The sequence below is a fragment of the Caloramator quimbayensis genome (assembly GCF_900167605.1).
Taxonomy (GTDB): domain Bacteria; phylum Bacillota; class Clostridia; order Clostridiales; family Caloramatoraceae; genus Caloramator_B; species Caloramator_B quimbayensis.
Genome location: NZ_FUYH01000007.1, coordinates 1 through 57671 on the forward strand (window position 1 = coordinate 1; position 57671 = coordinate 57671).

Annotated in this window: 57 protein-coding genes and 1 other RNA gene (1 of these 58 running past the window's edge); 57 read left to right on the plus strand and 1 reads right to left on the minus strand. The window is 31.6% G+C overall.

Annotation, left to right across the window (positions count from 1 at the left end):
• Positions 1-233 precede the first annotated feature (233 nt).
• The 25 genes from lepA (at position 234) to ppdK (ending at position 25718) form a co-directional block, all read left to right on the plus strand.
• Positions 234-2042 (plus strand): translation elongation factor 4, encoded by a 1809-nt coding sequence (gene lepA / locus B5D15_RS05655; protein ID WP_078696155.1) that lies wholly within the window; start codon positions 234-236, stop codon positions 2040-2042.
• On the plus strand, positions 2039-3142 hold the full coding sequence (gene hemW, locus B5D15_RS05660) for a radical SAM family heme chaperone HemW (protein WP_078696156.1): 1104 nt from the start codon (positions 2039-2041) through the stop codon (positions 3140-3142). The genes lepA and hemW overlap by 4 nt, the downstream gene beginning before the upstream one ends.
• A 115-nt stretch (positions 3143-3257) precedes the next feature.
• A complete protein-coding gene (hrcA, locus tag B5D15_RS05665; RefSeq protein WP_078696157.1) occupies positions 3258-4289 on the plus strand; it encodes a heat-inducible transcriptional repressor HrcA in 1032 nt (343 codons plus the stop codon).
• Positions 4290-4331: 42 nt separating this feature from the next.
• Positions 4332-4934 carry a nucleotide exchange factor GrpE gene (grpE, locus tag B5D15_RS05670; protein ID WP_242948697.1) on the plus strand — a complete coding sequence of 201 codons (603 nt, stop codon included), beginning with the start codon at positions 4332-4334 and terminating at the stop codon, positions 4932-4934.
• 35 nt (positions 4935-4969) lie between these two features.
• Positions 4970-6787 carry a molecular chaperone DnaK gene (gene dnaK / locus B5D15_RS05675; protein WP_078696158.1) on the plus strand — a complete coding sequence of 606 codons (1818 nt, stop codon included), beginning with the start codon at positions 4970-4972 and terminating at the stop codon, positions 6785-6787.
• Positions 6788-6820: 33 nt separating this feature from the next.
• Complete coding sequence (gene dnaJ, locus B5D15_RS05680) at positions 6821-7981, plus strand: molecular chaperone DnaJ (RefSeq protein WP_078696159.1); 1161 nt, start codon at positions 6821-6823, stop codon at positions 7979-7981.
• A 109-nt stretch (positions 7982-8090) separates the two neighbouring features.
• On the plus strand, positions 8091-9032 hold the full coding sequence (gene prmA, locus B5D15_RS05685; RefSeq protein WP_078696160.1) for a 50S ribosomal protein L11 methyltransferase: 942 nt from the start codon (positions 8091-8093) through the stop codon (positions 9030-9032).
• Between the two features lie 9 nt (positions 9033-9041).
• On the plus strand, positions 9042-9797 hold the full coding sequence (locus B5D15_RS05690; RefSeq protein ID WP_078696161.1) for a 16S rRNA (uracil(1498)-N(3))-methyltransferase: 756 nt from the start codon (positions 9042-9044) through the stop codon (positions 9795-9797).
• The gene (gene mtaB, locus B5D15_RS05695; protein WP_078696162.1) at positions 9794-11089 is read left to right on the plus strand and encodes a tRNA (N(6)-L-threonylcarbamoyladenosine(37)-C(2))-methylthiotransferase MtaB; all 1296 of its coding nucleotides are present in this window, start codon (positions 9794-9796) and stop codon (positions 11087-11089) included. Before B5D15_RS05690 ends, mtaB begins: the two co-directional genes overlap by 4 nt.
• A 67-nt stretch (positions 11090-11156) precedes the next feature.
• Complete coding sequence (locus tag B5D15_RS05700; protein ID WP_078696163.1) at positions 11157-11498, plus strand: histidine triad nucleotide-binding protein; 342 nt, start codon at positions 11157-11159, stop codon at positions 11496-11498.
• A gap of 137 nt (positions 11499-11635) precedes the next feature.
• A complete protein-coding gene (gene rpsU / locus B5D15_RS05705; protein ID WP_078696164.1) occupies positions 11636-11812 on the plus strand; it encodes a 30S ribosomal protein S21 in 177 nt (58 codons plus the stop codon).
• Positions 11813-11828: 16 nt separating this feature from the next.
• Complete coding sequence (locus tag B5D15_RS05710; protein WP_078696165.1) at positions 11829-12272, plus strand: GatB/YqeY domain-containing protein; 444 nt, start codon at positions 11829-11831, stop codon at positions 12270-12272.
• A 107-nt stretch (positions 12273-12379) separates the two neighbouring features.
• Entirely contained in the window at positions 12380-13480 is a 1101-nt protein-coding gene (locus B5D15_RS05715; RefSeq protein WP_078696166.1) for an NfeD family protein, read from the plus strand.
• A gap of 106 nt (positions 13481-13586) precedes the next feature.
• Positions 13587-13868, plus strand: coding sequence for a sporulation protein YqfC (gene yqfC / locus B5D15_RS05720; protein ID WP_078696167.1), 282 nt, complete (start codon positions 13587-13589; stop codon positions 13866-13868).
• A 10-nt stretch (positions 13869-13878) separates the two neighbouring features.
• Positions 13879-15060 carry a sporulation protein YqfD gene (yqfD, locus tag B5D15_RS05725; RefSeq protein WP_078696168.1) on the plus strand — a complete coding sequence of 394 codons (1182 nt, stop codon included), beginning with the start codon at positions 13879-13881 and terminating at the stop codon, positions 15058-15060.
• A gap of 14 nt (positions 15061-15074) precedes the next feature.
• A complete protein-coding gene (locus B5D15_RS05730) occupies positions 15075-16037 on the plus strand; it encodes a PhoH family protein (protein ID WP_078696169.1) in 963 nt (320 codons plus the stop codon).
• Positions 16015-18135, plus strand: coding sequence for an HD family phosphohydrolase (locus B5D15_RS05735; RefSeq protein ID WP_179122206.1), 2121 nt, complete (start codon positions 16015-16017; stop codon positions 18133-18135). The genes B5D15_RS05730 and B5D15_RS05735 overlap by 23 nt, the downstream gene beginning before the upstream one ends.
• A complete protein-coding gene (gene ybeY / locus B5D15_RS05740; RefSeq protein ID WP_078696171.1) occupies positions 18122-18625 on the plus strand; it encodes an rRNA maturation RNase YbeY in 504 nt (167 codons plus the stop codon). The genes B5D15_RS05735 and ybeY overlap by 14 nt, the downstream gene beginning before the upstream one ends.
• 3 nt (positions 18626-18628) lie before the next feature.
• Complete coding sequence (locus B5D15_RS05745) at positions 18629-19324, plus strand: diacylglycerol kinase (RefSeq protein WP_078696172.1); 696 nt, start codon at positions 18629-18631, stop codon at positions 19322-19324.
• Between the two features lie 115 nt (positions 19325-19439).
• Positions 19440-19838, plus strand: a complete 399-nt coding sequence (locus B5D15_RS05750) for a cytidine deaminase (RefSeq protein WP_078696173.1) — start codon at positions 19440-19442, stop codon at positions 19836-19838.
• 3 nt (positions 19839-19841) lie between these two features.
• Positions 19842-20729: a GTPase Era gene (gene era, locus B5D15_RS05755; RefSeq protein ID WP_078696174.1), complete on the plus strand. Its 888-nt coding sequence runs from the start codon at positions 19842-19844 to the stop codon at positions 20727-20729.
• A 19-nt stretch (positions 20730-20748) separates the two neighbouring features.
• Positions 20749-21489, plus strand: coding sequence for a DNA repair protein RecO (gene recO / locus B5D15_RS05760; RefSeq protein ID WP_179122207.1), 741 nt, complete (start codon positions 20749-20751; stop codon positions 21487-21489).
• Positions 21490-21501: 12 nt separating this feature from the next.
• Complete coding sequence (locus B5D15_RS05765) at positions 21502-22074, plus strand: DUF4342 domain-containing protein (RefSeq protein ID WP_078696176.1); 573 nt, start codon at positions 21502-21504, stop codon at positions 22072-22074.
• A 274-nt stretch (positions 22075-22348) separates the two neighbouring features.
• Positions 22349-22984 (plus strand): transcriptional regulator CcpN, encoded by a 636-nt coding sequence (gene ccpN, locus B5D15_RS05770; protein ID WP_078696309.1) that lies wholly within the window; start codon positions 22349-22351, stop codon positions 22982-22984.
• A gap of 97 nt (positions 22985-23081) precedes the next feature.
• Entirely contained in the window at positions 23082-25718 is a 2637-nt protein-coding gene (gene ppdK / locus B5D15_RS05775) for a pyruvate, phosphate dikinase (RefSeq protein WP_078696177.1), read from the plus strand.
• A 21-nt stretch (positions 25719-25739) separates the two neighbouring features.
• Here the strand turns inward: ppdK and B5D15_RS05780 are convergent, their stop codons facing one another.
• Positions 25740-26813: a CotS family spore coat protein gene (locus B5D15_RS05780; RefSeq protein WP_078696178.1), complete on the minus strand. Its 1074-nt coding sequence runs from the start codon at positions 26811-26813 to the stop codon at positions 25740-25742.
• Between the two features lie 292 nt (positions 26814-27105).
• Here B5D15_RS05780 and B5D15_RS05785 point away from each other — a divergent pair, with 292 nt between their 5' ends.
• The 32 genes from B5D15_RS05785 to B5D15_RS05940 form a co-directional block, all read left to right on the plus strand.
• Entirely contained in the window at positions 27106-28110 is a 1005-nt protein-coding gene (locus tag B5D15_RS05785) for a deoxyguanosinetriphosphate triphosphohydrolase (protein WP_078696179.1), read from the plus strand.
• A 171-nt stretch (positions 28111-28281) separates the two neighbouring features.
• On the plus strand, positions 28282-30066 hold the full coding sequence (gene dnaG, locus B5D15_RS05790; RefSeq protein ID WP_078696180.1) for a DNA primase: 1785 nt from the start codon (positions 28282-28284) through the stop codon (positions 30064-30066).
• A gap of 23 nt (positions 30067-30089) precedes the next feature.
• Positions 30090-31169 carry an RNA polymerase sigma factor RpoD gene (rpoD, locus tag B5D15_RS05795; protein WP_143287212.1) on the plus strand — a complete coding sequence of 360 codons (1080 nt, stop codon included), beginning with the start codon at positions 30090-30092 and terminating at the stop codon, positions 31167-31169.
• Positions 31170-31232: 63 nt separating this feature from the next.
• A complete protein-coding gene (locus B5D15_RS05800; protein WP_078696182.1) occupies positions 31233-31970 on the plus strand; it encodes an HAD family hydrolase in 738 nt (245 codons plus the stop codon).
• Between the two features lie 18 nt (positions 31971-31988).
• Positions 31989-32672, plus strand: coding sequence for a tRNA (adenine(22)-N(1))-methyltransferase (locus B5D15_RS05805; protein WP_078696183.1), 684 nt, complete (start codon positions 31989-31991; stop codon positions 32670-32672).
• Complete coding sequence (locus B5D15_RS05810; RefSeq protein WP_078696184.1) at positions 32663-33763, plus strand: Nif3-like dinuclear metal center hexameric protein; 1101 nt, start codon at positions 32663-32665, stop codon at positions 33761-33763. Before B5D15_RS05805 ends, B5D15_RS05810 begins: the two co-directional genes overlap by 10 nt.
• A gap of 57 nt (positions 33764-33820) precedes the next feature.
• Positions 33821-34522: a zinc ribbon domain-containing protein gene (locus tag B5D15_RS05815; RefSeq protein ID WP_179122208.1), complete on the plus strand. Its 702-nt coding sequence runs from the start codon at positions 33821-33823 to the stop codon at positions 34520-34522.
• A 149-nt stretch (positions 34523-34671) separates the two neighbouring features.
• Positions 34672-35040: RNase P RNA component class A (gene rnpB / locus B5D15_RS05820), an RNA gene on the plus strand.
• Between the two features lie 114 nt (positions 35041-35154).
• On the plus strand, positions 35155-36459 hold the full coding sequence (locus B5D15_RS05825; RefSeq protein ID WP_078696186.1) for a phosphatase PAP2 family protein: 1305 nt from the start codon (positions 35155-35157) through the stop codon (positions 36457-36459).
• Positions 36460-36625: 166 nt separating this feature from the next.
• Positions 36626-38500 (plus strand): flagellar assembly protein A, encoded by a 1875-nt coding sequence (locus B5D15_RS05830; RefSeq protein WP_078696187.1) that lies wholly within the window; start codon positions 36626-36628, stop codon positions 38498-38500.
• A gap of 10 nt (positions 38501-38510) precedes the next feature.
• Positions 38511-38966, plus strand: coding sequence for a chemotaxis protein CheW (locus B5D15_RS05835; protein WP_078696188.1), 456 nt, complete (start codon positions 38511-38513; stop codon positions 38964-38966).
• An 18-nt stretch (positions 38967-38984) separates the two neighbouring features.
• Complete coding sequence (locus tag B5D15_RS05840; RefSeq protein WP_078696189.1) at positions 38985-39473, plus strand: chemotaxis protein CheD; 489 nt, start codon at positions 38985-38987, stop codon at positions 39471-39473.
• Between the two features lie 5 nt (positions 39474-39478).
• A complete protein-coding gene (locus B5D15_RS05845; protein ID WP_078696190.1) occupies positions 39479-40555 on the plus strand; it encodes a protein-glutamate methylesterase/protein-glutamine glutaminase in 1077 nt (358 codons plus the stop codon).
• Positions 40556-40560: 5 nt separating this feature from the next.
• The gene (locus tag B5D15_RS05850; protein ID WP_078696191.1) at positions 40561-41337 is read left to right on the plus strand and encodes a CheR family methyltransferase; all 777 of its coding nucleotides are present in this window, start codon (positions 40561-40563) and stop codon (positions 41335-41337) included.
• 1 nt (position 41338) lies between these two features.
• Complete coding sequence (locus B5D15_RS05855; RefSeq protein ID WP_078696192.1) at positions 41339-43306, plus strand: chemotaxis protein CheA; 1968 nt, start codon at positions 41339-41341, stop codon at positions 43304-43306.
• A gap of 14 nt (positions 43307-43320) precedes the next feature.
• Positions 43321-43917 carry a chemotaxis protein CheC gene (locus B5D15_RS05860; protein WP_078696193.1) on the plus strand — a complete coding sequence of 199 codons (597 nt, stop codon included), beginning with the start codon at positions 43321-43323 and terminating at the stop codon, positions 43915-43917.
• Between the two features lie 16 nt (positions 43918-43933).
• Positions 43934-44293, plus strand: coding sequence for a response regulator (locus tag B5D15_RS05865; protein ID WP_078696194.1), 360 nt, complete (start codon positions 43934-43936; stop codon positions 44291-44293).
• Positions 44294-44303: 10 nt separating this feature from the next.
• On the plus strand, positions 44304-44696 hold the full coding sequence (locus B5D15_RS05870; protein ID WP_078696195.1) for a chemotaxis protein CheW: 393 nt from the start codon (positions 44304-44306) through the stop codon (positions 44694-44696).
• Positions 44697-44707: 11 nt separating this feature from the next.
• A complete protein-coding gene (gene fliM / locus B5D15_RS05875) occupies positions 44708-45697 on the plus strand; it encodes a flagellar motor switch protein FliM (RefSeq protein WP_078696196.1) in 990 nt (329 codons plus the stop codon).
• Positions 45690-46784 carry a flagellar motor switch phosphatase FliY gene (fliY, locus tag B5D15_RS05880; RefSeq protein ID WP_078696197.1) on the plus strand — a complete coding sequence of 365 codons (1095 nt, stop codon included), beginning with the start codon at positions 45690-45692 and terminating at the stop codon, positions 46782-46784. The genes fliM and fliY overlap by 8 nt, the downstream gene beginning before the upstream one ends.
• Before the next feature lie 82 nt (positions 46785-46866).
• Entirely contained in the window at positions 46867-47145 is a 279-nt protein-coding gene (locus tag B5D15_RS05885) for a flagellar biosynthesis anti-sigma factor FlgM (RefSeq protein ID WP_078696198.1), read from the plus strand.
• Positions 47145-47576, plus strand: a complete 432-nt coding sequence (gene flgN / locus B5D15_RS05890; RefSeq protein ID WP_078696199.1) for a flagellar export chaperone FlgN — start codon at positions 47145-47147, stop codon at positions 47574-47576. The genes B5D15_RS05885 and flgN overlap by 1 nt, the downstream gene beginning before the upstream one ends.
• Positions 47577-47586: 10 nt before the next feature.
• Entirely contained in the window at positions 47587-49218 is a 1632-nt protein-coding gene (gene flgK / locus B5D15_RS05895; protein ID WP_078696200.1) for a flagellar hook-associated protein FlgK, read from the plus strand.
• An 8-nt stretch (positions 49219-49226) separates the two neighbouring features.
• Positions 49227-50099: a flagellar hook-associated protein FlgL gene (flgL, locus tag B5D15_RS05900; RefSeq protein WP_078696201.1), complete on the plus strand. Its 873-nt coding sequence runs from the start codon at positions 49227-49229 to the stop codon at positions 50097-50099.
• A 10-nt stretch (positions 50100-50109) separates the two neighbouring features.
• Positions 50110-50529, plus strand: coding sequence for a flagellar assembly protein FliW (gene fliW, locus B5D15_RS05905; protein WP_078696202.1), 420 nt, complete (start codon positions 50110-50112; stop codon positions 50527-50529).
• The gene (locus B5D15_RS05910; protein ID WP_078696203.1) at positions 50520-50732 is read left to right on the plus strand and encodes a carbon storage regulator; all 213 of its coding nucleotides are present in this window, start codon (positions 50520-50522) and stop codon (positions 50730-50732) included. Before fliW ends, B5D15_RS05910 begins: the two co-directional genes overlap by 10 nt.
• An 11-nt stretch (positions 50733-50743) precedes the next feature.
• On the plus strand, positions 50744-52333 hold the full coding sequence (gene fliD, locus B5D15_RS05915; RefSeq protein ID WP_078696204.1) for a flagellar filament capping protein FliD: 1590 nt from the start codon (positions 50744-50746) through the stop codon (positions 52331-52333).
• On the plus strand, positions 52333-52665 hold the full coding sequence (locus B5D15_RS05920) for a hypothetical protein (protein ID WP_078696205.1): 333 nt from the start codon (positions 52333-52335) through the stop codon (positions 52663-52665). Before fliD ends, B5D15_RS05920 begins: the two co-directional genes overlap by 1 nt.
• A gap of 134 nt (positions 52666-52799) precedes the next feature.
• Positions 52800-53612: a flagellin N-terminal helical domain-containing protein gene (locus tag B5D15_RS05925; protein ID WP_078696206.1), complete on the plus strand. Its 813-nt coding sequence runs from the start codon at positions 52800-52802 to the stop codon at positions 53610-53612.
• Positions 53613-53674: 62 nt separating this feature from the next.
• Complete coding sequence (locus B5D15_RS05930) at positions 53675-53941, plus strand: hypothetical protein (protein ID WP_078696207.1); 267 nt, start codon at positions 53675-53677, stop codon at positions 53939-53941.
• A gap of 25 nt (positions 53942-53966) precedes the next feature.
• Positions 53967-55850 carry a glycosyltransferase family 2 protein gene (locus B5D15_RS05935; RefSeq protein WP_078696208.1) on the plus strand — a complete coding sequence of 628 codons (1884 nt, stop codon included), beginning with the start codon at positions 53967-53969 and terminating at the stop codon, positions 55848-55850.
• 20 nt (positions 55851-55870) lie between these two features.
• Positions 55871-57671: the start of a methyltransferase domain-containing protein gene (locus B5D15_RS05940; RefSeq protein ID WP_078696209.1), read on the plus strand. 1964 nt of this gene lie beyond the right edge of the window; only the first 1801 of its 3765 coding nucleotides appear in the window; it begins with the start codon at positions 55871-55873; its stop codon lies beyond the right edge, outside the window.

The following is a 57671-nucleotide window of genomic DNA, read 5'->3' on the forward strand; positions in this document are numbered from 1 at the left end:
CATTGTGCACTATGAAAATTTAAAATTTGACAAAAAAATAAGCCTGTATCAAGGCTTTAAGGCACTTTTTTTGTATTGCAACTGTCAAAGACCCGATTATGAATAAAAATGTTTTTTTATTGACATAGAAGATAAAATATATGTTATAATTTACTTTGATTTATTATAAGTTTAAAATGTTTATAATATAGGAGATATAAAATTTCTACACATGAATAGGTAGGAGGAATTGTATGACAAGCAAAAGACAAGAAAAGATTAGAAACTTTTGTATAATAGCTCATATAGACCATGGGAAATCGACTTTGGCAGACAGGCTTATTGAAGCAACAGGTACCCTGACGAAACGTGAAATGGAAGATCAGGTTCTTGATACAATGGAACTTGAAAAAGAAAGAGGAATAACAATAAAATCACAGGCAGTAAGGCTTGTTTATTCTGATTCTAAAGGTGATGAGTATATTTTAAATCTTATTGATACCCCAGGCCATGTAGACTTTAATTATGAGGTTTCAAGAAGCCTTGCAGCCTGCGAAGGCGCTATACTTGTTGTTGATGCAACTCAGGGTATACAGGCACAGACATTAGCAAACTGTTATCTTGCCCTTGATCATAATCTTGAAATAGTTCCTGTTATAAATAAAATAGATTTGCAAAGTGCAAGACCTGATGAAGTTAAAAAAGAGATAGAAGATATAATTGGTCTTGACTGCTCAGATGCTCCATTGATTTCAGCAAAGGTTGGAATAGGAATTGAAGAAGTTTTAAAGGCTGTAATTGAAAAAATACCTGCTCCAGACGGCTATATAGAAGGACCATTAAAAGCATTGATTTTTGACAGTATATATGATCCATATAAGGGAGTTGTCTGCTACGTTAGAATAAAGGACGGAACAGTTAAAAAAGGTACAAGAATAAAACTTATGATGACAGGAAAAGAATATGAAGTGACGGAGGTAGGTATATTTAGGCCAAGCTTTATGGAGGTTAATGAACTTAAAGCTGGAGATGTAGGCTATATTACAGCAAGTATTAAAAATGTAAGAGATGCAAGAGTTGGAGATACTATAACTGAAGCGGAAAGGATGGCAAAAGAGCCTCTTCCTGGATATAGACCTGCGGTTCCTATGGTGTACAGCGGCTTTTATCCTGCTGACAGCTCTAAATATGAAGAATTAAAAGAAGCTCTTGAAAAGCTTCAGCTGAATGACGCTGCTTTGACCTTTGAACCTGAAACATCAGTAGCTTTAGGTTTTGGATTCAGATGCGGTTTTCTTGGGCTTTTGCATATGGAGATAGTTCAGGAAAGGCTTGAAAGAGAATATAACCTCGATCTTGTAACTACAGCGCCGAGCGTTATATATAAAATAATACTGACAAATGGAAATGTTATTGAGCTTACAAACCCGACGAATATGCCATCGCCTACAGAGATTGATTATATGCAGGAGCCTATTGTAAATGCGTCTATAATATGTCCTAACGATTTTGTAGGAGCTGTAATGGAGCTGTGTCAAGGAAGAAGAGGTACTTTCAAAAATATGGAGTATCTTGAAACTACAAGAGTCATGCTTCATTATGAAATGCCTTTAAATGAAATAATATATGACTTTTTTGATGCATTAAAATCGAGAACAAAGGGATATGCATCCCTCGATTATGAATTTTCAGGATATAAAAAATCTGAACTTGTAAAGCTTGATATTCTATTAAACGGAGATATAGTAGATGCTCTATCGCAAATAGTACCAGAGGAAAGAGCTTATTACAGGGGAAGAGCTATAGCTGAAAAACTTAAAGAAGTTATACCAAGACAGCAGTTTGAAATTCCAATTCAGGCTGCAATAGGTTCAAAGATAATCGCAAGAGAAACCATTAAAGCGTTAAGAAAAGACGTTCTTGCAAAATGTTATGGAGGAGATATTTCGAGAAAGAAAAAGCTTCTTGAAAAGCAAAAAGAAGGAAAGAAGAGAATGAAGCAGATTGGAACTGTTGAGGTTCCACAGGAAGCATTCATGTCTGTATTGAAGGTGGAACAATGATAAATTCATTATATGTTCATATACCCTTTTGCAAAAAAAAATGTCTTTACTGTGATTTTAACTCCTATGTAAGATTAGATATACAGGATGATTATATTAAAGCTCTTTTAACAGAAATTAAAAGAATAAATCAGTCAAAATTTAAAACAATATTTATTGGTGGGGGAACTCCCACCATTTTATCTATATCAAACCTTAAAAAACTTCTTAGTGAACTTAAAAAGTTTAATGCCGATGAGTTTACGGTTGAAACAAATCCAGGTACATTAGATGACCAGAAGGCAAGGATATTGAAAGAATACGGAGTAAACAGAATCTCTATTGGACTTCAGGCATGGCAGAATAATCTTTTAGAAAGACTTGGAAGAATCCATAGAGTCGAGGATTTTTTAATTAGCTATGAAATGCTTAAAAAAATTGGATTTAGCAATATAAACATAGACTTAATGTTTGGAATTCCAAATCAAACTATGAGTAACTGGGTTCAAACTATTGAAAATGTATTGAAACTGAACCCAAGTCATGTATCATGCTACAGCCTTATAATAGAAGAAGGCACGCTTTATTATGAAATGTATGAAAAAAATCAGCTTACATTAATAGATGAGGATACTGAAAGGCAAATGTATTATTATGCTGTTGAATCTCTAAATAAAAAAGGTATTAAAAGATATGAAATATCTAACTTTTCAAAGGAAGGATATGAATGCAGCCATAACATAACTTACTGGATGGATGAAGAATATATAGGAGTTGGGGCAGGGGCTCATTCTTATGTTCAAAATAAAAGATTTTCAAATTATAAAAACATAGATAGATATATTGAAGGGATTTATTTAAGGAATGCTATAGAGGAAAGTGAAGTAATTGAAACCTATGATGAGATGTCTGAATTTATGTTTATGGGGCTTAGAATGACAAAAGGAATAGAAAAAGAAAGATTTTTAAAAAGATTTAATAAAGATGTGTATGATGTTTATGGAGATAAAATTAATATTCTTAAACAAAAAAATCTCATAATTGATGATGGGAAAAATATTATGCTTACAGACAAAGGAATAGATATTTCTAATCAAGTTTTTATAAATTTTTTGAAGTAGAAAATTTAAATAAAAAATAGTGGGGATATTGACAAAATTATTCAATAGTGATATTTTATTATCGTAATAATTAGCACTCAATACATTAGAGTGCTAACAAAAAGGAAGTGGGAGTATGAGTTTAGGTGATAGAAAAAGAACTATCCTAAGGGCAGTTATAATAGACTATATAGATACAGCAGAACCAGTTGGCTCAAGAACGATTGCTAAAAAATATGAGATGGGAATCAGCTCTGCAACTATTAGAAATGAAATGGCTGACCTTGAGGAACTTGGATATCTTGAACAGCCTCATACTTCTGCAGGGAGAATCCCTTCTGATAAAGGATACAGGTTTTTTGTAAATGAGCTTATGGAACTGCAAAGACCTTCAAGTTATGAGATAGAAGCAGTCAGAAACTTTTTTGATAGAACTACAATAGATGAAATCGATAATATTATTAAGCAGATTTCAAAAGTTTTATCAAGTATAACCCAATATACCTCTGCCGTACTATCTCCATCGGTAAAGAAAAGTTCTGTAAAATCTATTCAGCTGATACAGATGAGCCTTACAGATATTATAGCTGTAATAGTAACCGATACAGGAATAGTGAGACATTGCAAAATTAAAATTCCTAAACCTATATCAAGCAATACTTTAACAGCAATAAACAATATGCTGAATGAAAAGCTTACAGGATTAACTATTGAAGATATTGATTTATCCGTTATATCTTCAATACAGCTTGAAATGAAGGGATATAATGAAATATTAAATTCTATAATACCTGTACTCAATGAAAGCCTTAAGTCCTTTGACTGCGATATATTCCTTGATGGTACTACTAACATATTCCATTATCCCGAATATAACGATATAGAAAAAGCTAAAAATTTTCTTTCCCTTCTTGAACATAAAGAAAAACTTCTTGATATTTTTTCAGAGGATGACAGCAATATAACTGTTTCCATTGGCAAAGAAAATATATATGATGAAGTTAAAGATTGCAGCATTGTAAAGGCTTCATATAAAATAGGGGATAAAACCTTAGGGAAGATTGGAGTTATAGGTCCAACGAGGATGAACTATGCAAAGGTAATCGGTATATTAAAGTATCTAACAGATACATTAAATTATATACTTAAAAATCAATTAGATGAATAAAATAATTTGTTAGAAGGTGATAAAGTGGCGGATGAGAATTTTGTGAATAAGGTCGAGACTGCTGATAATAATTCTAATATGAATGAAGAAATAAATGATAAGAATTTTAATGAAGATTTAAATGAATTAGAAAAAGAGCAGCAGTCTCAGGAAAATGATAAAAATGATGAAGCGCCTGATTATGAAAATCTATATAATGAGCTTCAAAAAAAATATGAAGAAAAAGAAAAACAGGTAAATGAATATATCGATATTCTTAAAAGAACAATGGCTGATTTTGACAACTATAGAAAGAGAACTAATAAAGAAAAAGAAAGCATATACGATGACGGCATTATGGATGCAGTAAAGAATATTTTACCTGTGTTTGATAATCTTGAGAGGGCATTAGAGTATAATAATGAAAATCAAAGCCTTATTGAAGGCATTAAAATGGTTGTAAAATTATTTAAGGATATAATGGCAAAAATGAATATAGAAGAAATAAATGCTTTGGGGGAAAAATTCAACCCGGAACTTCATAATGCAGTAATGCATGTTGAAGATGAAAGCTTTGGAGAAAACGAAGTAATTGAAGTCCTGCAAAAAGGATATAAATATAAAGACAAAATTCTACGTTACAGCATGGTTAAAGTAGCTAATTAACAAATAGTTTAATAATATGAAGGAGGAAGAGAATTATGGGAAGAGTAATAGGTATCGACCTTGGTACTACTTATTCATGTATGGCATTTATGGAAGGAGGAGAACCTGTAGTTATACCAAACTCTGAAGGTGCTAGAACTACAGCTTCTGTTGTTGCTTTTAAACCTAATGGTGAGAGAATAGTAGGACAGGTAGCAAAAAGACAGGCTATAACTAATCCTGACAGGACAATAATGTCAATTAAAAGGCATATGGGAACTGATTATAAAGTAAATATTGATGGTAAAGCTTATACTCCGCAGGAAATATCTGCAATGATACTTGCAAAGCTTAAGGCAGATGCAGAAAGCTACTTCGGGGAACCAGTTACTGAAGCTGTTATTACAGTTCCTGCATATTTTAATGACAGCCAGAGGCAGGCAACAAAGGATGCAGGAAAAATAGCAGGTCTTGAAGTTTTGAGAATAATAAATGAACCTACAGCAGCCTCACTTGCCTATGGACTTGACAAAATGGATAAAAATCAGAAAATCCTTGTATACGACCTTGGAGGAGGAACTTTCGACGTTTCTATACTTGAAATTGGAGATGGAGTATTTGAAGTAAAATCAACAAATGGTAATACACATCTTGGAGGAGACGATTTTGACCAGAAGATAATGGATTATCTTTGCGATACTTTTAAGGCTGAAAACGGAATTGACTTAAGAAGCGATAAAATGGCAATGCAAAGGTTAAAGGAAGCTGCAGAAAAGGCTAAAATTGAGTTATCAACTTCTTTATCTACAGAAATAAATCTTCCATTTATAACTGCAGATGCAACAGGACCTAAGCACCTTAATGTTACATTAACAAGGGCTAAATTTAATGAATTAACCTCTGATCTTGTTCAAGCAACATTAGAGCCTATGAAAAATGCTTTAAGGGATGCAGGACTTGAAATAAATCAGATAGACAGAGTTGTTTTAGTTGGAGGTTCCACAAGAATACCAGCAGTTCAGGAACTCGTTAAGAATTTTACAGGAAAAGAGCCTACAAAGGGTATAAACCCAGATGAATGCGTTGCAGTAGGAGCTGCAATACAGGCAGGAGTATTAAAAGGAGAGGTAAAGGATGTACTTCTTCTTGATGTAACACCTCTATCCCTTGGAATTGAAACACTCGGAGGTGTGTTTACAACTTTAATACCAAGAAATACAACTATACCAACAAGAAAGAGCCAAATCTTCTCAACTGCAGCTGATGGTCAGACATCCGTTGAAATACATGTTCTTCAGGGTGAAAGACCTATGGCAAGGGATAATAAGACTCTTGGAAGATTTACTTTATCTGGAATTCCACCAGCTCCAAGAGGAATACCACAGATTGAGGTTACCTTTAATATAGATGCTAATGGAATAGTTCACGTTTCAGCAAAGGATTTAGGAACAGGCAAGGAAGCTAATATAACTATTACTGCTTCAACAAATCTTTCAGATGATGAAATAGATAAATTAGTTAAGGAAGCTGAAAAATACGCTGAGGAAGATAGAAAGAGAAAAGAAGAAATAGAAGTTAGAAACAATGCTGATTCAATAGTTTATCAGACTGAAAAGACATTAAAGGATCTTGAAGGAAAAATTTCACCTCAGGATAAGACAGAAATAGAAGAAAAATTAAAGAAGGTAAAGGATGCACTAAATGGTACAGATACTGAAGCTATAAAGAGTGCAACAGATGAACTTACTCAAAAATTCTATGATATTTCCTCAAGAATATATCAGCAGGCAGGAGGAAATGCACAGGGTAATCCACAAGACAGCGCAAATCCCAACGATATTCATGCAGACTACGATGTAAAGGACGATAAATAGTATTAAGGAGGGATTACAGTCCCTCCTATCTGTATGCGGAAGGTGGTGAAGCTATTGGCGAAGGATTATTATGCAATACTTGGAGTTGAAAAGAATGCATCAGATGAGGATATAAAGAAAGCCTTTAGAAAGCTTGCACTTAAATATCATCCTGATAAAAACCCTGGAGATAAAAATGCTGAAGAAAAGTTTAAGGAAATAAATGAGGCTTATCAAGTCCTTTCTGACCCGCAGAAAAGAGCACAGTATGATCAATTCGGAACTGTTGACTTTAATGGGCAGGGAGGTTTTGGAGGCTTTGACGCATCAGGCTTTGGCGGTTTTGGAGGTTTTGAAGGATTTTCAGATATATTTGGAGATATATTTGGAGATGTTTTTGGAGGAAGAAGGCAAAAGCATGGCCCTCAAAGAGGTGCTGATTTAGAGTATAATCTCGATTTAACCTTTGAAGAGGCAGCCTTTGGAGTTAAAAAGGATATTGAAATATTCAGGTATGAAACCTGTGAAAAATGCCATGGTACGGGAGCAAAACCTGGCACAACTCCAAAGACATGTCCAAAATGTAATGGAACAGGTCAGATTAAAATGCAAAGAAACACTCCCTTTGGCAGTTTTGTAAACGTAACTACCTGTGACAGATGTTATGGAGAAGGAAGAATTATAGAAACTCCATGTCCTGACTGTGGTGGAAAAGGGAAAATAAGAAAAAAGAAAATAATATCTATAAACATCCCTGCAGGAGTAGATACTGGAAATACTATTCCTCTAAGAGGTGAAGGTGAAAAGGGACTTAAAGGAGGACCGCCAGGGGATTTATATATAAATATAAGAGTTAAACCTCATAAGTTATTTCAAAGAAAAGGCTTTGATATAATTTGTGAGACACCTGTTTCCTTTATAAAGGCAATACTTGGAGGAGAAATTACTATTCCAACCCTTGAGGGAGAAGAAAAGTATACTATTTCTCCAGGAACTCAGCCAGGGACCATCGTAAAATTAAAAGGTAAGGGAATAACAAGGATTAGAGGAACAGGAAGAGGAGATCTTTTTGCAGAATTAAAGGTTGAAATTCCTAAAAAATTAACTGATAAACAAAAGGAACTTCTTCAAAAACTTGCTGCTGAATTTGGAGAGGATACTAAAGAAAGTAAAAAATCCTTTGTGGATAAATTCAAAGATGCCTTTGGAGGATAATAAAAAGGTCAGATGTAAAGAAATGCTGCATCTGACCTTTTTAGTTGTATATTTTTACACAATATAAATATTGTAGTATAATTAATAAAAAAAAGAGAGGATGAAGAGTGTGAAGGGAAAATGGATAGAAGTAAAACTTATAACAAGCAGCGCAGCTGTTGAACCTATATCAGGAATATTCTATGGTCTTGATGTAAAAGGTGTTGCAATAGAGGATCCTAATGATATAATAAACAGAAATCAGGGAGAGATGAGCTGGGATTTTGCAGATGTTTCTATTTTAGAATATAAAGACAGTGCAGCAGTTGTAAAGGGGTATTTCAGTCAGGATGATGATATAGATAAGATTGTTGAGTACATAAATAATAAAATAAAAGAATTAATTGATATGGGAATAGATGTTGGAGAGGGAAAAATAGTAACAAATGTTGTTTTTGAGGAAGACTGGGCTAACTCTTGGAAAAAATATTATAGAACTACGAAAATAGGCAAAAACATAGTTATAAAACCTAAATGGGAGGAATACAGCCCTAAAGATGATGAAATAATCATAGAACTTGACCCTGGAATGGCCTTTGGAACTGGAACTCATGAGACGACTATAATGTGTATTGAGCTTCTTGAAAAATACATAAAAGAAGGAGATACAGTATTCGATATAGGTACTGGCTCAGGCATACTATCAATAGCATCATCAAAACTTAAAGCAGGAAAAGTTATTGGAGTTGATATAGATGAAGTTGCTGTTGATGCCGCAAGAGAAAACATACAGTATAATAATGTCAGCAACGTTAAAATAAGATTAGGGAATTTAACGGATGTTGTTGAGGGAAAAGCTGATGTTATTGTAGCTAATATTATAGCTGATATTATATTAAAATTAGCCGATACTATAAAGCCGTTTTTAAAAGAAGGCGGTATTTTTATAGTATCAGGTATTATTCAGGATAGAAAGCAGGATATTATTGAGAAGTTTAATAAATCTAACTTTAATATCTGCGACATAAAACAGATGGGAGAATGGGTTGCAATATCTGCAAAGGTTAACTAAGGAGGATTTATGCATAAGTTTTTCATAAGTAGTGAAAATATAGATTATAAAAATAATAGGATTATAATTACAGGTGAGGATGTAAACCATATTACAAAGGTTCTTAGGTTAAGATGCGGCGAGAGTATAAAAATATCAGATGGAAATGGAAATGAATATATCAGTATTATTGAAACCTTTGATAAAAAAAGCGTTACATGCAGTATAGCTGAAAAATTTAAAAATGAGACAGAACCAAAAGTAAAAATTACTTTATTTCAAGCCCTTCCTAAGGCTCAAAAGATGGATTTGATTGTGCAAAAATGTGTTGAGATAGGAGTTTGCACCATACAGACAGTAATAACTAAAAGGGTTGTCGTAGATATTAAAAGCAAAGATATATCAGCAAAAATTGAAAGATGGAACAGAATAGCCATGGAGGCGGCAAAACAGAGCGACAGGGGAATTATTCCTGATGTTTTAGAACCAATAGAATTTAAAGATGCTGTTGAAAAGTTAAAAGGAATGGATGTATCAGTAATACCCTATGAAAATGAAAAAGTTAAGGATTTTAAAGATTTGTTAAAAGAAAAACAAAGCTTTAATAATGCAGGAATATTTATAGGCCCTGAAGGAGGATTTGAGGATGAGGAGATAAAAATCTGCATAGAAAATGGCATTGTGCCTGTAACTTTAGGACCGAGAATATTAAGAACAGAAACTGCAGGATTTGTATCTTCTACAATAGTTTTATATGAAGCTTGTGATATGGGAGGAAGCAGATGAAAAAAGTTGCCTTTTATACACTCGGATGCAGAGTAAATCAATATGAAACCGAGGCAATAGCTGAGGCTTTTTTAAAGGAAGGATATGAAATAGTAAACTTTGATGATTATGCTGATGTATATGTTATAAATACATGTACTGTAACAAACGTAGGTGACAAAAAATCAAGGAACATGCTTAGAAAGGCAAAAAAACAAAATCCTAAGGGAGTCGTTGTTGCAGCGGGATGCTATTCGCAGGTATCTCCCGACGAGGTTGCATCTATTGAGGGGGTAGACGTTGTTGTAGGGACATCTGACAAAGTTAAAATACCTAAATTAGTTGAGGAATTTTTAAAAGAAGAAAAGCAAATAAAACATGTTGATAATATAATGAATATAAGAGACTTTGAAGAAATGGAAATCGATGAGTATCAGGAAAGGACGAGGGCATTTTTAAAAATACAGGATGGCTGTGACAGGTATTGCTCATATTGTTTAATTCCTTATGCAAGGGGGCCGGTTCGAAGTAAAAATCCAAATTCGGTAATAAAAGAGGTCAACAATTTAGCCCTAAATGGATTTAAGGAAATCATATTGTCTGGAATTCATGTTGCTTCCTATGGAAAGGATTTAGGAAATATAAATCTTGTTGATTTGATTGAACAAATTAACAGCATCGATGGTATTGAACGTATAAGAATAGGTTCAGTTGATCCGACCTTTTTTACAGATGATAGGATTAAGCGTTTAAGTATGGTAGAAAAACTTTGCAACCACTTTCATCTATCCCTTCAAAGCGGATGTGATGAAACTTTAAAGCGAATGAACAGAAAATATACAACGTATCAGTATAAAGATATAGTCAATAGGCTTCGTGAGTTTATCGACGGGGTATCAATAACAACTGATGTTATTGTAGGATTTCCAGGGGAAACTGAAAAAGAGTTTAATACTACCTATGAATTTTTAAAAGATATAAAATTATCAAAGATGCATGTTTTTAAATACAGTACAAGACATGGCACAAAGGCTGAAAAACTTCCCAATCAAGTACCTGCATCTATAAAAGAAGAAAGAAGCGAAAAACTAATAAAACTCGATGAAGAATTAGAAAGAAGTTTTATTGAAAGATTTATAAATAAGGAAATGAAGGTTTTGTTTGAAGAAGGAAATGATAATAAATTTTATGGATATACTACCAACTATATAAGGGTTATGGTCAATTCTGATGAAGAAATTAGGGATAAAATATTAAATGTAAGATTGATAGAGAATTTAAAGAATATGGCTGTAGGAGAAATAATAAAATAGATTGAAATTAAAAGAAGGAAAATAATATTTTATGTTGAATAAAATATTATGAATGGAGGTGAAAACAATGGATTGTATATTTTGTAAAATTGTAGAAGGAACAATTCCTTCAGCTAAAGTTTACGAAGATGAAAAAGTTGTGGCTTTTAAGGATATTAATCCCGAAGCTCCTGTACATATTATAATTATTCCAAAGGAGCACATTGAATCAGTAAGAGAGATTGATGAAAATAATGCTCTCATAGTATCACATATAATCTTAACAGCTAAAAAAATAGCAAAGGATTTAGGAATTAGCGAAAGTGGATTTAGAATTGTTAATAACTGCGGGAAAGACGGAGGACAGACAGTACCTCATTTGCATTTTCATCTTTTAGGTGGAAGAGATATGCAGTGGCCTCCAGGTTGATGAAGAATTTAGTATTATTTATTGACAGTATTTACACATATAATATATAATATAATAGGTACTAATAAAGTACGAACTTCACAGCACTTGATCTTAAAATTATGCATAATTGAAAATAGCGGAGGGAGGGAGAACAGGTGTCAGAAATCAGAGTTGGAGAAAATGAATCAATTGATAGTGCACTCCGTAGATTCAAGAAAAAGTGTGCAAGAGCTGGAGTCCTTGCAGAGGTTAGAAAGAGAGAACACTATGAAAAACCAAGCGTAAAGAGAAAGAAAAAATCTGAAGCTGCAAGGAAGAGAAAGTTTAAATAACGAAAGAAGGGTAGTCATGTCTCTCAAGGATAGGTTACAGGAAGACTGGAAAACTGCTATGAAAAATAAAGACAGTTTCAGGTCTAATGTAATTAGTATGGCAAGAGCTGCTGTACTTCAGGCTGAAAAAGCTGACGGCTCAAAACTTGATGATGAAGGTGTAATTGCTGTCCTATCTAAGGAAGTTAAACAACGAAGGGATTCAATCCTTGAGTTTGAAAAAGGGAACAGGCAGGATCTTGTTCAGCAGACTGAAAGAGAAATAGAGATTTTGCTTGAATACCTTCCTCAGCAGTTATCTAAAGAAGAACTGATTGAAATTGTTAAAAGTGCTGTGAAAGAGGTAAATGCTACAAGTGTAAAAGAGATAGGAAAAGTAATGGCAGCAATAATGCCAAAAGTCAAAGGAAGAGCTGATGGAAAGCTTATAAATGAAATAGTAAGACAGATTTTACAATAATAAGACCCGATTACGGGTCTTTTTAATTTTCTTCTCTTATCAAAGTAAATATAAGTATATGTACACAAAATACAAAATATGTTAAAATATGTTAAGAGGTGATGCTTTTGAAAAAAAGAACACTGCTCAATCTTTTTAACATATTTTTATTTTTGATTTTTTTTATTATAAATCACAAAGCAGTGGCTTCAGATAAAGGAGTATACATAATTCCAATCAAAGGAGAAATAGGCCCAGCAGTTTCAGCTTTTGTTTCTAATCAATTTAAAACGGCAAAGGATTTAAACTGTGAAATTGTTATTCTCGACTTGGATACTTCAAAAGGACGATTAAAGGATGCAATTAAAATTCAGGAAATAATAATAAACAACAGAAAATCTTTCAAAATTTATTCTTATATAAAAAGCAAAACTGAATCAGCTGGAGTTATTATTGCATTATCAAGTCATAAAATATATATGGCTAAAGATGCAACTATAGGTAATGCCTTTTTACTTTCAACTAACAATTATAATATTTCCCTGTGGAATTCTATTTTGAAAAATCAGGCAGAATCTACAGGAAGAAAAGGAGATATAGCCCTATCGATGGCTGATTATAGCACTTCTATTCCTAATTTAAAGATAAAAGGAGAACTTTTAAATCTTTCAGCAAAAAAAGCCAAAGAATTCGGCTATTGTGACGGAGTAGTAAATAACATGGATGAGCTTATAAACAGCGTATACAGAGGAAAAAGAATTTTTTATGCACAAAAGGATATTAAAGTAAAATTATCAGAAATTATTTCAAATCCATATTATGCAATGCTTCTGCTTCTTTTTGGTATTACCTTTGTTTTGCTTGAAAGTTCTATTAAATCCTATAAGATATTAGGCACCTTAGGAGTATTAGGTATTTCTATTTATTTTACTGGCAGCATACTCTCAGGAAATACTGTTTGGTGGACCTTTGTACTTTTTATTGCAGGGTTTATATTGCTTTCAGTAAAAAATTATTATAAAAAATATAAATTTATAGGTACTTTTGGGTTTGTTTGTTTATGTACTTCAATACTCTTTTCAAGGGATTTAAGGCAGGGAATAATTTTTCTTTCTGCATCGATTTTAGTTTACATAATCGATTCATATATAATTATAAAATATATAAATGAATCAGAATTATTAACGAATATAATTTTTAAATTGAGACGTAAAAAGCTGATTAATTAATTTAAATATTAGTATTTTATAAAAGGGTGCTGTTTGCAGCCCTTTTGTTATTTTAAAAAGAAAAACAGCATAATTATATTGTAAAGAAATTATTTGAGGATATTATATGCAAAAAAATAATATTAATAATTTTAAAAGCAGATTATCAGAATCTTTGGATATACCCAAAGATGTATCCTTTGGAGTGCCAAATATAAAAATGACAGGCAATATTGAAATAACGATTGAAAATCATAAAGGAATAATAGAATACTCTCAGAACATATTAAGAATTAATTCAGGATGCGGAATAATAAAAATTTCTGGTAAAGACTTAGAAATTAAAGAAATAAATCAGGAATATATAACTATTAAGGGAATATTCGACGGTATCGAATTCATTTATTGAGGTGCAGAGTATGAGTAAAAAAAATTCTATGGAATTTATTAATGGATATATCATCGTAAAAGCAGAGGGGCTTAATACTGAAAAATTTATAAACATGGCTGTTAATAATGGAATTAATCTTTGGGATGTTGAAAGAATCGATTTTACAACCACCCTTTTTAAAATGAGATATTATCAATATGGAATGTTGAGAGAGGTAGTTAAAAAAACAGGAGTAAAAGTAAAAATAATAAAAAAAACAGGTATACATTTTATATATAAAAAGGCATTAAGAAGAAAAATTTTTATATTAGGCATAGGTGTATTTTTAGCAATAATTATTTATATGCTTAATATAATTTGGCAAATCGAAATAAGCGGCAATAAAACTGTTGATTCAAAGCTTATATATGAATCTGCAAAAAATGCGGGGCTTAAGGAAGGAAATTTAAAGTATAAACTTAATATTAGAGACATAGAAGATTCAATATTAAAGGATATTAAGGAGCTTTCCGTTGTAACTATAAGACTTGAGGGAACTAAAGTCAGAATTGAAGTCGTTGAGAGAAAAATGCCTCCTTCAATATTGAACTTAAATGAACCTATGAATATAATAGCTGCAAAGGATGGAATTATATTAAAAGTATCAACTTATATGGGAAAGTCTCTAATAAAGGAGGGTGATTATGTTAAAAAAGGCCAGATTCTAATTTCTGGCATATTGACTGATAATCAAAATTTACCAGTAAGATTAGTTCATGCTATTGGCGATGTAACTGCAAAAACATGGTATGAATCAGTTAAAGAAATAGACTTAAATTATAAATATGAAGAGAGAACAGGAAGAGTATGTAAAAAAGTTTACTATAATATAAATGATAAAAAAATATATTTAAAAAATGATAACATTGACTTTCAAAAATATGATAAAATAATAGATAAAAAGCTGCTAAAAATAGGTACTTTAAAGATGCCTGTAGAAATGACTACTGAATATTACTATGAGTTAGCCTATAAATATAAGACTATTGACTATGATGAAGCTTATAAAATTGCTCTAAATGAAGCTGAAAATGAAATTAAGCAGTATCTTCCAAAAGATGTGAAGATAATAGATAAAAAGATAGAAAAAACTATGGGAAATAATAAAGTAAAGGTAAGATTATTGTATGTTGCTGAAGAAAATATATGTCTAATGCAGGCAATTAAATAGAAGGAGGATAAAAATTGGACAAAGAAAGCAGAATTGAGATAGACAAAGTAGAGGATGTCATAAACTTATTTGGAAAATATGATGAAAATATAAAGGCTATAGAGCAGACTTTTAATGTTAATATTATTAGCAGAGGAAATGAGATAAAGGTTACTGGAGATGGAAATGTTGAACTTGCAACAGATACTATACTTAAATTATTGGAAATTATAAAAAGAGGAGAAACTATTAATCTGCATACTGTGAACTATATAATAAGTCTTGTTATGGAGTATAAATCAGAGGAATTTCAAAAGATTATAGATGATGTTGTTATTGTAACTGCAAGGGGCAAATATGTTAAATGCAAAACTCTTGGTCAAAAAAAATATATTGATTCTATTAAGAAAAATGAAATAGTATTCGGAATTGGTCCTGCTGGTACTGGAAAGACATATCTTGCAATTGCAATGGCGGTTAAATTTTTAAAAGATAAAAAAGTTGGCAGGATAATACTAACAAGACCTGCTGTTGAGGCAGGGGAAAGATTAGGATTTCTTCCAGGGGATCTTCAAGAAAAAATAAATCCCTATCTTAAGCCGCTATATGATGCACTTTATGACATACTTGGAGTTGATACATTTCAAAAGTATATGGAATCAGGTATAATAGAAGTAGCTCCCCTTGCATATATGAGAGGAAGAACCTTAGATGACTGTTTTATAATACTTGATGAGGCTCAAAACACAACTCCTGAGCAGATGAAGATGTTTTTAACGAGGTTTGGATACGGCTCAAGAATTGTTGTTACGGGAGATATAACTCAAATAGACCTTGGTGAAGGGAAAGTTTCAGGGTTAAAACAAGTAACAAAAATTTTAAAGGATATAGATGGGATTGAATTTATTTATTTTTCTCATAAGGATGTAGTAAGGCATAAACTTGTTATGGAAATAATAAAGGCATATGATAAATATGATGTTAATAAAGACAGGTGATAAAATGGAAAACTACAAAAGATTTTTAGGAAAATCTATATTTAAAAATACAAAATTCATAAAGGCGGTAATTTTTATAACAACCTTTGCAATTCTTTTTCTTATATCTTCTATAGGAGTAATACCTAAAAAATACAGCTTAAAAGAGGGAGATATTGCTCCATCAGATATTAAAGCTCCGAGAGACTTTACTGATGATATTTCAACACAGGAAAAGATAGAAAAAGCAATTTCATCAGTGCCTGATAAATATAGCAAAAATATAGAAATTAAAAACGATGCAGTAAAAAAAGTAAGGGATTTTTTTGAAAAAGTTAATGAAATTAAATCATCAGAGGATAAAGATGAAGAAAAGATAAATAAATTAAAATCAGCATCTATTTTTAATTTAGAAGATGAGGATTATAAAGTAATAATTCAGCTAAAGAATGAAGAAATTGAAAATATTACGTCCTTTTTACAAAATTGTTTATCAAAGATTTTATCTCAGGATATTATGGTAAATAATGAAGAAGATATAAAAAGAGCAAAGGATGATTTTAATTTTTATGTTGAAAATTCTTCTATGCAAAGTTCTCTGAAAAAAATATGCAAAGAAATAGGAATTCCTTTGATAAAACCTAATCTATATTTTGATTCTCAGCAGACAAGCGAATTAAAAGAAGAGGCTAAAAAGCAGGTGCAGCCAGTTATTTATAAGAAGAATCAGAATATAGTACTTAAAGGTGAAGTTATAACATCAAGACATATTTACTTAATGAGAAAAGCAGGTTTGCTTTTGGAAAATAAGCTGACAGACATTTGGCTTTATTTAGGAGTAGCTTTGACTATTATACTCATGGAACTTATTATTTCATTTTATTTATACAAATACAGAAGAAATATTTACTATGAGAACAATAAATTAGCAATCATTTCAATAACCTTATGTATAAACGCTCTTTTTACAATAGGAATTAATACAATATCCGGTTATTTAATACCTGTGGCTTTGAATGCTATTCTCATGAGCCTTATATTTGATTCTTTTACTGCCTTTTTTATTAGTATTCCATCAGTTATTGTTATAGCCTTTATTACAAATTTCAGCACCGAACCTCTGCTTTTATATATCGTTGGTTCGATATCAGGAATACTATTTATAAGCAATGTTCATGAAAGAAACAATATTTTGATAAGCGGCGTATATACAGGATTAATTAATGGTATTATAACTTTATCAGGCAATTTTATAAATAACAATCTGGAAATTACGCAGATTATAATACAATGCTTTGCTTCTATTGGAGGAGGAATTTTATCAGCGATGCTGTCATTAGGAATACTTCCTGTATTTGAACAATTGTTTGATATTATTACTCCAATTAAACTTTTAGAGCTTTCTAATCCTAATCAGCCGCTGCTAAAAAGATTATTGTTTGAAGCTCCGGGAACATATCATCACAGCATACTTGTTGGAAATCTTGCTGAGGCTGCTGCAGATGAAATTGGAGCTAATTCTCTATTAGCAAGGGCAGGAGCTTATTATCATGATATAGGTAAAATAAAAAGGCCTTATTTCTTTAAAGAAAATCAGATAACAAATGATAATCCTCATGATAAGATAACTCCCAAACTAAGTGCACTTATTATTACATCCCATGTTAAAGACGGAATAGAACTTGCACAAAAATATAAACTTCCCGGTGCAATAAAAAGCTTAATTCAGCAGCATCATGGTACAACCCTTGTTAAATATTTTTATGTAATAGCATCAAACAATTCAAATGAAGATATAACAGAAGAGACGTTTAGATATGAGGGACCAAGACCAAAAAGTAAAGAGGCATCTATAATTATGCTTGCAGATAGTGTAGAGGCAGCGGTTCGCTCCCTTAATAACCCGACAATTTTAGAAGTAGAAAGTATGGTAACAAAGGTTATAGAGGATAAGATAAATGATGGTCAGCTTAATGAAGCAGATCTTACATTAAAAGATATTGAAACTATAAAAAAATCTTTTATTAAAGTGCTTATAGGAATATTTCATAATCGTATAGAATATCCTGATTTAAACGATAAAGCAAAGGAAGGAGAAGGTACAATTGATAGAGTTTGATAATAGACAAAATATAATTGATTTTAATGATGAAATAAAAAATCTTATAGAAAAAAGCATTAATACAGCATTAGAATTTGAAAAATTTACAAAACCCTTTGAAATCAATGTGATATTAACTGATAATGATGGTATTAAAAAAATTAATAGAGAATATAGATTTATAGATAAAGAGACAGATGTGTTGTCATTTCCTATGCTTGATTTTAAGTTTTTTGAAAAAAAAGATATTGATATAAATGATATTAATGATTTTAATATTGAAACGGGTGAAGCTGTTCTTGGAGATATAGTTTTATCACTTCAAAAAGCGCAGAGCCAAGCGATTGAATACGGCCATTCTATTGAAAGAGAGATTGCTTTTTTAACAGTTCACAGTGTACTTCATCTTTTAGGTTATGATCATGAAGAGGATAGCGATAGAATTATTATGAGAGAAAGGGAAGAAAAAATATTAGATAAATTAGGACTTATAAGGGGTAGTAATTAAAACATGAAAATAAAAAAAATAACAGATAGTTTTAACAATGCAATAGAAGGTATTATCTATACTGTCAGAACTCAGCGCAACATGAAGATACATTTTGTTATTGCTATTTTAGTTCTTCTTCTGAGTTTATTTTTTGATTTTTCAAAATCAGAGATACTTATTCTTTTCCTAACAATAACTCTTGTAATAGTACTTGAAATGATAAATACAGCTATAGAAGCTACAATTGATGTGATAGCTAATTATTATCATCCCCTTGCTAAAATTGCAAAAAACGTTGCTGCTGGTGCTGTCCTTATCGCTGCGATAAACTCTGTAGTTGTAGGTTATCTGCTCTTTTTTGAACGTTTAAAGCCTATTACTTTAACTGTATTTATGAAAATAAAACAGTCGGATACAACCGTAGTTTTTATATGTCTTATACTTACTACATTGATAACTATAATAATTAAAGCTATTTATGGAGAAGGTACTCCCTTAAGGGGGGGCATGCCAAGCGGTCATAGTGCTCTTGCCTTTGGAATTGCAACTTCAATATCATTAGTTACAAACCAGTTCCTTATAATTACTCTCTGCTATTTTTTAGCTTTTCTTGTTGCTCAAAGCAGAGTAGATGCAAAAATTCACAGCGTTTTTGAAGTTGTAGTAGGTGCTATGATAGGTATACTTGTCTCAATATTAATATTTAAACTTTTCTAAGAGGTATTTACCTCTTTTTATTTTTAAAAAAGGAAAATAATGCTATAATATAAGGGCGGATTAAATTACATAGAATAATAATAAAATATTATGATACAATAAAAGGAGGAATACGATGGATAATATAGAATTAATAAAACTTGCAAATGCGGCAAAGGAAAATGCATATACTCCCTATTCTAATTTTAAAGTAGGAGCTGCAATTGTAACAGAGGATGGAAAAGTATTTACCGGATGCAATATTGAAAATGCTTCCTATGGAGGTACAAATTGTGCTGAAAGGACAGCTTTATTTAAGGCGTTATCAGAGGGGCATAGGAAATTTACAAAAATAGCTGTTATATCTGACAGCAGCGATTATACTTATCCGTGCGGTATATGCAGACAGGTTCTTTCTGAGTTTTCGTTGAATTTAGAAGTTATAGTAGCAAATCAAAAATTAGAATATAAAGTTCATAAGCTCTCAGAGCTTCTTCCTTATGCATTCACTAATAAAGATTTGGAAAGGAGATAATTTATGACTGAATTCAAATCAGGTTTTGTAGCAATTATTGGGAGACCAAATGTTGGAAAATCTACGCTATTAAATAGAATAATAGGTGAAAAATTATCGATTATTTCAAATAAACCCCAAACTACAAGAAATAATATAAAGGCAATATATAATGGCGATAATTGTCAGATAGTTTTTCTTGATACACCGGGAATACATAAACCTAAGCATAAACTTGGAGAACAGATGGTAAATTCAGCTCATAGCGTGCTCAGCGAAGTCGATATTGTTTTATTTATTACAACTCCTCAGGAGGATATACATCCTTCTGATAGACATATAATTGAAAAATTAAGGAATGCTAAAGTTCCAGTATTTCTTATTATAAATAAGGTTGATTCGGTTAAAAAAGAAGAGATTGCAAAAACGATAGAATGTTATATGAAGGAGTTTAACTTTAGGGAAGTAATCCCAATATCCGCATTGAAGGGAAATAATATGAATACTATGCTTGAGGTTTTAAAATCAAATCTTCCATATGGTCCTCAATATTTTCCTCCAGATATTATAACTGACCAGCCGGAAAGATTTGTTATATCTGAAATAATAAGAGAAAAACTTCTTCACCATCTAAAAGATGAGGTTCCTCATGGAACTGCAGTTGAAATTGTAAGGATGTTTGATGATAAAGAAACTGGAGTTACGAATATAGATGCTACTATCTACTGCGAAAAGGATACTCATAAAGCGATTATAATTGGAAAAGGCGGAGGAATGCTTAAAAGGATTGGGCAGGATTCAAGAATTGATATAGAGAAGTTTCTTGGAAGCAGGGTGTTTCTGCAGCTTTGGGTAAGAGTTAAAAAAGATTGGAGAGACAATCCTTCTTTGATAAAATCTTTGGGCTATTGAGAAATTGGAGGTGATGATTTTGTCACTAATAAACGTACAAGGAGTAGTACTTAAATATATTAAGCTTGGAGAAAGTGATAAAATCATTACTATATTGACAGATAAGCTTGGAAAGGTTGATGTTGTTTCTCATGGAGCACGAAAGACAAAGAGCAAATTTATGGCTTCAACTCAGCCCTTTTGCTATGGAGAGTATCAGCTGTATAAAGGTAAAAGTCTTTATACTTTAAGCCAAAGCAGCATTATAGATTCCTTCCAGTCTATTATTATGGACTTAGATAAGCTATCCTATGGTGTATATTTTTTAGAGCTTATTGACAGCCTTACTGAAAATGAGGCAAAATCGGTAAGCATGTTAGCATTACTTTTAAAAACATTATATATATTAACTCATGATGATGTAAATTTAAAGCTTTTAAGGCTGACTTTTGATTTTAAGGCTATATCTATTGGAGGATATATGCCTCAGATTTCAAAGTGTTTAAAATGCGGCGATAAAATTTCAGAAGGATATTTCAGCATAATAGATGGAGGAACTGTATGCAGGAATTGTAAAGACAATAAGTATAACTATGGTATAAATAAAGAAACTATGAATTATTTACATATAATAAAAAACATAAAATTAGAGGATTTGAGAAATATTAAATATGATGAGAAAACTATTGACTACCTCCAAAATATAATGACAAGATATATTTTCTATCAAACTGATAAGGAACTAAAAAGTATAAGCCTTATGAATAAAATAAACAAATAAGGAGATGATTTTATGGAAGAAATAAGCCTTGAAAAAATTGATATAATAAGGCAGAGAACCGGAGTCGGGTACGCACAGGCAAAGGAGCTTCTCGAAAAGAATAACGGCAATGTTGTTGATGCGTTAATAGATTTTGAACAGAATCAAAAATCCTTTACTCAGAACTTTGCTAATGCAAGCAATGACTTGATTGAAACGATTAAAGACATAATAAAAAAAGGTAATGTAAGCAGAATAAAGGTAAAAAAGGATAACAAAGTGCTGGTAGATATTCCTGTTACAGCTGGAATTGCGGCTGGAGCCCTCGGAATATTCTATCCTGCTTTAATTGCAGTAGGAGCTGTTGCGGCAGTAGCATCTAAGATAGTAATAGAGATTGAAAGACCTGATGGGAAAATAGACGTTGTAAATGAAGTTGTAAAAGAAACCTATGATGATGTAAAAGAAAAGTTTGAGGAAATGAAGGATAAAACTGAGGATGCAGTAAATAACATAAAAGACGATATAACACAAAGGTTTGAAAATGTTACTAAAAATAAAAATAATGCTTTTGATGGTGAAAAAGATAATAATGATAATGAATAAGTCAGTTTTACTGACTTATTCATTTTTTTTGGCGCAATAATTGTGTTGAAAAATAAAACAATTTAAAATAAAATAGATAATAAGAAAAGTTTTGATTATTTAAATAAAAAAATAATAAAATAATTTTAAAGATATAGTAAAGCTAAAATCATTATATGTTATATATAAAATATTTTTTTTAAAAGTATTGTGTTTAAATTCTTCAATTTATATAATAATATATAAATAGTAAAATTTATTATTTATTGCATTTTATGCAAAGAAGGTGATTTATATAAAACTTACAAAGCGTCAGGAAGAAATAATCGAACTTGTTAAGAAAAATCAGCCTATAACAAGTGAACAAATAGCACAAATCTTAAAGGTTACAAGAGCTGCATTAAGGCCTGATCTTGCTATCCTTACTATGACAGGAATTCTTGAAGCGAGGCCTAAGGTTGGATATTTGTATTCAAAGAAAGGCAGCAATAATATAATATACGATTACATTAAGGAAATAACTGTTGCTGATATTAAAACGAAGCCTGTTATAGTAACGGAAGATACTATGGTTTATGATGCTATTCTGCAGCTGTTTTTAAATGATGTAGGAACAATATTTGTTGTTAATAATGGATATCTTACTGGAGCAGTTTCAAGAAAAGACTTTCTTAAAATCGCAATAGGCAATACAGATGTACATAAGGTTCCAATAGGCGTAATTATGACGAGGATGCCTAATATTATTACAGTTACTGATGAAGATACAGCCTATGAAGCAGCAAAGAAGATTATCGAACACGAAGTCGACAGCCTTCCTGTAATAGAAAAAATTGTTACTGATGAGGGTAAAGAGGTTTTCAGAATTACAGGAAAAGTATCAAAGACAAACATTACTAAGCTTTTTGTTAAATTAGGCTCTAATAGTTAAAGAGATTATATTTTTTATTCAAATGTGGGACTTTATATGTCCCTGTGGGTTGTCTATATTAAATTAATATATAAAATAATAAACAGGGGGTCATACAATGACAGGTCAGACAAAAAAATATGTTTACCTATTTAGTGAAGGAAATGCAGGTATGAGAAATCTTCTTGGAGGAAAAGGTGCAAACCTTGCTGAAATGACTAATATTGGATTGCCTGTTCCTCAAGGATTTACAGTAACTACTGAAGCCTGCACAAGGTATTATGAAGATGGACAAAAAATAGGGGATGACATTAAAGCTCAAATATTCGAATACCTTGAAAAACTTGAACAGATTACAGGAAAGAAATTTGGAGATCCATCAAATCCTCTTCTTGTTTCAGTACGTTCAGGAGCAAGAGCTTCAATGCCTGGTATGATGGATACAATACTTAACCTTGGACTTAATGATGAAACAGTAGTAGGCCTTGCTAAGCTTACAAACAATGAAAGATTTGCCTTCGACAGCTATAGAAGATTTATTCAGATGTTCAGCGATGTTGTTATGGAAATCGATAAGAACAAATTTGAAAAAATACTTGATGCAGTTAAAGAAGAGAATGGTGCAAAATATGATACTGACTTAACTGCTGAAAATCTTAAAGAAGTTGTAAAAAGATATAAGGTGCTTTACAAAGAGGAAAAAGGTACAGATTTTCCAGTTGATCCAAGAGAGCAGCTTTTTGAAGCTGTAAAAGCCGTTTTCCGTTCATGGAACAACCCAAGAGCTATCGTATATAGAAGATTAAACGATATACCTGGAGATTGGGGAACAGCAGTTAACGTTCAGCAGATGGTATTTGGAAATATGGGTGAAACATCAGGAACTGGTGTTGCATTTACAAGAAACCCTGCAACTGGTGAAAACAAGGTATTCGGTGAATATTTAATAAATGCACAGGGTGAAGATGTTGTTGCAGGTATCAGAACTCCACAGAGCATAGAAACATTAAAAGATGTTATGCCTGAATGCTATAATGAGTTTATGAGAATTGCTAATATTCTTGAAAAACATTATAAAGATATGCAGGATATGGAATTTACAATAGAGCAGGGAAAACTTTATTTCCTTCAGACAAGAAATGGTAAGAGAACTGCTCCTGCAGCTTTAAAAATTGCTGTTGACATGGTTAGCGAAGGACTTAATACTAAGGAAGAAGCTGTATTAAAGGTTGATCCAAAGCAGCTTGACCAGTTATTGCATCCAGCTTTCGACCAAGAAGAATTAAAGAGTGCAAAGGAAATAGCAAAAGGTCTTCCAGCATCACCAGGAGCTGGCTGCGGAAAAGTTTACTTTACAGCTGAAGAAGCAAAAGAGCATAGAGCAGTTGGAGAAAAAGTAGTTCTTGTCAGAGTTGAAACATCACCTGAAGATATAGAAGGTATGGTTGCTGCTGAGGGTATACTTACTGCAAGAGGCGGAATGACATCCCATGCTGCAGTTGTTGCAAGAGGAATGGGTAAATGCTGTGTTGCTGGCTGCGGAGATATACAGATTAACGAAGATGAAAAATATTTCGTAGCTAATGGCGTTAGAATTAACGAAGGCGATTACATATCCCTTGATGGAAGCACAGGTAAAGTATATGGCCAGAAGATAAAGACTGTAGAGCCAGAAATTACAGGATACTTTGGAACATTCATGGCATGGGCAGATGAAATAAGAAAGCTTAAGGTAAGAACAAATGCTGATACACCAAGAGATTCCCATCAGGCTGTTAAATTTGGTGCAGAAGGTATAGGACTTTGCAGAACAGAGCATATGTTCTTTGAAGAGGATAGAATTCCTGCAGTTAGAGAAATGATTGTTGCTAAAAATGAAGAGCAGAGAAGAAAGGCTCTAGCAAAGCTTCTTCCAATGCAGAAGAAAGACTTTATAGGAATATATGAGGCTATGGAAGAAAGACCAGTAACTATAAGACTTCTCGACCCACCACTTCATGAATTCTTGCCTCAAGAGGATGATGATATAAGAGAACTTGCAAATACAATGGGTCTAACCTTTGAAGAGCTTAAAGCAACAGTTGAAAGCTTACACGAATTCAACCCAATGATGGGTCATAGAGGATGCCGTCTTGCAGTTTCATATCCTGAAATCGCTGAAATGCAGACAACTGCAATTATTGAAGCTGCAATAGAAGTAAATAGAAAACACGGCTGGAATATAGTTCCTGAAATAATGATTCCTCTTGTTGGAGAAATAAAGGAACTTAAGTTTGTAAAAGAAATAATCGTTAAGACAGCAGATGAGATAATTGCAAAAGAAGGGGTAAACCTTAAATATATGGTTGGTACAATGATAGAAATACCAAGAGCAGCACTAACAGCAGATGAAATAGCAAAAGAAGCTGAATTCTTCTCCTTTGGAACTAACGATTTAACTCAGATGACCTTTGGTTTCTCAAGAGATGATGCAGGCAAGTTCCTTAATGATTATTATGATAAGAAGATATTTGAATCAGATCCATTTGCAAAACTTGATCAAAACGGAGTTGGCAAGCTAGTAAAAATGGCAGCAGAGCTTGGAAGACAGACAAGACCAGAAATAAAACTTGGAATCTGCGGAGAGCACGGAGGAGATCCTTCATCAGTTGAATTCTGCCATAACGTTGGACTTAACTATGTATCATGCTCACCATTCAGAGTTCCAATCGCAAGGCTTGCAGCGGCCCAGGCTCAGGTAAAAAATCCAAGATAAAAAATTTAAGGAGTAGCACAGCTACTCCTTAAATTTTTTGAAAATATATTTTTTTAATTCTATACAGAAATTTTCGTGATCCTTTTGCTGATTAGTTACTTTTCTTAATATAGTGATAAAAGATTCTTTATTGCATTCTTTTATATTTTTATAATAATCCCTCGATATCTTCCAAAATTTTTGAGGAAACATAAGTATAGCGTATAAAAGCATATATTCATCATAACTTAACTTTCTTATTTTTTCATAGCTTTCCATAGCATTTATAAAAGTTTCAAAATCCCAAGAAGTTTTTTCTCTTTTTAATATTCTCCTTAAAAATACGCTTATGTCATGTACAGGCATATCAAGCATAGTTCTATCAAAGTCGATTACATGAAGTTTTCCATCCTTTGAAAAAATTATATTCTTATTTACATAATCCAAATGGCATATCGCACAATTGCTTACATCATCTCCTATTTTTTTGGAGAAATCTATCTGAGATAATATATATATACTTTCCTTTGCTTTTTCTATATTGTAGTCGAAATTATCAAGATATATCTTAGAAAATTTATCCTTAATCCTAAAGGCGCTGTTTGATATATCAAGAAGCTGAAGAAAATGTTTATTATAACTATAAAGATAGTCTTTATCTGACTGCCTTATTTTACTGCCATCAATTGGGTAAAAATTTTTAGAAGACTTATGTATCTTTCCGAGGTTTTCAGCAATAGCTTTAACATCATCGATATTGTCATAATCGCATTTTCTTCCATCAATCCAATCTGTTAAAATAAAGAGATTATCGTGATAATTTACAAATTTAAAGCCTTTTTTTGTTGAAATAAATTTAGGACAGTGTATACCTCTTAAATTTAACCATTCAATAACAGAGTATAAAAATAACAAATCATCTTCCTTATAATATACTTTCTTTAAGCATTTTATACCTTTGTTAGTTGTAACTTTATATACTGCTCTTTGCTTTTCTGTATCTTTAAATTTGATATTTTCAATATCTAATATTTCAAAGTTATAGTGCGATAGAACCTGCGATTTTAGCTCATCGATGGGAAATAGAATATTATCTGCAGTTCCTAATAATTCCATTAAATCACCCCAAATATATGCTATAAAATTATATGAAAAAAAATAAAATAGTATACATTAAAACCTGTTTTCCATAAAATTATTTTATAGGATAAGGAATTATATAAAATTATAAAAATATTGTATAAAATATTATAAATTATGAAAAAATGATAAATGCTATGAATTTTAAAGGTAATAATGCTTTATTAAAAAAAATCAGAAAAATTTTTTATTTTATAAAAAGAAGGGATATTGACTTTTTTGTTGTATATAATAAATATGTATGTACTGATAAAGAGTGGTGATTACCTTGAATATAAGAGAAGAGTATGAAAAGATTGAAGAAAAAATATTATCTCCCTTAGGCTTTTTAAGCAAGAATTCTTCAGGAAGACAAAGAAATGAAGAAAAGTGCAATATCAGAACGGATTTTCAAAGGGATAGAGATAGAATAATTCATTCAAAGGCTTTTAGAAGGCTGAAACATAAAACACAAGTATTTATTGCTCCTGAAGGAGATCATTATAGGACACGTCTTACCCATACTCTTGAAGTATCACAAATTGCAAGAACCATGTCGAGAGCTATTAGATTAAACGAGGATTTAACAGAGGCAATTGCCCTAGGACATGATCTTGGTCATACTCCCTTTGGACATACAGGAGAAAAAGTATTAAACGATATAACATCCTGCGGATTTAAACATAATGAACAAAGCCTTAGAGTTGTTGACTATCTCGAAGGCGGCAGCGGACTAAATCTTACATATGAAGTTAGAGACGGGATACTATGCCACTCAGGAAATCTTGAAGCAAAAACAAATGAAGGGAAAATAGTTAAACTTGCAGATAAAATTGCATATATAAATCATGATATTGATGATGCTATAAGAGGCAGAGTTATAACTTTAAATGATTTGCCTAAAGAATGCATTAAAGTTTTAGGATATACCCATTCTCAAAGAATTAACTCAATGATTACCTGTGTTATAGATTATGCTTTTAAATATGGCGAAATTAAATTAACTGGTGAAATAGGAGAAGCAACTTGGGAGCTTAAAGATTATATGTTTAAAAACGTTTATATAGGTTCAAGTGCTAAAAAAGAAGAAGAAAAGGCTATGCATTGTGTTGAGGAACTATTTAATTATTATAGACATAAAACAGATAAAATGCCTGTTGAGTTTTATGAAAGAATAAAACAATGGGGAGAAGAAAGAGTAGTATGTGATTATATTGCAGGTATGACAGATAGATATGCCCTTTCAGAATATATAAATCTATTTGTACCTATTCCTTATGGAAAAATATTTTAAAAAAAGGAATTTGAATGTTTATGTCGAATATTAATATTTTTGTGAGAATAAAATAATAATTTTTAAACTTTTATTAATACAAAGTTCAAAAATATAAACTGCAAAATGATTATAATTAAGAAGGATTTTTAAATATTATGTAGAAAATAATAATAAGTTTAGGGTGATGCTATGGGACGAATTCCACAGAATATAATCGAAAAAATAGTAGAAAGAAGCGATATAGTCGATGTAGTGTCGGAATTTGTTCCTTTAAGGAAAAGCGGACGAAATTACATGGGGGTTTGCCCTTTTCATAATGATAAAGGACCTTCTCTTAGCGTTTCTCAGGATAAGCAGCTTTTTCATTGCTTTGGCTGTGGAGCTTCAGGAAATGTAATTGGATTTATAATGAGAATTAAAAACATAGAATATATAGATGCAATTGCGTATCTTGCGGATAGGGCAAATGTTACAATTGAGTTTTCAGATAATGATAGAAAAACTGATGAAGAAAATAAAGTTAAGGATGAGATATTTAAGGCTAATATTGAAGCAGCGAGACTTTATTTTAGCAATTTAAAAAAAAGCAAAAGAGCTTATGAATATTTAAAGAAAAGGAATGTTGATGATACTATAATTTTAAAATTTGGTCTTGGATATAGCATTGAAAGTTATAATTTCATATATAATAATCTAAGAAATAAAGGATTTAGTGAAGAAATACTATTAAAAGCAGGCTTAATAATAAAAGGACAGAAAGGATATTATGACAGATTTAGAAATAGAATAATGTTCCCTGTAATTGATATAAAAGGGAGAATCATAGGTTTTGGAGGAAGAGTTCTTGATGATTCAAAACCTAAGTATCTCAACTCACCGGAGACTCCGGTATTTAAAAAGGGAACGAATTTATACGGTTTAAATCTTGCAGCTAAGCAGCCTTCAATAGAAAATATTATTATTGTAGAAGGTTATATGGACTGCATTTCCCTTCATCAGTATGGGGTAAATAATGCTGTAGCTTCACTGGGGACTTCATTAACATTAGAGCAGGCAAAATTATTAAAGAGATATTCTAAAGATATTTTCATTTGTTATGATGCAGATACTGCAGGACAGGCTGCAACTTTAAGGGGACTTTCGATTTTAGAATCTGCTGGATGTGAGGTCAAAATTATTGAAATTCCAAAGGGAAAGGATCCTGATGAATTTATTAAAAATTATGGCGTTGAAGAATTCAAAAATCTTATGAAAAATGCTCTTCCAGTGCTCGAATATAGAATACAAAAGGCTAAAAATGGAAAAGATTTAAAGGATATTAAACAAAAGAGCCTATTTATAAATGAAGTAGCCAACATTTTAAGTGAAGTCGATAATCCAATAGATGTTCAGCTTTTTGCAGCAAAGGTTTTTGATGAAACAGGCATTGCAGTACAAAGCATACTTGAGCAGATTAAAAAATTAAAGAATAAAAAATCTAATAATGAGAATAACAAGAATAATAGGAGAGATAATATTGTAAATGGTAATATTTATAATGTTGAGCCGGCATATAAAAAAGCAGAAAGGCTTATTTTAAATTTATGCCTTAAGGATTCAGAGCTATTTAGATTTATCAGTAAAAGAATAAAACCTGAAGAATTTATAACTGATGAATATAAGATATCTGCTGAATATATATTTGAAAAATGCAGCAATGAAGAAAAAATCGATGCTAATGAACTGCTTTTAAAATTTGAAAACAATGATGATATCAGTAACATATCTTCTATTTTTATAGAGTATGAATTTAATGAAGACTTATTTAAGCTATCAGAAGATTTAATAAAAACTATACGTAGGCATAAGCTTGAAAGCATGATAAATGATTTGAATGCTGATATAAAAAAATATGAGGAAGCTAATGATATAGAAAAATCTGCTGCTTTATTTCAAGAATTAATTAAACTTAGAAAACAGCTAAATCTATTGTAATCCTTTTGAGGGAGGTTGTACGATTGAAAAAAGAAGCCAACAATGCGAAGATGAATATCGTAAAACAGTTAATTGACAAGGGAAGAAAGGCAGGAATATTGACATATAAGGAAATCATGGATGCTTTAGAGGATGTAGATATATCTCCTGAGCAGATTGAAAAAGTATATGAAATTCTCGAGTCTATGAATATTGAAGTAATTAATGATGAAGAGGATTTTAACCCTGAACAGATTCTCGAAGAAGATCTCGATTTAACTCTGCCTGAGGGTATAAGCATAGATGATCCTGTAAGGATGTATCTAAAGGAGATAGGTAAAGTTCCTCTGCTTTCAGCAGAAGAAGAAATTGAGCTTGCAAAAAGAATAGAGCAGGGAGATCAGGAAGCAAAGAAAAAACTTGCAGAGGCAAATTTAAGGCTCGTTGTAAGCATAGCAAAGCGCTATGTAGGAAGAGGGATGCTGTTTTTAGATTTAATTCAAGAAGGAAACCTCGGGCTTTTAAAGGCAGTTGAAAAGTTTGATTTCAGCAAGGGATTCAAGTTTTCAACCTATGCAACTTGGTGGATAAGACAGGCAATAACAAGGGCTATTGCAGATCAGGCAAGAACTATAAGAATACCGGTTCATATGGTTGAAACAATAAATAAGCTTATAAGAGTTTCAAGAAATCTCCTTCAGGAATTAGGAAGAGAGCCTTCTGCTGAAGAGATTGCAAAGGAAATGAATATGGAAGTTGAAAAGGTCAGGGAGATAATGAAAATTGCTCAGGAACCTGTATCCCTTGAAACTCCGATTGGTGAGGAAGAAGACAGCCATCTTGGAGATTTTATTCCGGATGAAGATGCACCGGCCCCGGCTGAAGCGGCGGCTTATACTATGCTCAAAGAACAGCTTATGGATGTTCTTGATACGTTAACTCCGAGGGAAGAGAAGGTTTTAAGACTTCGCTTTGGACTTGACGACGGCCGTGCAAGAACCCTTGAAGAGGTAGGAAAGGAATTTAAAGTAACAAGGGAAAGAATAAGGCAGATAGAGGCTAAAGCTTTAAGAAAGCTGAGACATCCAAGCAGAAGCAAAAAACTTAAGGATTATCTCGATTAAATTTAATTTAAGGCTTACATTATGTAAGCCTTAAATATTGCTGTTTTAAAGGGAGGCATTAATATGATAAACACTATATTGTTTGATCTTGATGGAACGCTTCTTCCATATAAATGGGAAGATTTTGAAAAAGAATATTTTAAAAAAGTAGTATATAAGCTAAAGGATATATTAAAACCCGAAGAGACAATAAAATATCTATGGGAATCCACTATGGAAATGATAATTAATACTGATTGTCAAAAGACAAATAAAGAAGTGTTCATGGATAAGTTTACAAAACTATCCCAAAAAGATAAAGATAATTTACAAAATATATTTGATGATTTTTATGAAAACGAGTATAAAACACTTTCAGCTATCTTTACTCCCTCTGAGTATGTAACTGATTCAATAAAAATATTAAAAGAAAAGGGATATACATTAGTTGTTGCAACTAATCCTGTGTTTCCAGAAAGTGCACTGCTGCAGAGAGTAAACTGGGCTGGTCTTGATGATAAGGATTTTATATTAATAACAAGTTTTGAAAGAATGCATTTTTGCAAACCCAATATAAAATACTATGAGGAGATACTGAAAATAATAGATAAAAATCCCCATGAATGTATGATGATAGGCAATGATGTTGAAGAAGATATAGTCGCAGGCAAATTAGGAATTAAAACCTTTTTAGTTACTGATTATATGATAAATAAAAACAACATCAAAACAGATGCTGATTATATTGGTGATTATAAAGATTTGAATAGTTTTATTAGAAATCTTCCAATAATTAATAATGATAATGCAGCTGCAAAGTAATGTTTTCAGGAGGAATATATGAAACTGTCAAGTAGACTGAGTAGTATTGTAAATATGATTCCAAAATGCAATTGTCTATCAGATATCGGAACAGATCATGGTTTTATACCGATTTATACAGTTTTAAATGACATATGTGAAAGGGCCATAGCTTCAGATATAAAAGAAGGCCCTTTAAAAACAGCAAAAAAGAACATAGAATATTATGGACTTCAAGAAAAAATCGAATTAAGGAAAGGCTCAGGACTTAAGGTTTTAAAAAAAGGTGAGGCCGATGTAATAGTAATTGCAGGCATGGGAGGATATACTATAAGTTCATTGATTGACGAGGGAATTGAAATTGCTAAAAGTGCTGAGCATATTATATTTCAGCCGGCAAAATATCCTGAAGTTTTAAGAAAATATCTTTTATCATCAGGATTTAAAATCTATGACGAAGAACTTGTTAAGGAGGACAATAAGTATTATCATATAATTAGAGCATCAGAAGGCATAATGAATACCTATGAAAGAGAAGCAGATTATTATATAGGATTAAAACTTATAGAAAAGAGGCACCCCCTCTTAAAGGATTATATAGATTTTAAAATTGAAGAGTTTAATAAAATACTTAAAGAGTTATCTATAGAAAATCAAAACAGCAGATATATTGAAGTTAAAAATCTTATAAAGGAATTTGAGGATGTGATAAAATGCCTGTAATTTGTAAAGATTTAATAAATAAAATAGAAGAAAAGTATCCATTAGAGTTTGCGGAGGACTATGACAATTGTGGGCTGCTTATTGGAAAATTTGAAAAAGTTATAAATAAAATATTGGTATGTCTTGAGGTTAACCTTGAAGTTGCTAAAGAAGCGAAAGAAAACGGGGCAGATATGATAATATCCCATCATCCTCTTATATTTAAGCCTATAAAAAGAATTACTGATGACAATTATATTTCAAGAATAATTGAAATTTTAATTAAGAACGATATTAATTTGTACGCTTTGCATACGAATTTTGATAATTCTATAGATGGAATGAATTTCGCAATAGGCAGTATGCTTTCTCTTAAGAATGTAGAATTTCTTTCAGCAAATAAAGCCCAAGAACTTTATAAAATAGCAGTATATGTTCCTAAATCTCATGAAAAAGAAGTAAGAGAAGCTTTATTTAGCGCAGACTGCGGGCATATAGGAAATTACAGCAGCTGTTCTTTTAATACAAATGGTATTGGAACTTTTATGCCTCTTGAGGGGACTTCACCATATATAGGACAGATAAATAAAATGGAATATGTTGATGAGGTTAAAATCGAAACTATAGTTAGAAAAAATGATATTAAAAAGGCTGTAGAAAATATGATTAAGGCACATCCCTATGAGGAAGTTGCCTATGATATTTATAAGCTTGAAAACAAATTATATCAGGGGTCAGGCATAGCTGGAGAGATTGATGTAGAAATGGGATTTATTGATTTTTGCAGTTATGTAAAAGAAAGACTGAACATACCCTATTTAAATGTTTCTGGAGATAAGAATAAGAAGATTAAAAAAATAGCTGTTGTTGGAGGAGCAGGATTTCAGTTTTATAAAGATGCAATCAAAAAAAAGTGCGATGTTCTTTTGACTGGCGATGTAAAACATCATGAAGCGATGGAAGCATATTGTGAAGGTCTTAATATAATTGATGGAGGACATTATTTTACAGAAGCTGCTGCTTTCCCATATATTTTAAATTATATTAAATCTTCCTTTGAAGTTGATTGTATAATGTCAAAAATCAATACTAATCCGTTTTATAGGGCGTAAAAATCGTTATAGATTTTTATGCCTTTTTTTATAAAAATATTATGGAGGGTGATAAGCATGGATATTGATTTACTATTTGAGATTTCAAAAATTGATGATGAAATTAAATCCCTTGAAAAAAATAAAAATATCAAAGATATGGCAATAAAAATTAGAAAATATAGGGAGGATTATGAGAAATATAAAAAGGAATATGATGAAATAAGCAGGGATATAAAGGAAATAGAAGATTCAATTAATGATATAACAAAGGATATTGAAAGTATAAACTCTGATATTAAAATAATTGAAAACAAACTTTATTCTACGAGCAATCTTAAAACGATAGATGTATGGCAGAAATCATTGGAACAAAAGAAATATGAAGTATGCAAAAAGGAAGAAGAAGTTTATAACATTTTGGAAAGATTAGATAAAATTAAAAAGGATAAAGAAAATATTCTAAATAAGGCAAAGGAACTAAAAGACAGCTACAATTTTCTCAGAGAAGAATATATTAAGGCTACAAATGAAATAAATATAAGAGTGAAGGAATTAAATGAAAAAAGAGAATTGCTTATGAAAGAGATTGACGATTTGATAGTTGAAGAATATGAAAAGATAAAAAATGTTAAAGGATATGGAATGCGTGCTTTAAAAGATGAAATATGTTCTGGTTGCGGAATAGACGTTCCTACTGTTATAATAAGTGAAGCAAGGAATAAAAGAAAGATTACAAAATGTCCTCATTGCGGAGTAATATTATATGTTATAGATTAGTTTAAGGTATTATATGCTAAAAAATATAGTAATTATATATTTACTTTTTATTAAAAATGTTATATCATTTAACTGTTCAGCGACAGAAGCCGACAACTTCTTTAAGTTAGGATAATTCGCAAACTATGAATAAAATAAAAACTTAATATTGAGTAAGCCAGATGGTCGCTGCCGCGTATGCGGGAGAGGAAAGTCCGAGCTCCATAGGGCAGGGTGCCGGGTAACCCCCGGTGGAGGCGACTCTAAGGAAAGTGCAACAGAGATATACCGCCAGAATCAGCTTTGTCTGATGAGCGCAGCTTTGCTGCCTGGTAAGGGTGGAAAGGTGAGGTAAGAGCTCACCAGCACACTGGCGACAGTGTGGCTCTGTAAACCCCACCTGGAGCAAGACCAAATAGGAAAGCATTTTACGCTGGCCCGGCGTGCTTTCGGGTAAGGTTGCTTGAGCTGTCTGGTAACAGGCAGCCTAGATAGATGACCGTCAAATACAGAACTCGGCTTATAGACTTACTCAATTATTTTGCATTATACACTACGTTTATTCGTAGTGTTTTTTGCTTTTTTGTAAACATATTTCCAATGCAAATGCAATTTTTAAATTAATTTGATATAATTATTAGGAGGTGATTTTATTGAACGGATTTTTAAACCGCTTTGTTGAATTAGTTCAATCCTATGGAATTATAGGGCTTATATCTTTATCCTTTGCTGAATCATCCTTTTTCCCTATACCTCCTGATGTTCTTTTGCTTCCAATGGCTTTTATGAATAGAAGCCTTGCTATATTGTATGCCCTGTTAACTACTTTATCATCAACTCTTGGGGGGATTTTTGGACATTTTCTTGGAAGGAAATTCGGTAAACCTTTACTTAAAAAGCTCTTTAAAGAAGATAAAATAGAAAAGGTTGAAAATTATTTTAATAAATATGGGGGATGGGCAGTTGGAATAGCAGGTTTTACTCCTATACCTTATAAAATATTTACAATATCAGCAGGTGCCTTTGGAGTAAGACTTTCAATATTTACAGTATCTTCTCTTATTGGAAGAGGTGCCAGATTTTTTCTTGAAGGTTTAATAATTTTCTTTTTCGGCGATACTGCTAAATTTTATTTAACTAATTATTTTGAAATAATAACCATATCCTTAACCCTTTTTATAGCTTTGATTTACTATATCGTGAGAAAAGTTAGCAAGGGCAAAAACCCTTTATATATGGTTATTGTAAAAAGAATTAAAAGAATAATGGATGCTGTAAGCAGGCTTCATAAAAGATATAAAAAATATGACGAGGCAGCTTTTATATTATACACCTCAATATCAATTTCATTTATTATGCTTTTTTCTTTTTTAGAGCTATCAGATGATTACTTTGAAAGAGGAAGCTGGGCATTTGATATTAAAATAATGGACATGGTTTTAAGAAACAGAAACCAGATATTAAATAAATTCTTTATAGCAATAACATCAATAGGAAATTTTAATTGCATGTTTATATTAACTATAGCAGTAATGATAATACTTGCTTATAAAAATAGAAAAAAATTATCCTTATATTTTGCAATAAACACAACAGGTGTTTGGATTTTTAATGAATTGCTAAAGATTATATTTAAAAGAACAAGGCCAACAGGATTAAATATTATAAAGGTTAGAGGATACAGCTTCCCAAGTGGACATGCAATGATATTTTTATGCTGGAGCATTATCCTTATATATATACTTTATATAATTAAATTAAAAAAAGAAAAATTCTATCTTTATTCAATTGTTTTAATAATAATATCTTTTGCTGTTGGAATCAGCAGAATATATTTAGGAGTACATTATCCGAGTGATGTTGTTGCCGGGTGGATTTCAGGAATGCTTTGGGCATCAAGCAGCATAGCGATTCATAGAATGCTTATGTATAAAGGTGAGTTTAAATATAAAAAATAATTAAATTTAAATATTTTTAATACCTGACAAGATAAATCTTGCAGGTTTTTATTTTTATCCTTAAAAATGTTATGCTAAAGCTAAATTTTTTTTGATTTCGACCGAAATATACATATATATAGAAAAATTTATATTTCTGTTATAATATAAAAATAGGGGGGGTAATATGAGGTATTCTGGAAAGAATCTTGAAGAGGCTGTGGAAAATGCTTCTAAAGATACTAACAGAGATAAAGAGGAATTGGTTTATGAAATTATTGAAGAAAAAAACAGTCTTTTCAAAAAACAGGTTACCATTGAAATAAAAAGATTTAAGGAAAGAGGGAAAATAGGTATTTCAGATGGTAAAATAGTATTTATCCCTAAGGAGCTTCCTCCAAGCATTACATCAGGAGAAGGAGTAAAAATTAAAATAAACGGTAGGCATATTACAGAAAAAACCTATGTAAATGAAGAGGATAAAATAGATATAGAATTAGAAAATAAAGAAGGTAGAAAAGATATAGAAATAAAAGTTTCAGAAGATAAAATGCAGGCCTTTATTAAAGTATACTATGAACCTAAAATTGTATATAAATTAAAGGATAAAGAGCCGGGAAATGAAATCTTAATAGAAGCTGAAAAATACATTGAAGAATATCCACAAAAATTTACTAAGGAAGAAATAGAAGAAATACTTAATGAGAAGAAAATAAAATACGGCGTACAGTGGCAGAGCATCAATGATGTTATTGACGGAGGAGAAGTCCTCATTGCAAAAGGGCTTATGCCTGCTGAGCCGGTTGATGATAGAATAGATTATTATTTCATTACAGAGGATAAAAAAGCCCCCGTAGAAAAGGATGGCAAGGTAGATTTTTACAATATAGGGGAAATAGAATGTGTAGAGGAAGGACAGGTTCTTGCAGTAAGAAAGGAAGGAAAAGATGGTAAAATAGGATATGATGTTTATGGAAATGTGATTATACCAAGGAAAAGAAAGATAGAAAAGATACTAAAAGGACCGGGATGTGAAGTATTAGACAACGGAAGCAGAGCAGTTTCACTTATTAAAGGTATGCCAAAGTTAGAAAACGAAAGGATATCTGTAAACCCAGTATATATGATAAACGGTGATGTTGATATAAAAACTGGGAATGTGGAGTTTAAAGGGAATATCGTTATAAAGGGAAATGTGACAGCAGGAATGAAAGTAAAATCTAAAAATGATATAATGATTATGAAGGATGTAGAAGATTCTCAGGTTTTTGCTGGAGGGAACATTAAAATCGGTGGAAGCATTATAAAAAGCGTTATAAAGGCAGGAGAAAAGCAGCTCAATTATGATGCTGCGATTGAGCATATAAAATATTTTAAAGATTTTTTAAAGAGAATTAATTTATTGTATGAAGAGATACTAAAAACCGGAAAATTTAATTTAAATAATCAAGCCGTACATGCTATTAAAATATTGCTTGATACACAATTAAAGGATGATAAAAATAAAGTTTTAGAGGCGGATAGATTTATTAGGGATAACTGTGATGATGAAATTTCAAGTTTTTGGGATAGATGTATAAACATTTTTAAATTAATTGAAAACGAGAGTATATCAAACTTTTCAATTTTAAAACAATTCATCGATTTTATAGAAAACTTTATAAGCTCCTATCAAAATGAAGTGAATATAGCTGATGTTGTAGTCTATTACTGCCAAAACAGCGAAATAAACGCCACTAACAATGTAGAGATAAAGGGCAAAGGATGCTATAACACAAATATTTATGCTCTAAACGAAGTAATGTTCAGCGGATACTCAGGAGTTTTAAGAGGAGGATATATTTTTGCCAAAAACCATATTAAGGCAGGAGAAGTAGGCTCACAGGCGAGTATTAGAACTATTTTAAAAACTTCTATGGAAGGTATAATAGAGGCTAATGTAGCTTATCAGAACACTATACTTACCTTTGGAGATTCCTATTATAGAATCGAGTATCCCTGTAAAAGCCTTAAAGCCTATGTGCAAAAGGGCGAAATAATAGTGGAAAAATTTAAATTATAGAGGTGATATAATGTCAAAGGAAAGGAAAATAGTTGTTTTTAATATCGATGGTGAAGAATTCGCTGCTGAAATATCTCAAGTTGAAAGAATACTTGGGTATATGGAACCAGTTAAAATACCAGAGGCTCCTGTTTTTATTAAAGGAGTTATAAAATATGAAGGCAGCATAATCCCTGTTATCGATATTAAGAAAAGATTCAATTTAAATAGTACAGAAATAAAATCAGAACAGAAAATAATAGTAGTTAAAAACGAAGATAAGAAGGCAGGGCTTATAGTAGATAATGTATCTGAAGTAACGGATATTGCTGAGGATAATATAGAAGATGCCCCAGAAATAGTAAAGGGTGTTTCAAATAAGTATATAAGCAGCATCATAAAAATAAATGAAAGAATAATTATATTAATTAACACAGAAAACATACTTTCAAGGGATGAAATGATGTCTTTAAATTCAATAATGTAGCAGTAATGGAGAGATAGTATGGAGGTTAAAGAAATAAAGGTAGGAATAGGTGATTTGAATATTGCATCTCCTCCAGACAAGCTTATAACATTAGGCCTTGGTTCTTGTGTTGGAATTGCATTGCTTGACAATATCAATAAAATAGCAGGCCTTGCGCATATTATGCTTCCTGACAGCAACGGTTTTACAAATCAAAATAATCCTATGAAATTTGCTGATAAGGCAATACCTATGCTTGTTGAAAAATTAAAGCAAAGTGGTGCCGATAGTAAATATCTTAAGGCTAAGATTGCAGGAGGGGCAAGTATGTTTTCCTTTCCCGATAAAAATCCTGTGATGGATATAGGAGCAAGAAATGGTGCAGCAGTTAAAAAAGTTCTTCAGGAAATGAGAATACCTATTTTAGCAGAGGATTTGGGGGGAAACTCAGGAAGAACTATGATAGTGGAATCTGATACTATGAAGGTATACATAAGAACAGTAGGCAGAGAAATAAAGGAGTTGTAATTACTATGGATAAAATAAGGGTTCTTGTGGTGGATGATTCTGCATTTATGAGAAAAATGATTTCTGATATGATAAACAGCCAGGTAGATATGCAGGTTGTTGACACTGCTAAAAACGGAGAAGATGCAATAAATAAAGCTAAATCTTTAATGCCTGATGTTGTAACTCTCGATGTTGAAATGCCAAAAGTAAATGGTCTTGAGGCTTTAAAGGAGATAAAAAAAATACAGAGTATACAGGTTATAATGCTAAGCAGTCTGACTTTTGAGGGTTCGAAAACGACGATAGAAGCATTATATAGCGGGGCCTTTGATTTTATACAAAAACCATCGGGCTCAATATCTCTTGACATTGAAAAAGTAAAAAATGAACTTTGTGAAAAAGTAAGATATGCAAAGCATTCTAAAAAAAGATTTGAAAAGGTAAGTAATCTTAAAACAGAATCAAAAAGGGAAGATATAGTATCTAATGCAGATGTGCTAACAACAAGGCAGAGGGATATATCTTCAATAAAAACTGTTAAAATTGATTCAGTTTTGCTTGGAGCATCAACAGGAGGGCCGAGGGTATTATATGATATAATTACAAAGTTTCCAAAGGATTTAGGAGTTCCTGTGCTTGTTGTGCAGCATATGCCTCAAGGCTTTACTAAAGCCTTTGCTGAGAGGCTTGATAAAAACAGCAGCCTTAAGGTTGTTGAAGCAAAGGATGGGGAACAAATTCAAAAAAACACAGTATACATTGCCCCGGGAGGATACCATATGCTTGTTAGAGATGGAAAGATAGTCCTCGACTTATCTCCTTCAATTCATGGAGTTAGACCTGCGGTTGATAAGCTTTTCATATCTGCGGGAGAATATTATAAAGGTAATACATTATGCTCAATATTTACTGGTATGGGAAAGGACGGCGCGCAGGGAGTTAAATTTATAAAGTCTTTGGGAGGATATGTAATATCTCAGGATGAAGAAACATCTATAGTTTATGGCATGCCAAAGGCTGCCTTTGAAACTGGATGCGTAGATGAAATCCTTCCTGACTATAAAATTGCTGAAAAAATAATAGATTTAGTCAGGAGGTGATTGGAGTGGAGTTTTCAAAGATAGATAATTTTGTCTTAAAAGAATACGGTCTTGACCTTAAAGCTTATAAATCAAAACAGCTCATTAGAAGAATTGAGAGCTTTATGGGCAGAGTAGGAGCAAAGGATGAAGAAGATTTTATATACATATTAAAAAAGGATTCTGCGATAAATAAAAAATTTAAAGACCATCTGACAATAAACGTATCTGAATTCTTTAGAAATAAGGAGATGTTTTTAGAACTTCAAAGAAAGATAAAGGATATTTTAAAACCAGAGGTAAATACATTAAAAATTTGGAGTGCTGCCTGCTCAAACGGTGCAGAGCCCTATACACTTGCAATAATAATGGACAGGCTGACCTTAGGTAAAAAACATGAAATACTTGCAACAGATATAGATACAACAATACTTGAGGCTGCAAAAAAAGGCATTTATACAAAAAATGATATTAAAAATGTTGACAAAGATTTAATAGAAAAGTACTTTAAAGTAGAAAATGAAAACTATATTATTAATGATAATATAAAACAAAGGGTTAAATTTAAAAAACATGATTTAATTCTTGACAGCTATGAGTCCAATTTTGACCTTATAGTCTGCAGAAATGTAGTTATATATTTTACTCAGGAGACTAAGGATAAAATCTATAAAAAGTTTTTTGAGGCTATGAAGCCGGGGGCTCTTTTATTTGTTGGAGCAACTGAAAGCATATTTAATTACAGGGAGCTTGGCTTTGAAAAAGCAGGAACATTTATATACCAAAAACCGGGAGGGAAGTAAAATGGATATGTCCCAGTATCTTGATATGTTTCTTGAAGAATCAGCTGAAAATCTGCAATACCTAAATGATGGAATTTTGTCCCTTGAAAAAAACCCTGATGAGAAGGAAACTATTAACTCAATATTCAGGGCTGCTCATACTTTAAAGGGTATGGCAGGGAGCATGGGCTTTACTGACATTGCAGAGCTTACTCATAAGATGGAGAATGTTTTAGATAAGTTTAGAAAGGACGAGTTAAGTGTTACATCAGATGTTGTAAGCATACTTTTTAAATGCGTAGATGCTCTTGAAAATATGATAAACAGCATTCAGGAAGGAAATGATGATAAATTTGAAACAAAAGAAATAATTGAAATGCTTGAAAATATTCAATCCTCAAAAGCTGCTATTAATATTAATACGGCGGATGAAAAAAATGAGATTGAGTATGATTTAAACGATTATGATAAAGAAATAATAAAGCAGGCAAAGGATAAGAATTACAAAATTTACAGAGTAGATACAACTTTATACAAAGACTGCGTTTTAAAATCAGCGAGGGCCTTTTTAGTGTATAAAACTTTAGAAGAAGCCGGAGAGCTTATAAAAGCTGTTCCATCTATAGAGGATTTAGAGCAGGAAAAATTCGATAGAAGCTTTAGCATTATGCTGATTACAGAAAAGAAAATAGAAGAAATAAGAAATCTAATAATGGGAATTTCTGAAATAGAAAAGGTTGAAGTATTTGAGATAAAAAATGAGGCAGAAGCTGAAGCAGCACCAGCTAAAGAGGCTATAGCAGATACATCCTCCTTAGAGAATGGAAAAAATGAAAAAGAGGAGGACAAAACAAATAAAAAATCTCATCAGTCAATAAGAGTTGACATTGAAAGGCTTGATAAATTTATGAACCTTGTCGGGGAGCTTGTAATGCACAGGACAAGGCTTGAACAGATAAGCATTGATTTAAAAAAGACAGAGCTCCACGAAACATTAGAGCAGGTTGGAAGAATAACATTAGACCTTCAGGACCTTGTTATGAAGGTTAGAATGCTACCTATTGAAAGGGTATTTAATAGATTCCCAAGAACAGTTAGAGACCTTTCAAAGGAATTAAATAAAGACATAGAACTTATTATTGAAGGAGAAGATACTGAACTCGACAGGACAGTTATAGATGAAATAGGAGAGCCTATAATGCATCTTATAAGAAATGCTGCCGATCATGGAATCGAGCCTGTTGAAGAAAGAATAAAAAACGGCAAGAGCCCTAAAGGTACAATTAAGCTTATGGCTTATCAGGAAGGAAACAAGGCAGTTATTCGTCTTGAGGACGATGGAAAGGGCCTCGACATTGAGAAGATTAAAAATAAGGCTAAAAAGATAGGTATTGAAACCGATGGAATGAGCGCTGCCGATATTAAAAACCTCATATTCATGCAGGGCTTTAGCACAAGCGATAAGATTACCGATGTATCAGGAAGAGGAGTAGGAATGGATGTTGTAAAAACTAAAATTTCATCTCTCGGAGGTACAGTTGATGTAATAAGTGAGGCAGGCAAAGGAACAGCCTTTGTTATAAGGCTTCCGCTTACGCTGTCTATAATACAAGCTCTTCTTGTTAAAGTCGGGCAGGAAACCTTTGCAATATCCCTCGGCTTCATAGAAAAAGTTATAAACATGAATATAGATGATATTAAAAAGACAAATAAAAAGGATGTAATAGTATATAGAGATAACATAATACCTATAGTCAGGCTTTCAGATAAGTTAAATGTTGAGGATGAAAACAGTAAACAAAAATATGTAGTTATTGTTAAAGTTGGAGAAAAAACAGCAGGACTTTTAGTTGACTCCCTTTTAGGACAGCAGGAAATAGTAATAAAGCCTATGGGAAGAATGCTTCAAAATCTTAAGGAATATGTAGGCGCTACCATACTTGGAGATGGACTTGTTACATTGATACTAAACGTTGCAGCTTTTGTGTAAAGTAGGTGGTATTTTTGGAAAATAGTTTAAATGAAATCCAAATCGATGCCCTAAGGGAAGTTGGAAACATAGGAGCAGGAAATGCAGCAACTGCGCTGTCTCAAATGCTCAATAAAAAAATCGATATGACTGTTCCAAAGGTTAATATTCTTCCCTTTGAAAATATGCTTGAAGCAATGGGACTTGAAGAGGACATGGTAATTGCTGTTATGCTGAAGGTTTTTGGGGATGCCCCAGGAAATATTCTTTTTGTTATGAATGATGAAACAGCAAAAAGTATAACTGATATGCTTCTTACAGGATATGAAGATGTTTCCGAGGAAATTTATTATTCCGTATATCAGGAGATAGGAAATATATTAGGAAATTCCTACATAAATGCAATATGCAAACTTACGGGGCTTAGCCTTCTAACATCAGTCCCGGCTATTGCGGCTGATATGCTTGGGGCGATACTTAGCAGCACCTTTATTGATGCAGAGCAGTACAGCGATTATGTTTTAGCAATAGATACAAATTTTATACAAGATGGGAAAGAGAAGGGTACTAATTTTTTCTTCATCCCAAAACCAGGTTCTTTAAAAACTATTCTTAACAATCTTGGATTATAAAAAGGAGGATTTAAAAATGCCAAAGGTACTTATTGTTGATGATGCAGCATTTATGAGAATGATGTTAAAGGATATATTGACTAAAAATGGTTTTGAAGTCATAGGAGAAGCTCCAAACGGTTTAAAGGCCGTTGAAATGTATAAAGCGGAAAAACCTGATGTTGTTACTATGGATATTACAATGCCGGAGATGGATGGAATTGCGGCGGTTAAACAAATAAAAGCAATAGATCCTAATGCTAAGGTTATAATGTGCTCAGCTATGGGTCAGCAGGCTATGGTAATGGAGGCTATAAAATCCGGAGCAAAGGATTTTATAGTAAAGCCCTTTCAGCCTGAGAGAGTACTTGAAGCACTAAAGAAAGTACTTGGATAGAGGTGATATAATGCAGATAGTTATATTTAATCTGGGAAGTGAAAAATATGCTCTTACAACTGATATAGTACATGGAATAGAAAAGATGATGAGCATAACAAAGGTTCCCACAGCACCCTATTATGTTAAAGGTCTTTCAAATTTAAGAGGAAGCATTATAACTATAATAGATTTAAAAACCTTTTTAAATATTGAAAATAATGGACAGGAGCAGAACATAATAGTAGTTGAAATTAACGATGAAAGAGCAGGATTTATCGTTGACGGTGTTGAAGAGGTAGTGGAAATATCTGATGATATGATAGAAAAAGTTGATGATAATACAGGGTTTGTAAAAGGAGCTGTAAATTTCGATAAATATATTGTAACTCTTTTAGAGGGAGAGGCGCTCATTAATAGATAAGGGGGGATAGTATGGGTGAAGTATTATCTCAAAATGAAATAGATGCCCTTCTGTCAGCCCTATCATCAGGGGAATTAAACATAGAAGAACACAGCCAAGAGGAAAAGCAGAAGATTAGAAAATATGACTTTAAAAGACCTAACAAGTTTTCAAAGGAACATATAAGAACCATTGAGATGGTTCATGATAATTTTGCGAGAATTGCATCTAACTACCTTACTGCACACCTTAGAAGTTCTGTTCAGATTAAGGTTATTTCAACTGAGCAGATAACTTTTGAGGAGTTTATACATTCGATTCCTAATCCAACGATACTTATAAGCTTTTTTCTTGAGCCCTTTACGGGGCTTATGCTCTTTGAAACAGGGCCTCAGTTCGTGTTTCAAGTTGTTGATATATTGTTTGGAGGCAATGGAAAAAATTTAATAAAGATTCGAGAGTTTACTGATATAGAAAAAAACATAATGAAGAAAATAGATTTAAAACTTCTTGAAAATTTAAAGATGGCATGGGAAGACATATTGGATGTAGAAGTTAAATTCGAAAATTTAGAGACTAATCCGGTATTAAATCAGGTTATGGCGCCTAATGAATCCGTTGCCCTTGTTACTATGTCCGTTGAAATAGGTCATAATCAGAGCTTTTTGAATATGTGTATACCATATATATCAGTAGAAAAGTATATAGACAAATTGATAATTCAATATAAGACATCTATAACCGAGAAGGATGATATTGAAATCAGGAATAAAATGGAAAACAACTTGATGGGGGTTAAGGTTGATACCTTTGCAGAACTTGGAAAGAGCATAATTACCGTTGAGGATTTTTTGAGTTTGAATGTAGGGGATTGCATTCCAATTAATAGAAAGCTAAACGAATCTATTGATTATTATATTGAAGAAGCTCCCCATTTTAAAGTTTATCCTGGATTAATAGGTAAAAAGATTGGAGTTCAGGTTTCAAAAATAATAGATAAGGATGTGGAAAATAATGCATGATGGTTTGCTTTCTCAGGAAGAGATAGACGCACTGCTTGGAAATGTAAATACCACCCCATCCTCTCCTCTTTCAGAAAGTGATAAAGACCTTTTAGGAGAAATTGGTAATATATCTATGGGCTCTGCTTCAACAGCCCTTTCAACTATACTTGGCAAAATGGTCAATATAACTACTCCTAAGGTCAGTATTACTTCAATAAATAGAATTAAGGAGAGTTTTGAGGTTCCGATAGTTTCCCTTGAGGTTTTATATACTGAAAATTTGAAGGGAGCAAATCTTTTACTTATAAAAATCACCGATGCGGCTATAATTGCTGATATTATGATGGGAGGAAGCGGGGAAAACGTTAACAGGGCGCTGTCAGAAATCGAAATAAGCGCAGTATCTGAGGCTATGAATCAGATGATAGGTTCAGCAGCAACATCCCTATCGACAATGCTTAATTTTCCTGTAAACATATCCCCTCCAACAGCGAGAATATGGGATGATGCTTCTAAAACCCTTTCCGATAATGTGGATCCAAATGAGGACATGGTTGAAATAGCCTTTAGATTAACTATTGAAGACCTTTTAGACAGCCAGATAATGCTTCTTTTATCCATAGAAACAGCCAAGATAATAATAAATAAAATGACAGGACAGTCAAATGAAGAAGAGATTATTCAAAAAGAAGAATTTTTTGTCGACGAGACTCCAATTTCAAAGATAGATAATGCATCACAAAGCAAAGTTATAGAACAAAATATGGCTGTTGAAGAACCACAAATTAATATTCAAAAGGCAAAGTTTTCTCCTTTAACCCACTTTTCAAATCAGGAGAAACAGAACATAGATTTAATTCTCGATGTTCCTCTTGAAATATCTGTAGTTCTCGGAAGAGCAAAAAAGACTATTAAGGAGATACTCGAGATGGGGCCGGGTTCCCTTGTTGAACTTGATAAGCTCACGGAAGAGCCCGTTGAAATACTTGTAAACGGTAAAAAGGTAGCTTTGGGTGAAGTCGTTGTTATAGATGAAAATTTTGGAGTCAGGATTAACAGCATTATAAGCAATGTCGATAGAGTAAAGAGTCTGCAGGGAAAATAACTTGCAGACTCTTTATAAAGTTTATAGAAAAATATACGATACTATAAATATAGATGGTTACCTTTGTATTTGGAGGGATATTATGAAGGTTAATAATAGTGTAAACAGAGTTTTAAACATTTATTCTAAGAGTGTAAACAATAAAAGTGAGCAGTTAAAAAAAACAAATAAAAAAGATACAATTGAAATATCTTCAAAGGGAAGAGAACTTCAAAAATATATAGAGATTATAAAAAATACTGAACTTAAAAGCAGCAGGGCAGATGAAATAAAAAATCTTTTAGATAATGGATGCTACTGCATTGATGAAAACAAAATAGCATCGGGCATAATTGAATATATAAAGGAAAGTGATGTTTAATGGATATAGAAAATATAGTAAAAAGGCAGATAGAGCTGCTAACTGAGCTTGATAATATTTTAAATAAAGAAAAGGATATTTTAATTAATGACAGAGCCTTTGAACTTCCTAATTTAATTGAAGAGAAAAAGGAAATTTCAAAGAAAATAGTAGAAATTGAAAAAGTAAGATTAAGCCTTTATAAGGATAAAACGGCGGAGGAGCTCTTAGAGGATGGCATAATAAATAGGGATGATGTATCAGCTTTAAAAGCCCTTATAGAGTCTATAAAACAAAAGCAGGAAACAAATTTAATTTTAACAAAACAGTCCTTATATTATATTAGGCTTATAACATCAGCATTAAATCCAAATCAAAAGGTTATAACCTATAAAAGCAGCGGCAAGGTAGATGATGCTAAATCTTTAAACATCTTTACTACTAAAGGTTAGGAGGTTAAGTATGAGCGGACTTTTCAGCACCTTTAATATAACTAAAAGGGGAATGCAGGCACAGCAGACTGCCCTTCATATAGTATCCCACAATATAGCAAACGCCAATACTGAAGGATACTCTGTTCAAAGAGCAGAATTAAAAACAACCCAGCCCTTTGGAATGCCTTCTCTTACAACTTCAGCAGAGCCGGGACAGCTTGGTACAGGTGTTCAGGTTGCTAAAATTTCAAGAACAAGGGATGTATTTTTGGATGCCCAGATAAGAAAAGAAAAATCAACCCTTGGAAAATATGAGTCAAGGCAGCAGTTTCTATCGGAGATAGAAACCATATTCATGGAGCCTTCTGATACAGGACTATCAAGTGTTTTAGGAAAATTTTATGATTCGTGGAGCCAGCTGTCAAACACTCCAGAGCCTAATTCAACTGCAAGAACACTTGTTGTACAAAATGCACAGGCTCTATGTACTGCTATAAACCAAAACTATCAGCAGCTTAGCGATATGGAAGCTAATGCAGCGGATATAACAAGCAATGAAGTATTTGAAGCTGCGAGCATTTTAAGCAATATACAGGAATTAAACGTGCAAATAAAGGCTGCAGTAATAGGAGGCAAAGAGCCGAATGATTTGCTTGACAGAAGAGATTTGCTTTTAGATCAGCTCTCTCAAAAGTTCAGCTATGATACTGAAGAAACAGATTTTAAAGGTATAAAAATATATGCAAAGGTTAAAAAGGACGACGGCACTGAGGATAAGAGAGAGATTTTAAAGGATGGAAGTTTAAATTTTAGTCTTTCATATATAAATAAAATAGATTATGAGAAAAACGAAATTGAAATTTATATAGACGGAGATATCAACAATAAAAAGACAATATCTGTAAGCGATGCAAGCGAATATAAAAACATTCATGTTTTGTTTTATGATAAAACAGCATACTCAAAGGGAGGAACAATAGATGCATCTCCTGCAAAATTCATAAACGGAAGCATAAACGGATATGAAACGATATATGAGGAGATAGAAAAATATAAAACTCAGCTTAACAATATAGCAAGGGCTCTAACAATTTCAGCTAATACTATCCACTCTGACGGAAATAATATAGACTTTTTTAATAAAGATGCTGAGGATTTAAATAATGAGCCTGCAAAAATAATAAGTGTAAATAAAAGCTTAGTTGATGATCCTAAAAATATTGTTGCATCAATTAATAGCAATGAAGGAAACGGAGAAAGGGCTCTTGCAATTGCAAGGCTTAGAAACATAAGAATGGATGTTACAGGCATTGATTCAAGAGCAAAATTCATTTCCGATGTAAGCCTGAATACTGATAAAAACAGCACAGAATATTTAACTATGAAGAGCAACCCTAACGGAATAACAATTGACAACTATTTTAAAAGTACAATATCAGCCCTCGGAGTTTCAAGTCAGGAAGCTGAAAGGATGGTTACTAATCAGAATGCTCTTTTGTCCCAGCTTGAAACGAGAAGAGAATCAATATCCGGCGTTTCAATAGATGAGGAAATTACTAATATGATTCAATTTCAAAGATCCTATGAGGCAAACGCTAAAATGATAAGCGTTATAGACCAGCTTTTAGATGTTGTTGTAAACGGTCTTATAAGAAGGTAGGTGAATTTATGAGAATAACAAATAAGGTTTTATCAAAGGGTTATTTAGATGATTTAAACAGAAACATTCAAAACATGAGAAAGTATCAGGAGCAGCTCTCCTCAGGCCATGAAGTTAGAAGGCCTTCAGATGACCCCTTTAAGGTTGCAAGGACTATGGAACTTAACAGCAGCATTGCAGCAAACGACAGATATAAATCAAACATAGAAGAGGGAATAGGCTGGCTTGAAACAACTGATAAGGCCCTCGGGCAGATTAACGATGCCCTTCAAAGGGTAAGGGAGCTTACAATTCAGGCTGGAGGAAATTATACAAAAGAGCAAAGGCAGGCTATACAAAAGGAAATAGACCAGCTTAAAGACCATATAAGGGAAGTTGGAAACACTGCCTATGATGGAAGATACATATTTGGAGGGGACAAGACTACTAATCCTCCCTTTGAAGCTGATGTAGCATCCCCATCAGGCATAACATATAAAGGCTCAACTAATGGCCTTTTAAGGGAATTTTCACAGGGTGTAGCCTTTACAATAGATGTTCCCGGAAATAAGTTTGAAAGCGTATTCAATGTTTTAAAAGATATTTCCGATACTTTAAATGCAGGAGATTCCCCAGCAGGAAAACTTGGTGATTTAGATAATGAAATGGATAAAATATTAAATTTAAGGGCAGAGGTTGGAGCAAAGTCAAACAGGCTCGATGCAATGAAGAGCAAAAACGAAGAGGAAACCTTTAATATGACTGAGCTTTTATCAAAGACTCAGGATATAGATATAGCTAAAAAGGTTATGGAATATAAGGTTATGGAATCGGTTTATAATGCATCCCTTCAAACCGGGGCTAAAATACTTCAGCCGAGCATATTAGATTTTTTAAGGTAGGATGATTTTTATGATTGTGAATACTAAGTTTTTTGATGATATTGAAATAGATGAAAAAGAAATTATATATTTTAAAGATGGAATTCCTGGTTTTGAAGAATATAAGCGGTATGTAATACTAAATATTGACGATAAATGCAATTTAAAATGCCTTCAGTCTGTGGATGAAAGGGATGTTTGTCTTATAGTTATCAATCCCTTTGAATATTTTTTAGATTTTGAGATTGAGCTCTCTGATGAGGAGATATTAAATCTTGAAATTGAAAATGAAAGCGATGTAATAGTTTACAGCGTTCTTACAATAAGGGATGATAAAATAACTGCAAACCTTTTAGCCCCGATTATAATAAATGTTTTAAAAATGAAAGGGAAGCAGATAATACTAACAAACAGAAATTATAGTATAAGGCAGGAGATAAAATGCTTGTAATAGGAAGAAAAATCGGGGAATCCTTTTTAATTGGAGAAAACATAGAGGTTTGCATTCTTGAGGTTGATAATGGAGTTGTAAAGGTAGGCATTAACGCTCCAAAGGCAATAAAAATAGTAAGAAAAGAGCTTTTAGCAGAGGTTAAAAACCAGAACATAGAATCTGCTAAAAACATTGAATCTATTATTAAAAAAATAAAGTAGGAGGTGGTAGAATGTCTGACAAGCTTAGAATTACTGGCCTTGCAACGGGGCTTGATGTTGACAGCATTGTAAAGCAGATGATGAAGGCTGAAAACATGAAACTCGATACTATAAAGCAAAACAGGCAGTATCTTCAGTGGAAGCAGGATGCTTACAGGGACATACTATCCGACATAAATACATTAAAGGCAACATATCTTGATGTTTTAAAGGGAGATAATTATATTTTATCCCCCAATGCCTATTCTGTCTTTGATGTTACATCAGTAGATAGTACTAATTCATCTCTTCCTCCGACGGCAACAGCAACAGCAGGCTATGGTGCAAAGGCAGGGGTTTACAGTATTACAGTAAACAGCATTGCAAAGGCAGCAAAGGTTGAGGGAGCTTCAATAACTGCTACAAAGAGCACGACTTTAAAGGATCTTGGGGTGAGTGGTAATTTTATAATTACTATAACGAGTAATGGTAAGTCAACAGATGTAGTTTTAAACAAAACCGATAGAATTTCAGACGCTATAAATAAAATAAACTCAGCAGGAAGCGGAGTGTTTAAGGCTGAGTTCAGCGAGCTTACGGGAAAGTTTAGGATTATGACAGTAGGTACTGGAGAGGATAAAGATATAAAGGTTGAAGATACTTCAGGGAATATAACAAATCTTGGGATAAGCACTGGTGATTTAGGACAAGATAAAAAGGGTTCCAATGCATCTGTTACAATAACAAATCCTGATGGAGAAACAGCTAATGTTACAAAATCAACCAATACCTTTACAATCGACGGCGTAACCTATAATCTTCAAAGCGAGGACGGGACAAGGACTTCAAAAATCACAATAACTCAAAACATTCAAAAATCCTTTGATAAGATAAAAGCTTTTATAGACAAATACAATGAAATAATAACTAAGATTCAAACTAAACTTACTGAGAAAAAGGAATACAGCTACAAGCCCTTAACGGACGATCAAAAGAAGGATATGAAAGAGGATGAAATTAAAAAATGGGAAGAGAAGGCAAAGCAGGGAATTTTAAGTGGCGATTCAATGCTCCAGAATATGCTTTATTCTTTAAGGAGAGCTTTTTATGATAAGGTTGAAGGGGCAGGAATATCCTTAAGTGAAGTTGGACTTTCAACAAGCAGCGATTTTACCCAAGGCGGTAAAATAATAATAGATGAGGCAAAGCTAAAGGATGCACTGCAAAACAAAGGGGATTTAGTTGCTAAAATATTCTCTCAGGATTCAGATATTAAATACGACCCTGACCATAAAACCGATGGCGGAAGATATAATCAAATAGGAATATTCCAAAGAATAAACGATATTTTAAAGGATTATACAAGAACAACAAGAGACAGCAATGGTAATAAGGGAATACTTATAAGAACCGCAGGAATAACAGGGGATATTTCAGAGTTTGATAACATAATTACAAAACAGCTTACAAATGACTACGATAAAAGGATAAAGGACATGCAATCAAGGCTTGCACAAAAGGAAGAAACATACTATAAGCAGTTTTCGCAGCTTGAAACTGCTATGCAAAAACTAAACGACCAGTCAAATTGGCTTATGCAGCAGCTTGGAGTAGGCAGCTGATGATAAAAGATTTAATTGAAGAATATAAAGAGCTTACACACACTGCAATAGATGCAGTAGATAATTTAGAATTTGAAAAACTAAACGATATATTAGACAAAAGGCAAATCTGTATTAAAAAAATAGAAGCTGCTGAAAATAAAGAAGAATATATAACCATGCTAAAATCATTAAACATAGAGGAGCTTGAAGACCTTTTAAATGAGAAGGTAAAAGAAAAGCAGGATTTTATAAAAAAGGAAATTAAAGCTATAGCAAAATTTAGACAAGCAGGCAGTGCCTACAACAAAAAAAATATAACTTCATCAATTTTCTTAAACAAAAAATTCTAAAAAACTATAAAGTAATAAAAAAACCTTACGATAAAATAAGTAGAAACAAAAAAGACCTATCGAGTGGCCATAAGATAGGGCTCAAAATAAAATATGGGCAAGGACGCCCACTAAAATTCAAGGAGGAATGTAAAATGATAATCAATCACAATCTTAATGCATTAAATTCACACAGACAACTTGGAACTAACACTGTAAACGCTGGAAAATCAATGGAAAAACTATCATCAGGTCTGAGAATTAACAGAGCAGGAGACGACGCAGCAGGACTTGCAATTTCAGAAAAGATGAGAGCACAAATAAGAGGTCTTGAACAAGCAGGAAGAAACGCACAAGATTCAATATCACTTATTCAAACAGCAGAAGGTGCTTTAAATGAAACTCACAGCATTCTTCAAAGAATGAGAGAATTAGCGGTTCAAGCAGCCAATGATACAAATGTTGCAACTGATAGAACAGCTATAAAAGATGAAATTGATCAATTAAATAATGAAATTAATAGAATAGCAACCACAACTGAGTTTAATACCCAAAAATTAATTGACGGTACATTTACAGGTAAGCAGTTTCAAATTGGTGCAAATAAAACACAAACAATAACTTTGGGTATTTCTAATATGAATTCAGCAAGCTTAGGAGTTGATTCAGTTGCAGTTGACTCTGTTGCAAATGCTAACACTGCAATAAGCAGTATTGATGCAGCTTTAGCAAAAGTTTCTGCTACAAGATCAAAACTTGGTTCATATCAAAATAGACTTGAGCATACAATTGCTAATCTTGGAACTTCAGCTGAAAACTTAACAGCTGCAGAGTCAAGAATCAGAGATGTTGACATGGCTAAGGAAATGATGACTTTTAGTAAAAATAATATTTTAGCTCAAGCGGCACAAGCAATGCTTGCTCAAGCAAATCAACAACCACAAGGTGTATTACAGTTATTAAGATAATGGACAAATTAAAGCTCTGGGTTTGCCAGAGCTTTAATTGACTTAAATGGAGGAAAATATAGATGAAAAACCAAATGCAAATAGTAGAATTAAAAAAATATGTTAATAAAATTTATAATAATATGAATAACAATACTGTTGACTTCAACCTATTTATAAAAGTTATTGATAATATATTTTGTATTGCTAACAATATATCTGATGAGAATGATATAAATTATTTGAATGAAAAGTTAAGTGATATGCTTAATGCATTTGAAGAGAAAGACTATGATATGTTTTTAGATATTTTAAGCTATGAGATAATACCGATGTTTGAAGAAGTTTAAAGTTAATAAATATTGAGGTGATTTTATGCCTAAAATTAGTATATGCATGATGGTAAAGGATGAAGAAAAAAATATTAAAAGGTGTTTAGATAGTATTAAGGGGCTTTTAGACAATGACTTTGCTGAACTTATAATAGTTGATACTGGATCTAATGATAATACAATTAATATAGTAAATGAATATACTAAAAAGATATATTTTCATAAATGGGAAAAAGATTTTTCTAAAATGAGAAATATTACCATATCATATGCAAGTGGGGAATGGATTTTTATAATAGATGCAGATGAAGAGGTTGAAAATATATATGAAATTACATCGATTTTTAATTCTAAAAAAATAGAAAAATATAATACTATTGCTGTTGAAGTAAAAAACTTATCAGAAATCAATTCAAAAAATATATATATGGTTAATATGTCACCTCGCTTTTTTAAAAATAAAAAGGGTTTTAAATATGTTGGGGCTGTTCATAATCAGCCTGTTTTTGAAAATCCTATTTTTTATTCTAAAATAAAGATATTTCATTATGGATATATTACACAGGATAAAGCATTAATGGAAAAGAAATATAAAAGAACAACTGAAATATTATTTAATGAATTAAAAAAAGACCCAGATAATATTTACTATAGGTATCAGTTAGCAGTAAGTTTTTCTATGTATAACAATAAAATTAGAGCATTTGAAGAATTTAGAAAAGCATATTGTTTATTAAATAACAAAACTGCTGAAGAAAAAAAACTATATATGTCTATTTACTCATCTTATGCAAGAGAAGCTTGGAGAAATGAAAAGTATAATGTGGTTATTGAATCATGTAAAGAAGGATTAAAAATTAATCATGATTTTATTGATTTATATTATTTGCTTGGAATTGCTTATATAAAAATGGGACTAAAGGAAGAAGCTTTAGCTGCACTTTTAAAATATACAGAATTAATTTTGAAAATTGATAATCTTAAAATAGTTAAGGATATGTCAATACCTTTGTATCATATAGATAAAAATTCGCAAGATATTGTTTATATTGAGATATCTAAATTATATTTAGAAAAGGACTATTTTTTTGAAGCATATAAATATGCTCAAAATATTGATTCCCAAAAAGATAAAATAATTATGACTATAAGTATTTTATTAAAAGAAAAAAATTATAATAAAATAAAGGAAGTATATTTAGAGTTAAGTGATGATATAAAAAATACTTACGAGGCTGTATTAGAAAATAATATTAAAGAATTAGATGATGAGGAAATTAAAGTTATTAGAAATGAATTTTGTAATATAGATAATAATTATGGTTTATATAACCATTTTATAATAAATAAAAATGTTGATGCTATATATAGTTTCTTAAAGTTATTAAATTTTGATGAAATACCTTTATTTTATATGAAATTATTTGAAATGCTAAAAGATAATATCAAAGAAATCATATGCTTAATTAAAAAATTAAATACAGATATTCAAAAAAATATTATTTTGGAATTAACAGATAAATATGATTTTAGTAATTATTTTAAGAATTACATTTTGATGTTAGATATAAATAAAATAAGAGATCTGGAAGAGATAACTACTTTAAAAATTATATGTAACATTTTGTTAGTAAATTTAATAAACAATATATTAAATGTAACTGATGAGTATGAAGAATTATTTAAAAAATATACAAAAATTGGAATTGAATATATTACTAAAATTTATCAAAAAGATAAATTTAGGTTAATTTATAAAAATATAGAAAATAATGAAGATAAATTTATAATTTTATTTTATCTATCTGATGAATATTTAAATAAATCTGATGTTAAATTGGCGATTAAATATTTAAAAGAAGCAGTAAAATCGTATCCTAAGTATTCAAAATTTATACAAAAGAAATTACAACAAATTGAGATATAGTATTTTATGGTGGTGATATAATGATTGAAGAAAAAAAGAAAAAAATAAAATCAATGATAGAAGCTCTAATTAACGAAAAAAAACTTGAAGATGCAAAATTGGCAATAGAAGACTACAGAAAAGTAGTACCTGATGATATAGATATTTATTCAATGCTTGGAGTAATCTATATTTTAGAAAAAAATTATGATGAAGCTATTGAAATAATGGAAAAGGGAATAATAAAAGATTGCAATAATTTTGATTTACATTATAACTTAGGTTATGTATATAGTCAAATTAATATGTATAAAGATTCATTTATTCATTATTATAAAGCATATAATAATTGTTTTGATTCTGAATTAAAAGATATAATTAATGACAATTTAAAAAAATTAGAAAATAAATTAGGGCAAAATCAAAAAAATAATATTATAAATGCTTTAGAAAATATTAAAAAGGTCTTATTCATACAAGATGTTCCTTGTATTAGAACAAATAAAATTGCTAAAGTTATAGCATGTAAAGGGATACAAGTTGATTTATTGTACATTTCAGCACATCCACTACAAGTGTATAAAGATATAGAGTTACCATATAAAAATATGTTTCAGTTAAAAGATATAAATCAAGCGATTAATTATATAAATAATAGTGATTATGATATATTATACAGTTCCAATGAACCAGATTATTTTACAGTTTTGTTTTTAGCTACAAATAAGCCAATAATTCATGATACTCATGATATGATGTCGTTAAGATCAGAAATTAGTAATGAACAAGTTGTTTTGGAATATATAGCAAACGTTATGGCAAGTGGAAATATATATGTGCATGAATTGGTTAAAGATATAGCTATAAAAAAATTTGGGATAAGAAATAAACCAATATTTGTATTAAATAACTTTATAGAAAAATCAATGATACCAAAACAAAGAAAAGAAAAGTTAAGTTGTTATGATGGAGAAATGCATTGTGTCTTTGAGGGAGGACTATCAAATATACAGGGTCACCATAGATTTTTGGAAGGGCATTTTTTAAAATTAGCGAAGGAAAAAATACATGTTCATATATACGGAAATGTTAATCTTAATTATATAAAACAATTGGAAAGTAAATCAAAATATATTCATTATGAAGGAGTTTTATCTCCTAAGAAATTATTGGTAGAATTAACAAAATATGATATTGGTTTAGCTTTTTTTAATGTAACCCAACAAAATAAAATGTTTTTGGATACTACATTTGCTAATAAAATATTTGACTATTTAGCTGCAGGTTTACCTATCGCTTTTGTTGATTTGATTTCGTATAAAATGTTTAATGAAAAATATAACGTTGGAAAAATTATTAACTTTAATCAAAAAATATATAAACAGATAGAAGAAGTGAAAAACATAAATATAGATGAAAATATACTCTTTAATAATGATTTTATTATAAACAACCAATTTTTTAATATTATTAATTTTTTAAACAAAGTTAAACAAACGCATGAATTAAAAAAAACTAGTCAAGAGGAATTTATTATAGAAAATATAAAGCATAATAAAATACAAGAAGCAGAAAATATGATAAGAGAATTATTATCTAAAGAAAAATCAATAGAAATGATTGAATTATTATCTGAGATACACAAGATGAAAGGTAACATTATACTATCAGATTATTATAATAAGAACAAATTGAATATTAACAGTAATGAGATATATAGTAAAAACAACATTGAAAAACCTAATATATTAATTATTAGAAGTTTATATTCAGTTTATATAACAGAATATATAAAAAAAATATATGCTTATTTAAATTATATACCTGATTTGATGACTTTTG

Coding starts and splice junctions, on each gene's coding strand:
- lepA (WP_078696155.1), top strand. CDS start 234: ATGACAAGCAAAAGACAAGAAAAGATTAGAAACTTTTGTATAATAGCT.
- hemW (WP_078696156.1), top strand. CDS start 2,039: ATGATAAATTCATTATATGTTCATATACCCTTTTGCAAAAAAAAATGT.
- hrcA (WP_078696157.1), top strand. CDS start 3,258: ATGAGTTTAGGTGATAGAAAAAGAACTATCCTAAGGGCAGTTATAATA.
- dnaK (WP_078696158.1), top strand. CDS start 4,970: ATGGGAAGAGTAATAGGTATCGACCTTGGTACTACTTATTCATGTATG.
- dnaJ (WP_078696159.1), top strand. CDS start 6,821: ATGCGGAAGGTGGTGAAGCTATTGGCGAAGGATTATTATGCAATACTT.
- B5D15_RS05690 (WP_078696161.1), top strand. CDS start 9,042: ATGCATAAGTTTTTCATAAGTAGTGAAAATATAGATTATAAAAATAAT.
- mtaB (WP_078696162.1), top strand. CDS start 9,794: ATGAAAAAAGTTGCCTTTTATACACTCGGATGCAGAGTAAATCAATAT.
- B5D15_RS05700 (WP_078696163.1), top strand. CDS start 11,157: ATGGATTGTATATTTTGTAAAATTGTAGAAGGAACAATTCCTTCAGCT.
- B5D15_RS05710 (WP_078696165.1), top strand. CDS start 11,829: ATGTCTCTCAAGGATAGGTTACAGGAAGACTGGAAAACTGCTATGAAA.
- yqfC (WP_078696167.1), top strand. CDS start 13,587: ATGCAAAAAAATAATATTAATAATTTTAAAAGCAGATTATCAGAATCT.
- yqfD (WP_078696168.1), top strand. CDS start 13,879: ATGAGTAAAAAAAATTCTATGGAATTTATTAATGGATATATCATCGTA.
- B5D15_RS05735 (WP_179122206.1), top strand. CDS start 16,015: ATGATGTTAATAAAGACAGGTGATAAAATGGAAAACTACAAAAGATTT.
- B5D15_RS05745 (WP_078696172.1), top strand. CDS start 18,629: ATGAAAATAAAAAAAATAACAGATAGTTTTAACAATGCAATAGAAGGT.
- B5D15_RS05750 (WP_078696173.1), top strand. CDS start 19,440: ATGGATAATATAGAATTAATAAAACTTGCAAATGCGGCAAAGGAAAAT.
- era (WP_078696174.1), top strand. CDS start 19,842: ATGACTGAATTCAAATCAGGTTTTGTAGCAATTATTGGGAGACCAAAT.
- B5D15_RS05765 (WP_078696176.1), top strand. CDS start 21,502: ATGGAAGAAATAAGCCTTGAAAAAATTGATATAATAAGGCAGAGAACC.
- ppdK (WP_078696177.1), top strand. CDS start 23,082: ATGACAGGTCAGACAAAAAAATATGTTTACCTATTTAGTGAAGGAAAT.
- B5D15_RS05780 (WP_078696178.1), bottom strand. CDS start 26,813: ATGGAATTATTAGGAACTGCAGATAATATTCTATTTCCCATCGATGAG.
- dnaG (WP_078696180.1), top strand. CDS start 28,282: ATGGGACGAATTCCACAGAATATAATCGAAAAAATAGTAGAAAGAAGC.
- B5D15_RS05800 (WP_078696182.1), top strand. CDS start 31,233: ATGATAAACACTATATTGTTTGATCTTGATGGAACGCTTCTTCCATAT.
- B5D15_RS05805 (WP_078696183.1), top strand. CDS start 31,989: ATGAAACTGTCAAGTAGACTGAGTAGTATTGTAAATATGATTCCAAAA.
- B5D15_RS05810 (WP_078696184.1), top strand. CDS start 32,663: ATGCCTGTAATTTGTAAAGATTTAATAAATAAAATAGAAGAAAAGTAT.
- B5D15_RS05815 (WP_179122208.1), top strand. CDS start 33,821: ATGGATATTGATTTACTATTTGAGATTTCAAAAATTGATGATGAAATT.
- B5D15_RS05830 (WP_078696187.1), top strand. CDS start 36,626: ATGAGGTATTCTGGAAAGAATCTTGAAGAGGCTGTGGAAAATGCTTCT.
- B5D15_RS05835 (WP_078696188.1), top strand. CDS start 38,511: ATGTCAAAGGAAAGGAAAATAGTTGTTTTTAATATCGATGGTGAAGAA.
- B5D15_RS05840 (WP_078696189.1), top strand. CDS start 38,985: ATGGAGGTTAAAGAAATAAAGGTAGGAATAGGTGATTTGAATATTGCA.
- B5D15_RS05845 (WP_078696190.1), top strand. CDS start 39,479: ATGGATAAAATAAGGGTTCTTGTGGTGGATGATTCTGCATTTATGAGA.
- B5D15_RS05855 (WP_078696192.1), top strand. CDS start 41,339: ATGGATATGTCCCAGTATCTTGATATGTTTCTTGAAGAATCAGCTGAA.
- B5D15_RS05865 (WP_078696194.1), top strand. CDS start 43,934: ATGCCAAAGGTACTTATTGTTGATGATGCAGCATTTATGAGAATGATG.
- B5D15_RS05870 (WP_078696195.1), top strand. CDS start 44,304: ATGCAGATAGTTATATTTAATCTGGGAAGTGAAAAATATGCTCTTACA.
- fliM (WP_078696196.1), top strand. CDS start 44,708: ATGGGTGAAGTATTATCTCAAAATGAAATAGATGCCCTTCTGTCAGCC.
- fliY (WP_078696197.1), top strand. CDS start 45,690: ATGCATGATGGTTTGCTTTCTCAGGAAGAGATAGACGCACTGCTTGGA.
- B5D15_RS05885 (WP_078696198.1), top strand. CDS start 46,867: ATGAAGGTTAATAATAGTGTAAACAGAGTTTTAAACATTTATTCTAAG.
- flgN (WP_078696199.1), top strand. CDS start 47,145: ATGGATATAGAAAATATAGTAAAAAGGCAGATAGAGCTGCTAACTGAG.
- flgK (WP_078696200.1), top strand. CDS start 47,587: ATGAGCGGACTTTTCAGCACCTTTAATATAACTAAAAGGGGAATGCAG.
- flgL (WP_078696201.1), top strand. CDS start 49,227: ATGAGAATAACAAATAAGGTTTTATCAAAGGGTTATTTAGATGATTTA.
- fliW (WP_078696202.1), top strand. CDS start 50,110: ATGATTGTGAATACTAAGTTTTTTGATGATATTGAAATAGATGAAAAA.
- B5D15_RS05910 (WP_078696203.1), top strand. CDS start 50,520: ATGCTTGTAATAGGAAGAAAAATCGGGGAATCCTTTTTAATTGGAGAA.
- fliD (WP_078696204.1), top strand. CDS start 50,744: ATGTCTGACAAGCTTAGAATTACTGGCCTTGCAACGGGGCTTGATGTT.
- B5D15_RS05920 (WP_078696205.1), top strand. CDS start 52,333: ATGATAAAAGATTTAATTGAAGAATATAAAGAGCTTACACACACTGCA.
- B5D15_RS05925 (WP_078696206.1), top strand. CDS start 52,800: ATGATAATCAATCACAATCTTAATGCATTAAATTCACACAGACAACTT.
- B5D15_RS05930 (WP_078696207.1), top strand. CDS start 53,675: ATGAAAAACCAAATGCAAATAGTAGAATTAAAAAAATATGTTAATAAA.
- B5D15_RS05935 (WP_078696208.1), top strand. CDS start 53,967: ATGCCTAAAATTAGTATATGCATGATGGTAAAGGATGAAGAAAAAAAT.